At 60.3% G+C, this 54,886-nt stretch carries 55 protein-coding genes, 2 rRNA genes, 1 other RNA gene, 6 pseudogenes and 1 riboswitch (2 of these 65 running past the window's edge); of the genes and pseudogenes, 40 read left to right on the forward strand and 24 right to left on the reverse strand.

Going from position 1 to position 54,886, the window contains the following annotated elements; all coding sequences use genetic code 11:
• From ACF2JD_RS12735 to ACF2JD_RS12750, 4 genes are all read left to right on the forward strand, one after another.
• A 23S ribosomal RNA gene (locus ACF2JD_RS12735) occupies window positions 1–1,852 on the forward strand; it begins 1,038 nt to the left of the window's first position.
• 123 nt (window positions 1,853–1,975) lie between these two features.
• Window positions 1,976–2,090, forward strand: a 5S ribosomal RNA gene (gene rrf, locus ACF2JD_RS12740).
• Window positions 2,091–2,475: 385 nt separating this feature from the next.
• On the forward strand, window positions 2,476–2,793 hold the full coding sequence (gene tmaR, locus ACF2JD_RS12745; protein ID WP_025328544.1) for a PTS system regulator TmaR: 318 nt from the start codon (window positions 2,476–2,478) through the stop codon (window positions 2,791–2,793).
• Between the two features lie 214 nt (window positions 2,794–3,007).
• Window positions 3,008–6,091: a transglycosylase domain-containing protein gene (locus ACF2JD_RS12750; protein ID WP_440987556.1), complete on the forward strand. Its 3,084-nt coding sequence runs from the start codon at window positions 3,008–3,010 to the stop codon at window positions 6,089–6,091.
• Between the two features lie 79 nt (window positions 6,092–6,170).
• Here the strand turns inward: ACF2JD_RS12750 and yjgA are convergent, their stop codons facing one another.
• The gene (gene yjgA / locus ACF2JD_RS12755) at window positions 6,171–6,695 is read right to left on the reverse strand and encodes a ribosome biogenesis factor YjgA (RefSeq protein WP_106885621.1); all 525 of its coding nucleotides are present in this window, start codon (window positions 6,693–6,695) and stop codon (window positions 6,171–6,173) included.
• A gap of 111 nt (window positions 6,696–6,806) precedes the next feature.
• Here yjgA and pmbA point away from each other — a divergent pair, with 111 nt between their 5' ends.
• Window positions 6,807–8,150 carry a metalloprotease PmbA gene (gene pmbA, locus ACF2JD_RS12760; RefSeq protein ID WP_106885622.1) on the forward strand — a complete coding sequence of 448 codons (1,344 nt, stop codon included), beginning with the start codon at window positions 6,807–6,809 and terminating at the stop codon, window positions 8,148–8,150.
• An 80-nt stretch (window positions 8,151–8,230) separates the two neighbouring features.
• On the opposite strand, the gene murA is transcribed toward pmbA, so the two are convergent.
• From murA to mlaF, 7 genes and pseudogenes are all read right to left on the reverse strand, one after another.
• Window positions 8,231–9,487, reverse strand: coding sequence for a UDP-N-acetylglucosamine 1-carboxyvinyltransferase (murA, locus tag ACF2JD_RS12765; protein WP_106885623.1), 1,257 nt, complete (start codon window positions 9,485–9,487; stop codon window positions 8,231–8,233).
• A gap of 16 nt (window positions 9,488–9,503) precedes the next feature.
• A complete protein-coding gene (gene ibaG, locus ACF2JD_RS12770; RefSeq protein WP_033115468.1) occupies window positions 9,504–9,761 on the reverse strand; it encodes a BolA family iron metabolism protein IbaG in 258 nt (85 codons plus the stop codon).
• On the reverse strand, window positions 9,761–10,033 hold the full coding sequence (locus tag ACF2JD_RS12775) for an STAS domain-containing protein (protein WP_042649054.1): 273 nt from the start codon (window positions 10,031–10,033) through the stop codon (window positions 9,761–9,763). The genes ibaG and ACF2JD_RS12775 overlap by 1 nt, the downstream gene beginning before the upstream one ends.
• Window positions 10,030–10,665 carry a phospholipid-binding protein MlaC gene (gene mlaC / locus ACF2JD_RS12780; RefSeq protein ID WP_042649053.1) on the reverse strand — a complete coding sequence of 212 codons (636 nt, stop codon included), beginning with the start codon at window positions 10,663–10,665 and terminating at the stop codon, window positions 10,030–10,032. The genes ACF2JD_RS12775 and mlaC overlap by 4 nt, the downstream gene beginning before the upstream one ends.
• Before the next feature lie 34 nt (window positions 10,666–10,699).
• Window positions 10,700–11,167: pseudogene (gene mlaD, locus ACF2JD_RS12785) on the reverse strand (outer membrane lipid asymmetry maintenance protein MlaD); the annotation flags it as partial.
• Window positions 11,168–11,174: 7 nt separating this feature from the next.
• Window positions 11,175–11,954: a lipid asymmetry maintenance ABC transporter permease subunit MlaE gene (mlaE, locus tag ACF2JD_RS12790; RefSeq protein ID WP_440987557.1), complete on the reverse strand. Its 780-nt coding sequence runs from the start codon at window positions 11,952–11,954 to the stop codon at window positions 11,175–11,177.
• Window positions 11,954–12,754 (reverse strand): phospholipid ABC transporter ATP-binding protein MlaF, encoded by an 801-nt coding sequence (gene mlaF, locus ACF2JD_RS12795; protein WP_025328535.1) that lies wholly within the window; start codon window positions 12,752–12,754, stop codon window positions 11,954–11,956. Before mlaF ends, mlaE begins: the two co-directional genes overlap by 1 nt.
• A 205-nt stretch (window positions 12,755–12,959) precedes the next feature.
• Here mlaF and ACF2JD_RS12800 point away from each other — a divergent pair, with 205 nt between their 5' ends.
• The 10 genes from ACF2JD_RS12800 to npr all read left to right on the forward strand — a co-directional run bounded on the left by ACF2JD_RS12800 (window position 12,960) and on the right by npr (window position 19,771).
• The gene (locus ACF2JD_RS12800) at window positions 12,960–13,955 is read left to right on the forward strand and encodes a KpsF/GutQ family sugar-phosphate isomerase (RefSeq protein WP_025328534.1); all 996 of its coding nucleotides are present in this window, start codon (window positions 12,960–12,962) and stop codon (window positions 13,953–13,955) included.
• Window positions 13,955–14,509 carry a 3-deoxy-manno-octulosonate-8-phosphatase KdsC gene (gene kdsC / locus ACF2JD_RS12805; protein WP_168235948.1) on the forward strand — a complete coding sequence of 185 codons (555 nt, stop codon included), beginning with the start codon at window positions 13,955–13,957 and terminating at the stop codon, window positions 14,507–14,509. Before ACF2JD_RS12800 ends, kdsC begins: the two co-directional genes overlap by 1 nt.
• A complete protein-coding gene (gene lptC, locus ACF2JD_RS12810) occupies window positions 14,506–15,066 on the forward strand; it encodes an LPS export ABC transporter periplasmic protein LptC (protein WP_042649050.1) in 561 nt (186 codons plus the stop codon). Before kdsC ends, lptC begins: the two co-directional genes overlap by 4 nt.
• Window positions 15,053–15,571: a lipopolysaccharide transport periplasmic protein LptA gene (lptA, locus tag ACF2JD_RS12815; RefSeq protein WP_025328531.1), complete on the forward strand. Its 519-nt coding sequence runs from the start codon at window positions 15,053–15,055 to the stop codon at window positions 15,569–15,571. The genes lptC and lptA overlap by 14 nt, the downstream gene beginning before the upstream one ends.
• 12 nt (window positions 15,572–15,583) lie before the next feature.
• On the forward strand, window positions 15,584–16,309 hold the full coding sequence (lptB, locus tag ACF2JD_RS12820; protein ID WP_440987558.1) for an LPS export ABC transporter ATP-binding protein: 726 nt from the start codon (window positions 15,584–15,586) through the stop codon (window positions 16,307–16,309).
• Between the two features lie 65 nt (window positions 16,310–16,374).
• Complete coding sequence (locus ACF2JD_RS12825) at window positions 16,375–17,814, forward strand: RNA polymerase factor sigma-54 (RefSeq protein ID WP_163155580.1); 1,440 nt, start codon at window positions 16,375–16,377, stop codon at window positions 17,812–17,814.
• Window positions 17,815–17,834: 20 nt separating this feature from the next.
• Window positions 17,835–18,122 carry a ribosome hibernation promoting factor gene (hpf, locus tag ACF2JD_RS12830; protein WP_005305957.1) on the forward strand — a complete coding sequence of 96 codons (288 nt, stop codon included), beginning with the start codon at window positions 17,835–17,837 and terminating at the stop codon, window positions 18,120–18,122.
• Window positions 18,123–18,124: 2 nt separating this feature from the next.
• The gene (gene ptsN, locus ACF2JD_RS12835) at window positions 18,125–18,571 is read left to right on the forward strand and encodes a PTS IIA-like nitrogen regulatory protein PtsN (protein WP_010675870.1); all 447 of its coding nucleotides are present in this window, start codon (window positions 18,125–18,127) and stop codon (window positions 18,569–18,571) included.
• A gap of 40 nt (window positions 18,572–18,611) precedes the next feature.
• On the forward strand, window positions 18,612–19,478 hold the full coding sequence (rapZ, locus tag ACF2JD_RS12840; protein WP_182787433.1) for an RNase adapter RapZ: 867 nt from the start codon (window positions 18,612–18,614) through the stop codon (window positions 19,476–19,478).
• A 20-nt stretch (window positions 19,479–19,498) separates the two neighbouring features.
• Entirely contained in the window at window positions 19,499–19,771 is a 273-nt protein-coding gene (gene npr, locus ACF2JD_RS12845; protein ID WP_005331359.1) for a PTS phosphocarrier protein NPr, read from the forward strand.
• 18 nt (window positions 19,772–19,789) lie between these two features.
• On the opposite strand, the gene ACF2JD_RS12850 is transcribed toward npr, so the two are convergent.
• From ACF2JD_RS12850 to ACF2JD_RS12905, 12 genes are all read right to left on the reverse strand, one after another.
• Window positions 19,790–21,694, reverse strand: coding sequence for a PRD domain-containing protein (locus ACF2JD_RS12850; protein ID WP_440987559.1), 1,905 nt, complete (start codon window positions 21,692–21,694; stop codon window positions 19,790–19,792).
• 106 nt (window positions 21,695–21,800) lie between these two features.
• Window positions 21,801–22,541, reverse strand: coding sequence for a 2-dehydro-3-deoxy-phosphogluconate aldolase (gene dagF, locus ACF2JD_RS12855; RefSeq protein WP_411166613.1), 741 nt, complete (start codon window positions 22,539–22,541; stop codon window positions 21,801–21,803).
• Complete coding sequence (locus tag ACF2JD_RS12860; RefSeq protein WP_413834683.1) at window positions 22,541–23,656, reverse strand: DgaE family pyridoxal phosphate-dependent ammonia lyase; 1,116 nt, start codon at window positions 23,654–23,656, stop codon at window positions 22,541–22,543. The genes dagF and ACF2JD_RS12860 overlap by 1 nt, the downstream gene beginning before the upstream one ends.
• Window positions 23,640–24,779: an amidohydrolase/deacetylase family metallohydrolase gene (locus ACF2JD_RS12865; protein WP_440987560.1), complete on the reverse strand. Its 1,140-nt coding sequence runs from the start codon at window positions 24,777–24,779 to the stop codon at window positions 23,640–23,642. The genes ACF2JD_RS12860 and ACF2JD_RS12865 overlap by 17 nt, the downstream gene beginning before the upstream one ends.
• 42 nt (window positions 24,780–24,821) lie before the next feature.
• The gene (locus tag ACF2JD_RS12870; protein ID WP_025328524.1) at window positions 24,822–25,472 is read right to left on the reverse strand and encodes a DUF4310 family protein; all 651 of its coding nucleotides are present in this window, start codon (window positions 25,470–25,472) and stop codon (window positions 24,822–24,824) included.
• An 11-nt stretch (window positions 25,473–25,483) separates the two neighbouring features.
• A complete protein-coding gene (locus tag ACF2JD_RS12875) occupies window positions 25,484–26,260 on the reverse strand; it encodes a DUF4311 domain-containing protein (RefSeq protein WP_440987561.1) in 777 nt (258 codons plus the stop codon).
• Window positions 26,261–26,285: 25 nt separating this feature from the next.
• Entirely contained in the window at window positions 26,286–26,582 is a 297-nt protein-coding gene (locus ACF2JD_RS12880) for a DUF4312 family protein (protein ID WP_440987562.1), read from the reverse strand.
• Complete coding sequence (locus tag ACF2JD_RS12885) at window positions 26,582–26,947, reverse strand: SFCGS family glycine-rich protein (RefSeq protein ID WP_106885634.1); 366 nt, start codon at window positions 26,945–26,947, stop codon at window positions 26,582–26,584. Before ACF2JD_RS12885 ends, ACF2JD_RS12880 begins: the two co-directional genes overlap by 1 nt.
• Window positions 26,948–27,310, reverse strand: a complete 363-nt coding sequence (locus tag ACF2JD_RS12890) for a transcriptional regulator (RefSeq protein WP_440987563.1) — start codon at window positions 27,308–27,310, stop codon at window positions 26,948–26,950. It lies immediately after the preceding gene.
• 302 nt (window positions 27,311–27,612) lie between these two features.
• A complete protein-coding gene (gene degS / locus ACF2JD_RS12895) occupies window positions 27,613–28,734 on the reverse strand; it encodes an outer membrane-stress sensor serine endopeptidase DegS (protein ID WP_106885636.1) in 1,122 nt (373 codons plus the stop codon).
• Window positions 28,735–28,823: 89 nt separating this feature from the next.
• Window positions 28,824–30,182 (reverse strand): Do family serine endopeptidase, encoded by a 1,359-nt coding sequence (locus tag ACF2JD_RS12900; protein ID WP_106885637.1) that lies wholly within the window; start codon window positions 30,180–30,182, stop codon window positions 28,824–28,826.
• Between the two features lie 81 nt (window positions 30,183–30,263).
• Window positions 30,264–30,644 carry a YhcB family protein gene (locus ACF2JD_RS12905; protein ID WP_106885638.1) on the reverse strand — a complete coding sequence of 127 codons (381 nt, stop codon included), beginning with the start codon at window positions 30,642–30,644 and terminating at the stop codon, window positions 30,264–30,266.
• Between the two features lie 139 nt (window positions 30,645–30,783).
• Here ACF2JD_RS12905 and zapE point away from each other — a divergent pair, with 139 nt between their 5' ends.
• The 8 genes from zapE (at window position 30,784) to ACF2JD_RS12945 (ending at window position 36,964) form a co-directional block, all read left to right on the forward strand.
• On the forward strand, window positions 30,784–31,878 hold the full coding sequence (gene zapE / locus ACF2JD_RS12910; protein ID WP_392414822.1) for a cell division protein ZapE: 1,095 nt from the start codon (window positions 30,784–30,786) through the stop codon (window positions 31,876–31,878).
• 266 nt (window positions 31,879–32,144) lie between these two features.
• Window positions 32,145–32,573 (forward strand): 50S ribosomal protein L13, encoded by a 429-nt coding sequence (gene rplM, locus ACF2JD_RS12915; RefSeq protein WP_033132308.1) that lies wholly within the window; start codon window positions 32,145–32,147, stop codon window positions 32,571–32,573.
• Window positions 32,574–32,587: 14 nt separating this feature from the next.
• Complete coding sequence (gene rpsI, locus ACF2JD_RS12920; protein WP_005891084.1) at window positions 32,588–32,980, forward strand: 30S ribosomal protein S9; 393 nt, start codon at window positions 32,588–32,590, stop codon at window positions 32,978–32,980.
• Window positions 32,981–33,280: 300 nt separating this feature from the next.
• The gene (petA, locus tag ACF2JD_RS12925; RefSeq protein WP_025328515.1) at window positions 33,281–33,871 is read left to right on the forward strand and encodes a ubiquinol-cytochrome c reductase iron-sulfur subunit; all 591 of its coding nucleotides are present in this window, start codon (window positions 33,281–33,283) and stop codon (window positions 33,869–33,871) included.
• 2 nt (window positions 33,872–33,873) lie between these two features.
• Window positions 33,874–35,091, forward strand: a complete 1,218-nt coding sequence (locus ACF2JD_RS12930; protein ID WP_106885639.1) for a cytochrome b — start codon at window positions 33,874–33,876, stop codon at window positions 35,089–35,091.
• Entirely contained in the window at window positions 35,088–35,822 is a 735-nt protein-coding gene (locus tag ACF2JD_RS12935; RefSeq protein ID WP_025328514.1) for a cytochrome c1, read from the forward strand. The genes ACF2JD_RS12930 and ACF2JD_RS12935 overlap by 4 nt, the downstream gene beginning before the upstream one ends.
• Window positions 35,823–35,909: 87 nt before the next feature.
• Window positions 35,910–36,539 (forward strand): stringent starvation protein SspA, encoded by a 630-nt coding sequence (gene sspA / locus ACF2JD_RS12940; RefSeq protein WP_025328513.1) that lies wholly within the window; start codon window positions 35,910–35,912, stop codon window positions 36,537–36,539.
• 17 nt (window positions 36,540–36,556) lie between these two features.
• Window positions 36,557–36,964: a ClpXP protease specificity-enhancing factor gene (locus ACF2JD_RS12945; RefSeq protein ID WP_440987564.1), complete on the forward strand. Its 408-nt coding sequence runs from the start codon at window positions 36,557–36,559 to the stop codon at window positions 36,962–36,964.
• Between the two features lie 40 nt (window positions 36,965–37,004).
• Here the strand turns inward: ACF2JD_RS12945 and dolP are convergent, their stop codons facing one another.
• The 4 genes and pseudogenes from dolP to ACF2JD_RS12965 all read right to left on the reverse strand — a co-directional run bounded on the left by dolP (window position 37,005) and on the right by ACF2JD_RS12965 (window position 40,564).
• Window positions 37,005–37,583, reverse strand: coding sequence for a division/outer membrane stress-associated lipid-binding lipoprotein (gene dolP, locus ACF2JD_RS12950; RefSeq protein ID WP_440987565.1), 579 nt, complete (start codon window positions 37,581–37,583; stop codon window positions 37,005–37,007).
• A gap of 4 nt (window positions 37,584–37,587) precedes the next feature.
• On the reverse strand, window positions 37,588–38,178 hold the full coding sequence (locus ACF2JD_RS12955; protein ID WP_440987566.1) for an SIS domain-containing protein: 591 nt from the start codon (window positions 38,176–38,178) through the stop codon (window positions 37,588–37,590).
• Between the two features lie 9 nt (window positions 38,179–38,187).
• Window positions 38,188–38,580, reverse strand: coding sequence for a YraN family protein (locus ACF2JD_RS12960; protein ID WP_440987567.1), 393 nt, complete (start codon window positions 38,578–38,580; stop codon window positions 38,188–38,190).
• Window positions 38,501–40,564, reverse strand: a pseudogene (locus tag ACF2JD_RS12965) (penicillin-binding protein activator). The gene ACF2JD_RS12960 and the pseudogene ACF2JD_RS12965 overlap by 80 nt, the downstream one beginning before the upstream one ends.
• Between ACF2JD_RS12965 and rsmI the strand changes: the two are divergent.
• The 17 genes and pseudogenes from rsmI to lfiI all read left to right on the forward strand — a co-directional run.
• The gene (gene rsmI, locus ACF2JD_RS12970) at window positions 40,485–41,318 is read left to right on the forward strand and encodes a 16S rRNA (cytidine(1402)-2'-O)-methyltransferase (protein ID WP_440987568.1); all 834 of its coding nucleotides are present in this window, start codon (window positions 40,485–40,487) and stop codon (window positions 41,316–41,318) included. The pseudogene ACF2JD_RS12965 and the gene rsmI overlap by 80 nt on opposite strands.
• Window positions 41,319–41,510: 192 nt before the next feature.
• An RNA gene (gene rnpB, locus ACF2JD_RS12975) (RNase P RNA component class A) lies at window positions 41,511–41,897 on the forward strand.
• 246 nt (window positions 41,898–42,143) lie between these two features.
• The gene (gene lfiM / locus ACF2JD_RS12980) at window positions 42,144–43,001 is read left to right on the forward strand and encodes a lateral flagellar motor switch protein LfiM (protein ID WP_408837082.1); all 858 of its coding nucleotides are present in this window, start codon (window positions 42,144–42,146) and stop codon (window positions 42,999–43,001) included.
• A 7-nt stretch (window positions 43,002–43,008) separates the two neighbouring features.
• The gene (gene lfiN, locus ACF2JD_RS12985; protein WP_139745540.1) at window positions 43,009–43,386 is read left to right on the forward strand and encodes a lateral flagellar motor switch protein LfiN; all 378 of its coding nucleotides are present in this window, start codon (window positions 43,009–43,011) and stop codon (window positions 43,384–43,386) included.
• Entirely contained in the window at window positions 43,386–44,120 is a 735-nt protein-coding gene (fliP, locus tag ACF2JD_RS12990; protein ID WP_025328505.1) for a flagellar type III secretion system pore protein FliP, read from the forward strand. Before lfiN ends, fliP begins: the two co-directional genes overlap by 1 nt.
• 1 nt (window position 44,121) lies before the next feature.
• Window positions 44,122–44,391 carry a flagellar biosynthesis protein FliQ gene (gene fliQ, locus ACF2JD_RS12995; RefSeq protein WP_025328504.1) on the forward strand — a complete coding sequence of 90 codons (270 nt, stop codon included), beginning with the start codon at window positions 44,122–44,124 and terminating at the stop codon, window positions 44,389–44,391.
• Window positions 44,388–45,170 (forward strand): lateral flagellar biosynthetic protein LfiR, encoded by a 783-nt coding sequence (lfiR, locus tag ACF2JD_RS13000; protein WP_139438871.1) that lies wholly within the window; start codon window positions 44,388–44,390, stop codon window positions 45,168–45,170. Before fliQ ends, lfiR begins: the two co-directional genes overlap by 4 nt.
• Window positions 45,167–46,302 (forward strand): annotated as a pseudogene (gene flhB, locus ACF2JD_RS13005) (flagellar biosynthesis protein FlhB). Before lfiR ends, flhB begins: the two are co-directional and overlap by 4 nt.
• Window positions 46,303–46,305: 3 nt before the next feature.
• Entirely contained in the window at window positions 46,306–48,381 is a 2,076-nt protein-coding gene (lfhA, locus tag ACF2JD_RS13010; RefSeq protein ID WP_139745537.1) for a lateral flagellar biosynthesis protein LfhA, read from the forward strand.
• A gap of 195 nt (window positions 48,382–48,576) precedes the next feature.
• Window positions 48,577–48,664: riboswitch (cyclic di-GMP riboswitch) on the forward strand.
• A 252-nt stretch (window positions 48,665–48,916) separates the two neighbouring features.
• Window positions 48,917–50,179, forward strand: a complete 1,263-nt coding sequence (lafK, locus tag ACF2JD_RS13015) for a lateral flagellar response regulator transcription factor LafK (protein WP_440987569.1) — start codon at window positions 48,917–48,919, stop codon at window positions 50,177–50,179.
• A gap of 11 nt (window positions 50,180–50,190) precedes the next feature.
• Window positions 50,191–50,517, forward strand: a complete 327-nt coding sequence (gene lfiE / locus ACF2JD_RS13020) for a lateral flagellar hook-basal body complex protein LfiE (RefSeq protein ID WP_139745535.1) — start codon at window positions 50,191–50,193, stop codon at window positions 50,515–50,517.
• Between the two features lie 9 nt (window positions 50,518–50,526).
• On the forward strand, window positions 50,527–50,943 hold the full coding sequence (locus ACF2JD_RS13025; RefSeq protein WP_440987570.1) for a hypothetical protein: 417 nt from the start codon (window positions 50,527–50,529) through the stop codon (window positions 50,941–50,943).
• A 46-nt stretch (window positions 50,944–50,989) separates the two neighbouring features.
• The gene (locus ACF2JD_RS13030; protein ID WP_440987571.1) at window positions 50,990–51,118 is read left to right on the forward strand and encodes a hypothetical protein; all 129 of its coding nucleotides are present in this window, start codon (window positions 50,990–50,992) and stop codon (window positions 51,116–51,118) included.
• A gap of 157 nt (window positions 51,119–51,275) precedes the next feature.
• Window positions 51,276–52,424 (forward strand): flagellar M-ring protein FliF C-terminal domain-containing protein, encoded by a 1,149-nt coding sequence (locus tag ACF2JD_RS13035; protein ID WP_440987572.1) that lies wholly within the window; start codon window positions 51,276–51,278, stop codon window positions 52,422–52,424.
• Window positions 52,411–53,435, forward strand: a pseudogene (gene fliGL / locus ACF2JD_RS13040) (lateral flagellar motor switch protein FliGL). Before ACF2JD_RS13035 ends, fliGL begins: the two are co-directional and overlap by 14 nt.
• A 12-nt stretch (window positions 53,436–53,447) precedes the next feature.
• Window positions 53,448–54,137, forward strand: a pseudogene (gene lfiH / locus ACF2JD_RS13045) (lateral flagellar assembly protein FliH).
• A pseudogene (lfiI, locus tag ACF2JD_RS13050) lies at window positions 54,130–54,886 on the forward strand (lateral flagellar FliI-like assembly ATPase LfiI); it runs 580 nt beyond the window's last position. Before lfiH ends, lfiI begins: the two co-directional pseudogenes overlap by 8 nt.

Below are 54,886 nucleotides of genomic sequence, written 5' to 3' on the forward strand. Positions count from 1 at the left end.
GCTAGGATGTTGGCTTAGAAGCAGCCATCATTTAAAGAAAGCGTAATAGCTCACTAGTCGAGTCGGCCTGCGCGGAAGATGTAACGGGGCTCAAACCAGGCACCGAAGCCGCGGATTCACACGTATGTGTGAGTGGTAGGGGAGCGTTCTGTAAGTCTGCGAAGGTGTATCGAGAGGCATGCTGGAGATATCAGAAGTGCGAATGCTGACGTAAGTAACGATAAAGGGGGTGAAAAGCCTCCTCGCCGGAAGACCAAGGGTTCCTGTCCAACGTTAATCGGGGCAGGGTGAGTCGACCCCTAAGGTGAGGCCGAAAGGCGTAATCGATGGGAAGCAGGTTAATATTCCTGCACGACTTGTAATTGCGATGGGGGGACGGAGAAGGCTAGGTGGGCCAGGCGACGGTTGTCCTGGTGAAAGTGCGTAGGTGGTGTTTCTAGGCAAATCCGGAGACACAACACTGAGACACGAGACGAAGCCACTACGGTGGTGAAGCCATTGATGCCCTGCTTCCAGGAAAAGCCTCTAAGCTTCAGATTACAAGTCATCGTACCCCAAACCGACACAGGTGGTCGGGTAGAGAATACCAAGGCGCTTGAGAGAACTCGGGTGAAGGAACTAGGCAAAATAGAACCGTAACTTCGGGAGAAGGTTCGCTCTTGACAGTGAAGTCCCTTGCGGATGGAGCAGTTGGGAGTCGCAGTGACCAGATGGCTGGGACTGTTTATCAAAAACACAGCACTCTGCAAACACGAAAGTGGACGTATAGGGTGTGACACCTGCCCGGTGCCGGAAGGTTAATTGATGGGGTTAGCGCAAGCGAAGCTCTTGATCGAAGCCCCGGTAAACGGCGGCCGTAACTATAACGGTCCTAAGGTAGCGAAATTCCTTGTCGGGTAAGTTCCGACCTGCACGAATGGTGTAACCATGGCCATGCTGTCTCCACCCGAGACTCAGTGAAATCGAATTCGCCGTGAAGATGCGGTGTACCCGCGGCTAGACGGAAAGACCCCGTGAACCTTTACTACAGCTTGGCACTGAACATTGAACCTACATGTGTAGGATAGGTGGGAGGCTTTGAAGGCGTGACGCCAGTTGCGCTGGAGCCGTCCTTGAAATACCACCCTTGTATGTTTGATGTTCTAACGCAGGGCCCTGAATCGGGCTCGCGGACAGTGCCTGGTGGGTAGTTTGACTGGGGCGGTCTCCTCCCAAAGAGTAACGGAGGAGCACGAAGGTTGGCTAATCCTGGTCGGACATCAGGAGGTTAGTGCAATGGCATAAGCCAGCTTAACTGCGAGACGGACAGGTCGAGCAGGTACGAAAGTAGGTCATAGTGATCCGGTGGTTCTGAATGGAAGGGCCATCGCTCAACGGATAAAAGGTACTCCGGGGATAACAGGCTGATACCGCCCAAGAGTTCATATCGACGGCGGTGTTTGGCACCTCGATGTCGGCTCATCACATCCTGGGGCTGAAGTCGGTCCCAAGGGTATGGCTGTTCGCCATTTAAAGTGGTACGCGAGCTGGGTTCAGAACGTCGTGAGACAGTTCGGTCCCTATCTGCCGTGGGCGTTGGATGATTGAAGGGAGTTGCTCCTAGTACGAGAGGACCGGAGTGAACGAACCTCTGGTGTTCGGGTTGTCACGCCAGTGGCACTGCCCGGTAGCTAAGTTCGGAATCGATAACCGCTGAAAGCATCTAAGCGGGAAGCGAGCCCTGAGATGAGTCATCCCTGACCCCTTGAGGGTCCTAAAGGGCCGTTGGAGACCACAACGTTGATAGGTGGGGTGTGTAAGCGCGGCGACGTGTTGAGCTAACCCATACTAATTACCCGTGAGGCTTAACCATACAACACCCAAGAAGTGTTCTAAGGCTTGTAGCAAGTGCGAGACTACTTACAAATTCAGTGATAGCGACAAAGCCTACGGGCAACCTCGTTATTCACGTCAGCTTTCCGGATGAAGTTTTTTGCCTGGCGGCCATAGCGCCGTGGAACCACCTGATCCCATGCCGAACTCAGAAGTGAAACGCGGTAGCGCCGATGGTAGTGTGGCATTCGCCATGCGAGAGTAGGACACTGCCAGGCACCCAATACAAGAAACCCCGCTCATTGAGCGGGGTTTTTTTATTGCCTGATATTTCTCCAGAACCTGCCGCTGCCTGCCGAGATCTCGTCTGATTATTCCTTGAGTTCACCAGTATCATCACCAGTTGGTGCTCATGACCTCCGGCTTCCGAGGCTTCGTCTGCCGCCACGCCTGGTTCTGCACTCTCACCGGTTTTCCATTTGATTCCTCACGCGGCGCTATCCTGCTGAAAGCCGGCGTCGGGCCTGCAATTGGGGTTGTATCTGCATCATAACTCGGTAGAGTAAAGGGCATTCCGGGTTGGCCCATACCATGCCTTTGCGTCTCCATCTGGTATGAGAGCATCCCACCCGTTTTCATTCACCTTCAGTCAGTGGTACCGATATGGAACAAGTAAACAAGTCTACTTTCAGCGATGTGTTGGAATATGTGCGTATGTCCCGTCGTCAGAACAAGCTCAAGCGTGAAATCGCGGACAACGAGAAGAAGATCCGTGACAACCAGAAGCGGGTGCTGTTGCTCGACAACCTGAGCGACTATATCAAGCCCGGCATGAGCATCGATGAGGTGCAGGCCATCATCGCCAACATGCGCACCGATTACGAAGAGCGTGTTGATGATCACATCATCAAGAATGCCGAGCTTTCCAAGGAGCGCAAAGAGCTGAGCACCAAGCTCAAGGGCATGAGTACCAGCAAGTAAGCCCACATCGCCATTCTCGAACACCGGCTTCCAGCCGGTGTTTCATTTCCACTCCGCAGCTCGGATCTCTCGCCGTACTGCAACAATCGGCTCCCATTTTTACAATCGCCCTGTTAACATCGCTGCAAAGCGGTCAATAGTTTTCAAGCCCTTGACTTGAAACGACTAAGCTTGATTGAAAGACAATAAATTGCGCAACCATGGTGGGGCTGATATGGGCGCATCAAAACAGACGGATTCGAACAAAGTGGCATCTCAGGATTCATCCGTACCGCATGCGGACGGGCAATATCAGCGCAAGCGTCGCCCCTGGTGGCGCTGGTTGTTCTGTTTCATCTTTTTGCTTTGCCTGGCTGCCGTGATCGCCCTGGTCGGTTATGAAATGAAGACCTCCCGATTGCAGTCGCAGGAGATCTCCCGTTATGCCGCCAAGCTGACTTATGAGCTGGAACCCGGTCCCAGCAAGCAGATCACCTTCCCGGATGATGGCCCCTTCGACAAGCGACTCGGTTATGTGCTGATGCCCATGATCCAGGAGCGCCTCATCCAGCGTGGCTATCAGGTGAGCGAGCAGGTGCGTTTTTCCGATGCGCTCTACAACTACGCCAGCCATGGTTTCTTCGTCCCCTATACCGAGAAGGTGCAGGCGGGGCTGACTCTGCACGACTGCCGTGCCGAGCCTTTCTATCAATACAAGTACCCGACCCATTACTACCCTGATTTCAACTCCATACCTCCTCTGGTCATACAGTCGCTGCTGTTTATCGAGAACCGGGAGCTGCTGAGCAACGAGCAGCCGCTGGCCAACCCGGCTGTAGACTGGCCCCGTTTCGCCAAGGCTGCACTGTCCCAGGTGGGCAAGGCGCTGGACATGCAGGATCAATCCGCCGGCGGCAGTACGCTGGCGACCCAGGTGGAGAAGTATCGTCACTCCCCTGATGGTTTGACTCTGTCCCCCACCGAGAAGATCCGCCAGATGGCCTCAGCCAGCGTGCGGGCCTATCGATTGGGGCCAGAAACCCTGGAAGCACGCAAACTGGTGGCCTGGGCCTATCTCAACTCGGTACCGCTCTCCGCTGCCCCGGGCTATGGCGAGGTGCACGGCCTGGGGGATGGTCTCTGGGTCTGGTTTGGTGCCGATGTGGATGAGGTGAATCGCCTGCTGGATCCCGCTCGCAATCAGGATGCCACCCTGGCCGAGCAGGGGCTGGCGCTGCGCCAGGTCGTCTCCCTGATGATTGCCCACCGTCGCCCCTCCTACTATCTGGCCCAGGGACGGGAGGCGCTGTCGACCCTGACTGACAGCTACCTGCGTCTGTTCGTGCAGGAGGGCATGATCACGCCGCCCCTGATGGAGTCGGCACTCAAGGCCAAGCTTGCGTTCCGCGACTTCCTGCAGGCGCCGGCGATCACCCGGGTCAATAACAACAAGGGGTTGCAGGTCGCGCGCACCCGCCTCAGCCGCCAGCTCGGGGTTCAGCTCTATGATCTGGACCGCATGGATCTGACGGCGGATACGACCCTCAACATGCCGCTGCAAAATGACGTCTCTCGTTATCTGCAGCAGTTGGCGGATCCCACATTCGCCGCCCAGGTCGGGCTGTTTGGTGAGCGCCTGCTCTCGCCGGAGAAGACGGGGGACGTGAAATACAGCTTCACCCTGTTCGAGAAGACGCCGGAAGGGGTCAAGGTGCGGGTGCAGACCGACAACACGGATCAGCCGTTCGACATCAACGAGGGCAGCAAGCTGGAGCTGGGCTCTACCGCCAAGCTGCGGGTGCTGACCACCTATCTGGAGATAGTGACCGAGCTGCATGACAGCTACGGGAACATGCCGACCGAGAGCCTGCGCAAGATAGAGGTCTCCGATCAGGACAACATCAGCCGTTGGGCCATTGCCTACCTGATGAGTGCCAAGGACAAGAGCCTGCCCGTGATGCTGGAGGCGGCGCTGGATCGCAAATACTCCGCCAGCCCCTACGAGGGCTTCTTCACCGGCGGCGGCATGCATACCTTCAACAACTTCCGCAAGGAAGACAATGGCCGCATTCCGCCTATCCGCGACGCCTTGCGTGAATCCATCAACCTGCCCTTCGTGCGGCTGATGCGGGACATAGTGCGCTACAGCCTCTACAAGGAAGGCAACCGCGCCCAATTGCTCAAGGATGACAAGGATCCCCGTCGTACCGAGTATCTGGCCAAGTTTGCCGACAAGGAGGGCCAGACCTATCTGCTGCGCTTCTGGCGCAAATATCGCGGCAAGACCACGGATGAGCAGCTCGATACCTTCCTCGACGGCCTCAAGCCGAGCGCGGTGCGTCTCGCGGCCGTGCATCGCTACCTGATGCCGGAAGCGTCACAGGCCGACTTTGCAGCCTTCCTGGCGAAGCGCCTGCCGCGGGACAAGCTGAGCAACAAGCGAGTCGAGCAGCTCTATACCAGCTATGGTCCTGGTAAGTATTCACTGCCGGATCAAGGCTATATCGCCCGCGTCCACCCGCTGGAGCTGTGGCTGCTCTCCTATCTCAGGGAGTTTGACAAGGCTACCTTCGCCGACGCGGTTGCGGCCAGCCGGGATGAGCGTCAGGAGGTCTACAGCTGGCTGTTCAAGACCCGCCATCGCAGCGCCCGGGATAGCCGGATCCGCACCATGCTGGAAGTCGAGGCCTTCCTCGACATCCATCAGCGCTGGGCACGCCTGGGCTATCCGTTTGATCACCTGGTTCCCTCCCTGGCGACCGCCCTGGGCAGCTCGGGTGACAGACCCGCTGCCCTGGCGGAGTTGATGGGGATCATCCAGAACGGCGGCATGCGGGCACCGACCCTGCGGATCGAGCATCTCTCCTTTGCCAAGGACACGCCCTTCGCTACCGCGTTCGAACCGGCCAACACCCAGGGTGTGCGGGTGATGCCCGCCGAGGTGGCCACCGCCCTGCGCAATGCCCTGTCCAAGGTGGTGGAAGGCGGCACGGCACGGCGCATCGCCGGTGCCTTTGCCTTGCAGGATGGCACAGTGCTGTCGTTGGGGGGCAAGACGGGGACGGGCGACAACAGGATCGAGACTGTCGGTCGCTACGGCAATGTCACCAGCTCGCTGGCACGCAACCGGACCGCGACCTTTGTCTTCTACATAGGGGATGATCACTTCGGCACCCTGACGGCCTATGTGCCTGGCAGCCAGTCCGACAAGTTCCGCTTCACCTCGGCACTGCCGGTACAGGTCCTCAAGGGGATGGCGCCCTTGCTGGTGCCCTATCTGCAACCGGGCACTCACACCCAGTGTTTGCCGGGCAGCTGACGGCGCATAAAAAAACGGGGCCAACTTGGCCCCGTTTTTGTTTCTGTCGGCGACAGGTGTCCCGCGCCGGCATCATGACTTACAGCAGATGTTCTATCTCACCGCGCAGGTACTGGTACATCTCGCGATAGGCCACCGGCGGCTTGTTCAGCTCCCGCTCCTTGTTGGCGGTGCGGATCAGCTGACGCAGCTTCTGGCGATCCAGCTCGTGGAACTGGGACATCAGTTCGTTGAGGGCGCTGTCACCCTCGGTGATCAGGCGCTCACGCCACTGCTCCAGCCGGTGCAGGCGGGCATTCACGGTGGAGTGACGCATCTTGATGATGGAGAGGGCTTCCTCGATCTGCTCTATATCCCGGCTGCGCATCAGGCGGCCGATGAACTGCAGGTGGCGGCGGAAGGATTCGTCCTTCTTGGGTTTGAGCTTGCGGCCCAGCTCGACGGCTTCGGCTAACTCTTCATCCAGCGGGATCCGTTCCAGCTCGCTGTGGCTCAGGGAGACGATCTCGGCCCCCAGTTTCTGCAGTGCCTCGGCGTCGCGCTTGAGCTGGCTCTTGCTTGGACCCCAATCGTCCAATTCGTTGTCGTCTTGATACTGACTCATCGGTCTCTGATTCCTGTCATTCGCGTTGGGGGATATGTTACCAGCTTCTCCCGCTGGGCGCAGGGGTCTGATATGCTTAGCCCCTTTCCTTCCTTCATACAGATGTGAGTTATGGACCAGCAAGATCAAATCCGCCAGGATCAAGCCCATCTCGAGGCGGTGGTCGCCGAGGCCCTGGAGATAGCCAAGGGGCTGGGTGCCGGGCTTGCGGAAGTCTCCATCAGCAAGCAGACAGGGCTGTCGGTGAATACCCGGGGCTGTGAGCTGGAAAGCATCGAGTTCAACAAGGATGGAGCGCTCGGCATCGCCGTCTATCGCAATGGCTGCAAGGGATCTTCTTCGACCACGGATCTCGGCAAGCCTGCCATCCGCGCCGCCGTCGAAGCGGCCATGGAGATTGCCCGCCACACCTCCCCCGATGAATATGCCGGCCTGGCGGATGCCGAACTGCTGGCCTGGGATGCCCCGGATCTGCAACTCTGTCACTCCATCGAGCTGGATCCCCAGCGTGGCATCGAGCTGGCCATCGAGTGCGAGCGGCTGGCCCTGGGACGTGATGCCCGTATCAAGCACTCCGACGGAGCCAGCTTTTCAAGCCATCTGGGGGTCAAGGTCTATGGCAACAGCCATGGCTTCGTCAAAGGCTATGCGGCGTCGCGCAACTCCCTGAGCTGCGTGCTGATCGGCGAGCAGGATGGGGACATGCAGCGCGACTATGGCTACTCCTCCAGCCGCGCCCTCTCAGGCCTCTGGACCCCGCAGCGGATCGCCGACGAGGCGGTGGAGCGCACCGTCTCCCGTCTGGGGGCCCGCAAGATCAGCACCCGCCACGCCCCCGTGCTGTTTCATCCCGACACCGCCGCCGGCCTGTGGGGCCATCTGGTGATGGCCATCAGCGGCGGCAACCTCTATCGCAAGTCGAGCTTCCTGCTGGATAAACTGGGCAAGCAGATACTGCCCGAGTGGCTCAGCATTCAGGAGTTTCCACACCTGCTGGGGGGGCTTGCCAGTACCCCCTTCGACGGTGAAGGGGTACGCACCCGCGACATGGACATAGTCCGCAACGGCGAGCTGATGAGCTGGCTGCTCACCTCCTACTCGGCACGCAAGCTGGGGCTGACCACCACGGGTCACGCCGGTGGCATCCATAACTGGCAGGTTTCCAATACCGGCCAGGATTTCCAGGGCATGCTCAAAGAGATGGGTACCGGCCTGCTGGTGACCGAGCTGATGGGGCAGGGGGTCAACATCGTCAATGGTGACTACTCCCGCGGCGCCGCCGGTTTCTGGGTGGAAAATGGCGAGATCCTCTATCCGGTTGAGGAGATCACCATAGCCGGCAACCTGGCCGACATGTTCAGCACCCTGGTGGCGGTGGGGAACGACGAAGACGAGCGCTCCAGCCTCAAGACGGGCTCTGTGCTGGTCGAGCAGATGAAGCTGGCGGGGCACTAAGCCGCCAGACTCCGGAAATGAAAAAGGCCCCCTCGCCTGGCGAGGGGGCCTTTTTAGTGCTCATCGGCAAGGGGTGATGATCACTCCTTGATGCGCTCTATGCAGCCGCCCAGGCCTTGCAGCTTGTGCTCTATGTCTTCATAGCCACGGTCGATGTGATAGATGCGCTCGACCATGGTGGTGCCCTCGGCCACGAAGCCGGCGAGGACCAGGCTGGCGGAGGCGCGCAGATCGGTTGCCATCACCTGGGCACCCTTGAGTTGTTCGGTGTCGCGGCAGATTGCCACGTTACCCTGCAGTTCGATGTCAGCACCCATACGTACCAGCTCGGGCACGTGCATGAAGCGGTTCTCGAAGATGGTCTCGGTGACCATGCCGGTGCCCTTGGCCACGGCGTTCAGTACGGTGAACTGCGCCTGCATGTCGGTCGGGAAGGCCGGGTAGGGGGCCGTCTTGATGGTGACCGGCTTGAGGGTGCGACCCGTCATGTCGAGGGAGATCCAGTCTTCCCCCTTCTCGATGAGCGCACCGGCCTCTTCCAGCTTGACGAGGACGGCTTCCAGCAGGGAAGGGTCGGTCTTGCGGCAGGTGATCTTGCCCCCGGTGACGGCGGCACCCACCAGGAAGGTACCGGTTTCGATACGGTCTGGCTGCACGCTGTAGCTGCCGCCGTGCAGACGCTCGACCCCGTCTATGGTCAGGGTGTCGGTGCCCGCACCCTGGATCTTGGCGCCCAGGGCGTTGAGGAAGTTGGCGAGATCGACCACTTCCGGCTCACGAGCGGCGTTTTCGATCACGGTGCGACCGTCCGCCAGGGTGGCGGCCATCATCAGGTTCTCGGTGCCGGTGACGGAGATCATGTCCATCAGGATGTGGGCACCCTTGAGGCGACCGTCGACACGGGCCTTGATGTAGCCATCTTCGATGGCGATCTTGGCGCCCATCAGCTCGAGGCCGTGAACGTGCAGGTTGACCGGGCGGGCACCGATGGCGCAGCCACCGGGCAGGGAGACGTCAGCCGCGCCGAAACGAGCGGCCAGTGGGCCCAGCGCCAGTATGGAGGCGCGCATGGTCTTCACCAGCTCGTAGGGGGCGACGTGGTTGTTCACGGCGCCGGTCAGCACGGTCACGTTGCCGTTGACCTTGGTGCTGGCACCCAGCATCTCCAGCAGCTTGAGGGTAGTGCCTACGTCTTTGAGGCGCGGCACGTTCGAGAGCTGGATCTCCTCGTCGCACAGCAGGGTGGCGAACAGGATCGGCAGGGCGGCGTTTTTGGCGCCGGAGATGGTCACTTCACCGGAGAGGGTGCAGGGGCCGGTGATCTTGAATTTGTCCATTTACTTAGATACCAAATCAGGAGGGCATTAGGAATTTACGTTCGCGCTTCCATTCGGCATCGGTAAAGGCCTTGATGGAGAGGGCGTGGATGGCGTTGCTGGCGATCTTGTCCATCAGCGGGGCATAGATGGCCTGCTGCTTCTTGACCCGGCTCATGCCGTCAAACATGTCGCCGACCGCAATCACCTGATAGTGACTGCCGTCGCCTTTGACATGGACTTCGGACAATGGCAAGGCCTCAAGGAGTATCGCTTCAATTTCAGAGACTTGCATTATGCGTCCTCGGTGTTGGGCGGGGTGGGTTGAAACAGACTGGCCACACCGTACAGCTTGGCCAGGGTATAAAAATCAGTGGAGGCGCCAACCAGTTGCGGCGTGGCCCCCCGTGTCAGGGTGGCTTTGGCCCACTTGACCAGCAGGGCCAGGCCGGCGGAATCCAGGGTGGTGACCCCGCTCATATCGAGCGCATCATCTTGCCACCACTCGGATCGCCGTTGCCACAGGGCGTTGACCTGCGGTGCCTGCAGCTCCCCCTGGAGTGTCATGACTTGAGCACCAGTGGCTTGGCATTGTGCTCGCGCAACTGGGCTATCACCGCATCTATGCCGTTCTGGCGAATGAGGCCACCGAGCTCGCTCTGCTTGGCGGAGAGCAGGCTGATCCCTTCGGCAACCATGTCGAAGGCCTTCCATTCACCTGTCTTGTTGTTCTTGCGCAGCTTGAACTCGAGGAAGATGTCCGGTTTGCCGGCCTCTTTCACGCTGACGTTGACGGCGGTGATGTTGCTGTCACCGGGCGCCTTGCCCGGCTGGACCTTGACGGTCTGCTTGTCGAAATGGGCCAGGGCATCGGCGTAGGAGCTCACCATGTACTCGGTGAACACCTGGACGAAGGCATCGCGCTGGGCCGGGGTGGTTTCCTTGATCTGGTTGCCAAGCACCTTGTAGGCGGCGAAGCGGTTGTCCACATAGGGCAGCAGCTCTTCGCGGATGATCACCCGCAGGTGATCCGGGTTGCTCTTGACCTGGGACTTGTCCGCCTTCAGGCGGGCGAAGGTCTGCTGGGCTGCCTGATCCACCAGGGCATAGGGGTCGGCGGCATTGACTGCTGCCAGGGCGGAGACGGAAAACAGCATGCTGGTCATCAGACCCAGCAGCAGGGCGATCTTCTTGAACATGGTTACTCCTTGTTGCTGGCGTATCGGTGGCCGGGGAAGACTGGCTGTAGAGGAACTTGCCAATCAGGTCTTCCAGCACTATGGCAGACTTGGTGTCTTCGATCATGTCGCCATCCTTGAGCATGCTGGTGCCCATCTCTTCATCGGTGAAACCCGGTGCCAGGCCGACATACTGCTCGCCCAGCAGACCCGAGGTCAGGATGGAGAGGGTGCTGGTTTCTGAGAACTCGCCGGCACTCTTTTGCATCTGCAGGGAAACGATGGGCACCTGGCTCTTGGCATCCAGCGTGATGTCGCTGACTCGACCGACGACGACGCCGCCGACCTTGACCGGCGAGCGCACTTTCAGGCCGCCGATATTATCGAAATGGGCGCGCAGGGTATAGGTTTCTCCTTCCGGTTTGAAACTCAATCCCGCCACTTGCAGTGCCAACGCCAGAATGGCTGCGATGCCAGCCAGCATGAAGGCACCGACCAGGAATTCTACTTTGCTGAACTTCATCTTTCCCTTATCCAAACATGACTGCGGTGAGTATAAAATCCAGACCGAGCACGGCCAGGGATGAGTGGACCACGGTACGGGTCGTCGCCTGACTGATCCCGGCCGAGGTCGGCTTGGCATCATAGCCATTGAAGAGCGCGATCCAGGTCACCACCAGAGCGAAGATCACACTCTTGATGGCCCCTTGCATGATGTCGTCCTGCCAGTCGACGGAGGCTTGCATGGCAGACCAGAAACTGCCCTCATCCACCCCCAGCCAGTCGACCCCGACCAGTTTGCCGCCGAAGATGCCGATCAGGCTGAACATGAAGGCCAGCAGCGGCATGCTGATGACGCCAGCCCAGAAGCGAGGCGCCACTACCCGGCGCAGCGGGTCCACCGCCATCATCTCCAGGCTGGAGAGCTGCTCGGTGGCCTTCATCAGGCCGATCTCGGCGGTGAGGGCCGAACCCGCACGACCGGCAAACAGCAGGGCGGTGACCACAGGGCCCAGCTCCCGCAGCAGGGAGAGGGAGACCAGAGGCCCCAGACTCTGCTCGGCGCCGAAGTCCTTCAGTACGTTGTAACCCTGCAAGGAGAGCACCATGCCGATGAAGAGACCCGACACCAGTATGATGGCGACCGATTGTACCCCCACCACATAGAGCTGCTGTACCAGCAGGGGGAAGAGCTTGCGGGGCTCGGGTTTGCCCGCCAACGCGTGAAACAGCATGATGGTGGCGCGGCCGACGGCGCTGATGAAGCGCACCCCGCTCCGCCCCAGCTTGCTTATCTGACTTATGAACATCACAGATCCTGTAGCAGGTCGCCTGCCGGAAAATGAAACGGAACAGGACCATCGGGCAATCCCTTGAGGAACTGCTCGACCTCGGGATTGTGCTCCTCGCGAAGTTGCTCCGGCGTACCCTGTGCCACCACCCTGCGGTTGGCGATGATGTAGGCGTAGTCGGCGATGCTGAGCACCTCCTTCACATCGTGGGTGACGATGACGGAGGTGATGCCGAGGGCATCGTTGAGCTCCTTGATGAGCTTGACCAGCACCGCCATGGTGATGGGATCCTGGCCGACGAAGGGCTCGTCATACATGATGAGATCCGGATCCAGCGCTATGGATCTGGCCAGGGCTGCGCGACGGGCCATGCCGCCGGAGAGCTCGGAGGGCATCAGGCGGGCGGCACCACGCAGACCCACCGCCTGCAACTTCATCATGACGATGGTGTGGATCAGCTCTTCCGGCAGACCCGAGTGTTCCCGCAGCGGGAAGGCCACGTTGTCGAACACCGTCATGCCGGTGAACAGGGCGCCGCTCTGGAACAGCATGCTCATCCGCTTGCGCACTTCATACAGACGGCTGCGGGAGAGGGTGGGGATGTCTTCCCCGTCAAACAGAATATGACCGGACTCAGGCTTCAGCTGGCCACCGATCAGGCGCAGCAAGGTGGTCTTGCCGATGCCGCTGGGGCCCATGACGGCGGTGACCTTGCCACGGGGAATGGTCAGGTTGATCCTGTCGTACAGCAACCTATCTCCGTGACTGAAGGTCAGGTCGGAGATGGTGATCAGGTCATCGTTCAAACAATTGTCCATCCGGTATAAATGAAGAGCGAATTTTATGGGCTAGTCTAGGTCTAAGCAACAGCAAGGAACAACTATTGAGCGGCTTTGCCCCCAAATACGCGACAGTTTTATGTAACAACTTGCATCAGCGGCAGAGCGTCCCGCATCCGATTCGCTTATCTCGGCAGACTTTTTTATAATCCCGCAGCAAATTTCGGCCCGGAGCTGTGCCTTTATGTCTGTAAAGCCTGAAAAAGTGTCTGAATTGTTCGATTTTCGTCGCAGTGCCCGTGCGGTGCTGGACATAGAAAAACAAGCCATCGATGGGCTCTACCAGTACCTCGACGAGACCTTCGAGCGCGCCTGCGAGATGGTGCTGCGTTGCGCCGGCAAGATAGTGGTCACCGGCATGGGCAAGTCGGGTCATGTCGGCAACAAGATTGCCGCGACCCTGGCCAGCACAGGCACGCCAGCCTTCTTCCTCCACCCTGGCGAAGCCAGCCATGGGGATCTGGGGATGATCTCCGCCGGGGACCTCATCATCGCCATCTCCAACTCAGGCGAGAGTGACGAGATCCTCGCTCTGCTGCCGGTGCTCAAGCGTCGCGGCATTCCGCTCATCTGCATGACCGGCAACCCGGCCTCCACCATGGCCAAGGAGGCCAACGTGCACCTGTGCATCAAGGTGGAGAAAGAGGCCTGCCCGCTGGGTCTGGCCCCGACCTCCAGCACCACGGCGACCCTGGTAATGGGGGACGCCCTGGCCGTGGCCCTGCTGGAAGCGCGTGGCTTTACCGCCGATGACTTCGCGCTCTCCCACCCGGGCGGGTCACTGGGCAAGCGGCTGTTGCTGCGGGTCGGCGACCTGATGCACAGCGGCGAGCTGTTGCCCCGGGTGGGGATAGATGCCACCATCAGCCAGGCGCTGCTGGAAGTGAGCCGCAAGGGCCTCGGCATGACGGCTGTGGTGGATGAGCAGGGGCTGCTGGCCGGTCTGTTTACCGACGGTGACTTGCGCCGGATCCTGGATCTGCAGGTGGACATTCACCACACCCCGATCAGCCGCGTAATGACGGCCAACTGTGTTACCGTAGGGCCTGAGATGATGGCGGCCGAGGCCGTCAAACTGATGGAAACCAGAAAGATTAACGGATTGCTGGTGGTGGATGAAGAGCGGCGGCCACTTGGCGCCTTCAACATGCACGACCTGCTGAGAGCCGGGGTGATTTGATGCAAGACGTACCGACCCTCTATGGTCCGGTGACGCGCAGCCAGTACGAGAAGGCGGCGCAGATCCGCCTGCTGGTGTGCGATGTGGATGGGGTGCTCTCCAATGGCTTCATCTATATGGGCAATAACGGCGAAGAGCTGAAGACCTTCTGCACCCGTGACGGTGCTGGCATGCGTGCCCTGCTCAACGCCGGCATCGAGATTGCCATCATCACAGGGCGCAACTCCCGTATCGTCAGCGATCGGATGAGGGGCCTGGGGGTGCAGCACCTGGTGCAGGGGGCGGATCAGAAGCTGCCCCACTTCGAGGCGCTGCTGGCCAAGCTGGGCCTGACGCCGGAACAGGCCGCCTACATGGGGGACGACACCATAGATCTGCCGGTGATGCAGGCCTGCTGCCTCGGCATCGCAGTGGCAGATGCCCATCCGCTGGTGCTGGCTCGTGCCGATCTGGTGACCCGTCTGGGGGGCGGAGTGGGCGCGGTGCGCGAGGTGTGTGATCTCATCCTGCAGGCGCAGGGCTTGGGCGACTTCCAACCCGAGGCCTCGGTATGAACAAGCAGACGTTTCTGTTCGCCCTGCTGTTTCTGGCGGCGCTCGCCGCCTGGCAGCTTGGCGAGATCGAGCTGGCGCCCGAACCGGCTGCCAAGGTAGAGAACTATCAACCGGACTTCACCGCCAAGAATCTGGTCACGACCCGCTTCAACGAGCAGGGCAAACGGACCGAGCGGTTGGAGTCCGAATATGCGGAGTATTACCAGATCCTCGAGCAGGCCACCTTCGACAAGCCGGTGGTCTACATGTTCGATGAGCAGGGGGAGGCCGAATGGAAAGTCACGGCCGAAACTGGGGTGCTCAACACAGATGACAACGTGATACTGCGTGACAAGGTACATCTGGACGGCCTGCTGCCGGCGTCTTTCATCTCCACGCTGGATACCCCTTATCTGGAGCTGGATCTGGTGACTCAGGACGTGAGAAGCAACCAGCACATCAGCATAGTGGGTCAGGAATTCCAGACCGAGGGCGTTGGCCTGAAGGGCCATCTGGAACGTAAATATTTCGAATTACTGGATAAAGGCCATGCCACTTATTTCAATGAAAAACGTTAATCTGGCCCTCGCGGCCCTGCTTCTGTGCAGTACAGTGAGCGCCAAAGAGTCCGACTTTGCCGAGAAGGTCTATGTGGATGCGGTCAAGCAAGTGGCCGAGATGCAGGACAACCGCATCACCTTTAGCGAAGACGTGATCATCACCCAGGGCACCATCAAGATTAAGGCCGACAAGGTGGTGGTGATCCGCTCCGGCGACAAGGGCGCCGAGGTGATGACAGCCTATGGCAATCCCGCCACCTTCTTCCAGATCCTGGACAATGGCAAGCCGGTCAATGCCCACGGCAACAGCATTCGCTACGAGCTGAAGAACCGCCTGGTCACCATCACGGGCAACGGTCAGCTCAAGCAGGAAGACAGCCAGGTCACCGGCGACCTCATCCGCTACGACATCGTCAAACAGAAGATGATCGCCGAGAGCAAGGGACCCACCCAGCGGGTCAAGACGGTGTTCCTGCCGGATCAGGTAGAAAACTTCGACAAACCCGCCGATCAGAAGAAGTAGGAAACAGAAGCCATGGCAGTGTTAAAAGCAACGGGTTTGCAGAAGAGCTACAAGCGCCGCATGGTGGTCAGCGACGTGAGTCTGGAAGTGGGCACCGGCCAGATAGTGGGGCTGCTCGGCCCGAATGGTGCCGGCAAGACCACCTCCTTCTACATGATCGTGGGCCTGGTGCAGCGGGATGCGGGTCTCATCACTATCGACGAGCAGGACATCAGCCTGCAGCCCATGCATCTCCGTGCCCGCAATGGCATCGGTTATCTGCCCCAGGAGGCCTCCATCTTCCGGCGTCTGTCGGTGTTCGACAACCTGATGGGGGTCATGCAGACCCGCAAGGGGTTGAGCCGCGAAGAGCGTGAGGATAAGGTCGAACAGTTGCTGGAAGAGTTCAACATCACCCATATTCGCGACAGCCTGGGTCAGAGCCTGTCTGGCGGGGAGCGACGCCGGGTCGAGATTGCCCGGGCGCTGGCGGCAGAGCCGCGATTCATCCTGTTGGATGAACCCTTTGCAGGTGTTGATCCTATTTCGGTCATAGACATCAAGAAGATCATCCAGCATCTGAAGGAAAGAGGGCTGGGCGTGCTGATCACGGATCACAACGTCAGAGAGACGCTGGATGTGTGCGAGAAGGCCTACATCGTCAGCCATGGCAAGATGATTGCCGAGGGGGCACCGGCCGATATCCTCGCCGATGAGCAGGTCAAGCGCGTCTATTTGGGCGATCAATTCAGTCTATAGTAAGGGGGCACCCCTCATTTTTGTTAGGTGACTGCCTCGCTGAACATAAGGATATCCCGACGTAGATGAAGCCGACATTACAGTTGCGTCTCGGTCAGTCACTGACCATGACGCCACAATTACAACAAGCGATTCGTCTGCTCCAGCTCTCCACCCTGGAACTCCAGCAGGAAATTCAGCAAGCGCTCGATAATAACCCCTTGCTGGAGCAGGAGGAGAATGAGGCGCAGGAAACCAGCCCGATAGAGCCCCAGGACGCCAGTCAACTCGACTCCAGCGACGCCATGGCGCAGGACAATATGCCGGATGAACTGCCGGTGGACACCACCTGGGATGAGGTCTACTCCGCCGGTACGGCCCAGAGTGCCGGCCCCATCCATGACGGGGAAGACAGCGTCTATCAGGGGGAAACCACCGAGAACCTGCAGGACTATCTGCTGTGGCAGATGCGCCTGACGCCATTCAGCGATCTGGATGCCGCCATCGCCCTCGCCATCATCGATGCCATCGATGAGTCCGGTTACCTGACCGTCTCTCTCGAAGATATTCAGGCTGCAGTCAGCAGCGAAGAGGTAGAAGTCGAACTGGATGAAGTGGAAGCCGTGCTCAAGCGGGTGCAGCATTTCGATCCGGTTGGCATAGCCGCGCGCTCGGTGCAGGAGTGTCTGCTGATCCAGCTTGGCCAGTACTCGCCGGATCTGCCCTGGCTCAATGAGGCAAGGGAGGTGATCCGCGAGCACATGGATCTGCTCGGCAACCGCGACTACCGCACCCTGGCACGCAAGACCCGGCTCAAGGAGAGCGACCTCAAGGAGGTGCTGGATCTCATCCAGCAGCTGGAGCCCAGACCCGGCAATGGCATCATCCAGAGTGAATCGCAATACGTGATCCCGGACGTCTCCGTGGTCAAGAAGGGGACTAAGTGGGTGGTTGAGCTCAACCCGGATTCGGCGCCGCGCATCCGTGTCAACGAGGCCTATGCGGCCATGGCACGCAATGCCCGCAGCAGCACGGATACCCAGTTCATCCGCTCCCATCTGCAGGAAGCCAAATGGTTCATCAAGAGCCTGGAGAGTCGCAACGACACCCTGCTCAAGGTGGCCAGCTGCATAGTCGAGCAGCAGCAGGGCTTCTTCGAATACGGTGAAGAGGCCATGAAACCCATGGTACTCAACGACATCGCCGAGGCGGTGGAGATGCACGAGTCGACGATTTCACGGGTGACGACCCAGAAGTACATGCATACGCCCCGTGGCATCTTTGAACTGAAGTTTTTTTTCTCCAGTCATGTCAACACGGAGGGAGGAGGAGAGTGCTCATCGACCGCAATTCGCGCCCTGATCAAGAAGCTGGTGACGGCCGAAAACCCGGCCAAACCGCTTAGTGATAGCAAGATCGCGGATTTGCTGGCCGAACAGGGTATTATGGTGGCGAGACGCACGATCGCAAAGTACCGTGAATCCTTGTTGATCCCGCCATCCAATCAGCGCAAACGCCTGGTTTAGGCAAACAAAAGGAAGACGTTATGCAAATTAACCTGACCGGACACCATGTCGAGATTACCGAAGCTCTGCGTGATTATGTGAATAACAAATTTGCCAAACTCGAGCGTCACTTTGACCATATCAACAACGTACATGTGGTGTTGAGCGTCGAAAAACTGAACCAGATCGCCGAAGCCAAGCTGCATGTCAGCGGTGGTGAGGTGTTCGCCAATTCGCAGCATGCCGACATGTATGCGGCGATTGATACCCTGCTGGATAAACTGGATCGGCAGATCATCAAGCACAAAGATAAGTTAAATCAAAAATAACTATGCAACTTGAACACATACTGAGTCGGGACTGCACCAAGAGTGCGGTCCCTTGTACCAGCAAGAAACGCGCCCTCGAGATCATCAGTGAGCTGGCCGCAGAGCGCCTCGGCGCCTCCCGCCAGGTGCTGTTTGAAAGCCTGCTGGCGCGGGAAAAGATGGGCAGTACCGGGATCGGTGCCGGTATCGCCATTCCCCATGGCCGGATCGACGACGCCTTTGCGCCGACGGCCGTTCTGATGACCTTCTCCGAACCCATCCCTTTCGATTCTATCGACAATCAACCGGTTGACCTGCTCTTTGCATTGCTGGTGCCGGAAAGCGAGTGCAAGCAGCATCTCAAAACCCTTTCCCTGATGGCATCCAAGCTGGGTGACAAGGCCGTCTGCCGCCAGTTGCGCCAGGCGACCAGCGACGAAGAACTCTATCAGATCATGACCTCGGCCTGATGCCGGGTCTGACACCGCCACGTTGGCGTGAGGGGACAAGATGCAGTTAATAGTGGTAAGCGGTCGTTCGGGCTCCGGTAAGACGGTGGCCCTTAGGGTGCTGGAGGATCTGGGTTACTACTGCGTGGATAACCTGCCGGTCAACCTGCTGCCCCAGCTGATCGTCTCGGTGGAGAGTCAGTATGACAAGCTGGCGGTCAGCATAGACGTGCGCAATCTGCCGACCCAGCCAGACAAGCTGGACAATCTGCTGACTCAGGTGCGCAACGAAGGGCGGGTGGAGTTCTCCAGCTTCTTCTTCGATGCAGACAACGGGACCCTGCTCAAGCGCTATGGCGAGAGCCGCCGGCTGCACCCCCTGTCTCGCAAGCAGCTGTCGCTGGATGAGGCGATTCGGGAAGAGACCCACCTGCTGGCGCCCCTCTCCTCGACCGCCGATCTGCGCATCGATACCACCAACCTCAGCATTCACGACCTCAGCGAGCTCATCAAGACCCGGGTGCTCGGCAAGAAAGAGAACGAGTTGGTGCTGGTGTTCGAGTCGTTCGGCTTCAAATACGGCATCCCCAAGGATGCGGACTTCGTGTTCGATGCCCGTTTCCTGCCCAACCCCCACTGGATCCCGGAGCTCAAGCCGTTTACCGGTCAGGATGAGCCCGTGGCCAACTACCTCTCGGCCCAGGCGGACGTGATGCTGTTCATCCAGCAGATAGAGAACATGCTGGTGACCTGGCTGCCCCACCTGGAGCGCAACAATCGCAGCTATGTGACCGTCGGCATAGGTTGTACCGGCGGACAGCATCGTTCGGTATTCATCGCCGAGCGGCTGGCCAGCACCTTCCGACTGCTTGGCAAGAACGTGCAGATCCGTCACCGCACGCTGGACAAGCGCTCCCCCCAAGCCTGACAGACCCACAGGATGTTCAGATGACAGTTTCCGCCTCGGTAGAAGTCAAAAACAAGCTGGGAATCCATGCCAGACCGGCCATGATGCTGTTCGAGCTGGTGCAGGGGTTCGATGCCCATGTGCTGCTGCGCAACGAGGACGGCATCGAGGCCGATGCGGACAGCGTGATCGGCCTGCTGATGCTGGATTCTGCCCAGGGCAAGCAGGTGGAGGTGCAGGTCGAAGGCCCCGAAGAGGTAGAGGCCCTGGCCGCCGTGGTGGCGCTGTTCACCTCGGGCTTCAACGAGGAGTGAGCGGCGCCTCCCTTGCCGTCATGATCCGGCGCGCGCCAGCGCCTTGAAGTCGCAAAAATCCCGACAAGCCAGCAGAGCCCTGCTGGCTTTTTCGTTCATCAGCGCCAGAAACAGATCGTAGAGCCCCATGGCCTCCTCGTAGTCCGCCTTGCTGATGGCGAGCACGAAGACGAGGGTGGCGCTCTCGCCGTTGCCCCAGTCGATCCCCTGAGGGGCCAGCACTGTATAGACCAGGGTGCGGCGGGCCAGCAGGCCGAGGGAGTGGGGCAGGGCGATCCCTTCTCCCAGCAGGGTGGAGACGATGCGCTCCCGCTCCTGCAGTGAGGCTCTGAAGCCGCTTTCCACCAGTTCTTCCGCCTCAAGCTGGCTGCAGATACGATCAAACAGCGCCGCCTGGCTGAGGGGTTCATCAAGCACCATGAAGTGGTCGGCATCGAAATACTTGTCCAGCAGGTAGGGGCGGGTGCGATCGATCAGCACCAGCTTGCCGAGCTGCTCCAGCTGGTACTGGGTCGGGAAGGGGGCGACCTGTACCACGGGGGCGTTCTTCTCGCTCACCTTGAGGGTGCTGATGACAAAGTCCTGCTCGATCTGTGCCAGTCCCTCGTAATCCCGTACCGACTCCAGAGTGGTCAGCTGCAGCTGGGGGTACTCCCGCCGGATGCGCGCCTCCAGTACCCGAAAGGTGGCGTTGCCCGCATCGCACAGCAGCAGCGCCTGGGGGCGGCGGGTGTAACCGATGTCGTAGTGGCGCTCCAGGCCGACCCCGATATGGATCACCAGATAGCCGATCTCGTGATGGGTCAGCCGGTAGGGGGTCTGCCTTATCCACTCCGAGATGGCGGCCAGGGTGATGTCGTAGGCGAGGGGATAGTACTGCTTGATGTGGTCCGCCAGCGGGTTGTGGCTGCCTATCTGGTATTTGACCCGCAGCAGCATGGCACCTATGTGGGTCTGCAGGTCGGCCCGCAACTGCGGATCGGCGCGCAGATCATAGGGGTAGTGCTGGTGGATGTAGTCCAGCAGGTGCTCCACCAGTTGCTCGCTCTCGGTGGCCATGGCCGGGCTGAGCTGGGGGGTATCGGCAGTGAGCCGGGCCTGGATCTGGATGGCGAGGCAGGCGATCTCCTCCTCCCCCGGCGGGGTCAGGGTCGGCAGCTCGGCATAGATGTCGCGGGCCACCGCGGCCAGGGTCTGGGTGATGTCGTCGCTGGCAAACTGGCGCAGCTCGTGGCCTGCCGCCTGACGCAACAGGGCGACGGCGCAGTAGATGGCGAGCTGTTGCAGGCTCTCGTCGGCGAGGCGCAACTGATGGCGGCCGAGCTGATCGTGAATGTGGTTGCCCACGACCTCCAGGGTCTTGCTGGGGCAGAGGGTGGGCAGCAGGCTCTGCAACGGGTGGTTGTGCAGCAGCTCCTGGCAGAGCAGCTGGGTCAGGCAGGCGCGGATCGCCGTCTCGCTCCCCTGGATACGCATGCCCAGCCGTGGTTTGCTCTCTATGGTGAGCCCGAAGTGGGCGAGTCGCTCCCTCACCTGTGCCATGTCTCCCTGCAGGGCCGCCCGGCTCAGATACCAGGTATCCGCCAGCTCGTCGAGCTTGATCCCCTGCTCCGCCGTCAGCAGCAGGATCTGCAGATGCAGCACCCGCTCGCGACTGGTGCGCGGCAGGCTGCTCTCCTGCTCCTGTGCCGCCAGCAGCGCATCAAACAGCCCCTGATTGTAAATCTTGAGCTGATAGCCGGTGCCGCGCTGGTGGATCAGGTGGGCGCCCTGGGTGGCGATCAGCTCGTTGAGGGTCGCCACGTCGGTGCGCACCGTGCGGGTGGAGACATTGAGGCGACGGGCCAGCTCCTCCTGGGGCAGCGGCTCGGCATGGAGCTGGGTCAGCAGTTGATGGAGCCTGGGGTGGGGCAGCTTGATCATGGGGCGAGGCAAGACTCCTGTTGCGAAATAAAGGGTCGATGTTAACAAGGGGATCATCAACAAGCCAGACACCGGCCTGTGATCGGACCGGTGCCTGCGGGGGTCGTTATGCCAGCAGCGTCTTCACCGTGGCTAGCAGGGTGCGCACATCCTCGGGGCGGGTCTGGCCGCTCTCGCTGTCGATGATGGAGCTGTAGACGTGGGGGATCACCTTCTCGACCCCGGCCTCCAGCGCGATGCGCACTATCTCCTCGAAGTTGTCGAGATCGATGCCGCCGGTGGGTTCCAGCCAGAAGCCGTGACGGGCACAGGCCTCGGCCACCGCCTGATACTCGTCGCGGCAGGCCAGGCCTCCCATGGGGAAGAACTTGACCGAGCTGCCGCCCATGTCCTTGAGCAGGGCGATGGCGGTGTCGATGGGCACAATTCCGTCCGGCTGCTGGGCACTGAGGGGGCCGGTGGAGATCTTCACCATGCCGGGGGTGCCGGTGGGGGAGACAAGGCCGTTGACCAGGCTGTGAGGCTGACCCAGCAGCGCCCGGCTGGGGCCCACTCCGGTGAACACCTGGTTGACATGCTGGGGTTGTAGCTGGCGAGCCAGCTCGGCCACCATGGCGGACTGGCGGGGATCCCCCGCCCCCAGACCGATGGAGAGGGCGTTGTCGATAAGCCTGGCGTACTCCCCCATGTCGGCAACGGCGGAGGGCACATCCGGGTAGTTCTTGGAGAGCACGCCGACCAGTACATGGCCCTCGGCCGCCTCATAGATGTCGACGGCATTCTGTCTGGATCCTGCCAGCACGTTGAGACAGACACGATCACGGTAGTAGTTGGGAACAAGGGACATCAGCGGTTCTCCTGAACGAGGTTGGCAATGGCGGAATGGATCTGGTCTAGTTGGGCCGTGCTGACGCTGCGCACGTCGATCTCGATGTGCCCCTCGTTGGCCTTGTAGCCGCGGCAGTAGATGGCCGGATTGCCCTGCTGCAGGCGAGCCACCAGTTGCACCGTCGTCATGCCGATCTGAGCATGGTCGAAGGCGATGTCGGTGCGGGCTATGTCGCGCCCCGCACTATCCCACACCACCCGGGCGGTAACGCCGGGCAGCAGGTTCAGGCGCTCGATGAAGGATGCCATCTTGGCGGCCATGGCGGCGCCGCTCTCCTGCTCTTTCTCCAGGTAGCGCTCTATGGCGTGGGTCAGGCCGAGGATCCCCTCCTTGCCCACCTTCATGGCGCGCCCTATGCCGTTGGCCTGCTGCTTGACCCACTCCACATACTGACGCTTGCCGAGCACGAGGCCGCTGGTGGGCCCTTCGATGGCCTTGGCGCCGCTGTAGATGACGAGATCCGCCCCTTGCTGGTAATAGAGGCGCAGATCCTCTTCCGCCGCCGCATCGACGATGAGCGGCAGTCCGTGGGCCCTGGCCACCTCGGCTGCCTCAGAGACTGACAGAATGCTCTTCTGCACGCAGTGATGGGACTTGATGTAGAGAATGGCGGCGGTACCGGGGTTGATGGCGGCAGCCAGCTGGGCGGGGGAGCACTCGTTGGCATAGCCGGCTTCTACCACCTTGCCGCCCCCCAGGTTGACCATGGTGCCGACCGGCGCGCCGAAGTTCACGTTGTGACCCTTGGGCAGCACTATCTCGCTCGGCACCCCGTGGGCATGGGCATGCAACTGCTCCAGCCGGTAGGGATCGCCGCGCACTATGACGGCAGCCACCGACTGGGCTATGCCGGCACTGGCGCAGGAGACCACCACGGCGTCTTCCACGCCGAGCAGATTGGCCAGGTAGGCACCTGTCTTGTTGACCAGGTCTTTGACCTCGAAGTAGTGGCCCAGGCCGAAGTTGACCGCGTCGACTACCTCCTGCTCCGGGGTGGAGACGCCGAGGATGGTCATGCGCCCGGAGGCGTTGACCACGGGTTTGAGCTGATATTTCTCATACACGGAAGGCATGGTGGGATTGTCCATATTGAGTGAGAACCAGGTCACCGCCGACCAGGGCGGCGAGGGGGCGCAGTTGCCGGTCGCCGTGGCGGGACTCGGCTTCGGTATCGGTAAAGAGCGTCGGGCCGCTCATGACCTCGAACAGGGTCAGATCGGCATCGGCGCCCACCTCGAGTCGTCCCTTGCCGGGCAGACGCAGGGCATCGGCGGCATGGCTGGTGACGCAGGCGATCACCTGCTCCAGGGTCATGCCGATGGCGAGAAACTTCGACATCACGTGGGCCAGGCTGTAGACGGGGCCCTTGATGCGGTTCTTGCAGTAGATATCCGAGCTGATGGTGTGAGGCAGTATCCCTTGCCGGATGGCGGTCTCTGCCACCTCGAAGCTGAAGCTGGCGCCGCCGTGGCCGATGTCGAGGCGCAGACCCCGCTGCATCGCCTCGCGCACCGCGACCCGCAGCTCACCCGCCGGGGTCAGGATGCGGTTGGGCTTGCCGTTGAAGCAGTGGGTCAGCAGATCCCCGTCTCCCAGCAGGGCGACTATCTCGTCGAGATCCGGCGGCGTGTTGCCCACGTGCACCATGAGCGGCAGCTGGCCGTTGTCCCGCTGGATCTGCTTGGCCATGCGCAGGGGCTGCAGGCCGTTCTCGCCCACCACGCTGCCGCTCATCCGCGCCTTGATGCCGACGATGAAGAAGGGGTGACGCCGAATGGCCGCCTTGGCCAGCTCAGGGTCTATGTCGGCGGGGTCAGCCAGTTCGTTCTGGCGCAGCAGGCCGATGCGGGAGATGTTGAGCAGGGCATGGACCCGGGTCTTGCAACCAGCGGCGAGGCGCTGGAAGTCGTCCACGTCGTCTGCCCCGGTGCTGCCCGCGTCTATGACGGTGGTGACACCGGACTCGACGCCCACCTTGTCCGGCTCATCCTGATAGATGGGGGAGGCGGGGTAGCAGTGGGTGTGGCCGTCAATCCAGCCGGCGCTCACATGAACCTGTTCGGCTAGTGTGAGGGTTCGCTTCGCCTCGGCCGCCGCTGGCAGCTGGCCGAGGGCCGCAATCTTGCCGTCCTGGATGGCGATGTCGATGAGCTGGCCATTTCCCTGGCGTCCCGCTCTGATGATCATGTCATACATGGTGATGACCTCTGAAATGCCGCCCCGAAGGGCGGCGGGGGCTTAGGCCAGGGCAACCGGGAAGAAGGTACCGAGCAGCATGGCACCCAGGATGGCGCCGCCTGTGATGGGCTTCTCCCAGATGTAGAACAGCAGCGCTCCTGCCAGGGAACCCAGGCCTATGGGGATGGAGGCCCCCATGGCGGAGAGGATGATCAGGGGGCCGAGGAAGCGGCCCGAGCTGTTGCCAGCCCCCATCATCACGTCCGCCCCGTAGGTGGAGTTGCTCTGGTTGATGGTGAACTTGCGCGCCAGGATGATCACGTAGCCGATGGCCAGGCCTATGGCCATGCCGGTGACCAGGGAGGCGCCGAAGTTCTCCACCGGGTAGACGATGCCGGCACCCAGCAGCAGGGCGGGAACCCCCAGGCCGACGCCGGTCTGGATGGCGCCGCCGATGTCCAGGATCCCCACCAGGGAGCCCTCTATGATGCGGGCAAACAGGAAGCTGGCACCGAAGGCTGCGACCGCGCCGTAGGCTCCTGTGTCCATCCCGGCTTTCAGCATGGCGACGAAGGCCACCTCGTTGAAGGCGCCGACCCCGTACAGGTAGAACATGTGGGTCCCGGCAAAGACCCCGGCCGACAGCAGACCGACGAAGATGGGGAAGGACCAGTCGGCGTACCAGAAGTTGTTTCTCAGTTTCTCATCCATGTGGTGGTCCCTTATTTACTGCCAAGCAGGTGATGGACGTTTTCCAGCCACAGGGGAATGCCCAGGTGGAAGGACTCAATCAGTTTCATATCGAAGCCGCGGAAGAAGCCGCTCAGCACGAACAGCAGCACTATGGCGCTCATCATCACCTTGGTGACGTGGTTCCAGCCGCTCTCTTCGACCCCCTTGCCGATCAGGATGCCGAGCACCAGGCCCGGCACGGCGTTGCCCATGATGAGCTGCGCCAGACCGCCGAAGATGGTGGCCCAAAAGCCGGACTTCTTGCCCGCCTCTATGGCGGCCAGCCAGAAGATCACCGGCATGACGGTGTTGACCAGCAGGTTGGCGGCTGGCACCAGCACCTTGACGGCGGTGACCTGCAGGGCCTCGGGCACGGCCGCCGCCGTGCTGTTGAGGAAGGCGACGACGATGGCACCTATGATGCCGCCGGCGATGGCCATCTTCTTGGGGTCGTGCAGGGTAGTGGCGAGATTTCGGTTCTTGAACAGCAGCGCGGCCGTGGCCCAGTGCGGGATGATGCGGTGGTCCACGTCCTGGGTGAAGGCTCCTGCCGCGACCGTGGAGGCCCAGGCGTTGAAGAAGAAGCCAAGGCCGAACGAGAAGTGGGAGGCGGGATCCCCTTCGCAGGAGTTGAGTTCACCCAGGGTGCGGAAGGCACCCATGCCCTGTACTGTCGGGGCGTGGAACATCCGCGCCGCACCGGCTCCCACGCCGACGCCCACCAGGCCGCCGATGATGAGTGACTTCATCAAAATGATTAGAAACATCCAACATGTCCTTTTGGTTGTGGGGTTACGCCCTGGTGAAATCCACCTTGTCGACATCCAGGCTGCTGACCTTGACAGTGATCTCCAGCTGGACCCTGAACTCGCGGCGCTGGCGCGGCAGGAAGAAGAACAGGAACTTCTCCACCCGCACCGACTCTTCGGCCTTGAGCACCCGGACCTCGAGCGGCTCGATGCGCAGCATCACCCTGTGGTTGTCCTTGAGCAGGCTGGATTGCACCTGGCCGAGGGCGGCGGCAAACGCCTGCTGGCGGGTCGCCCCCTTGCCGTTGACCATGACCTGGGTGGTGAAGTCCTCTTTCATCAGGCGCGCCCGTGTTTCTTGGCGAAGGCTTCGACCAGCTTCTGACCCAGCTCTTCCTTGTCCATGAAGCCGAAGCCCAGCACCACGCAGCCTTCGTTGATGGCGGTCACACCCTCCTCGACGGAGCGCATGCCGTAGCGGCACTTGTAGCCGTACTTGGTCTGGGCCGTGATGGCGCCGGCGCCGCCGCTGCCGCAGAAGGAGATGCCGAGATCCGCCTGCTCCTTGTTCATCACATCACCGAGCTTCATGTCGGCGGCCATGCCGGGGATGACGGTCACTGTGGCGCCGGCGGCCTCTGCCCCTGCTCCTACCTTCTGGCCCTTGCCGAGACGATCTCCAATCACGAGTTTGATGGCTGACATTTAGATTTCTCCTTTGACTGAGCTGAGTTCATTTTCTTTGGCAACTTCGAAATGGACGGACAAGAGATGGGCCTCTTCATAGGCCAGCCTGTCCAGCCAGCCGACCACCTGTTCGGCGAGGCGTAGGGAGAGGGGGGAGATCTCCTCGAACAGGCTGAGGTCGACCTCGGGCAGGGCTTCACCGCTGTGGGAGCGCCACACCATGGCCTTGACGTGGGAGGCGAGCATCTGTTTCTGCACTTCATTGGGGATGATGCCCTGATCCGCCAGCAGGTTGTGGATGCGCGCCAGAGTGAGATCTGTCTTGCGCAGCAACGCCGGGCTGTTCGGGGTCAGGGCTGTGTCATGAGTGTCGGTAGTCAAGGTCTGCTCTCCAAGGCTGGCAGAAAGGATGGGATTACCTTAAGACGGGGAAGAGAGCAGGAGGAGGCACGGTTTTTCCGATTCGAAATGGAAATTCCGGGCAAAAAGCCCCGAAAGAGGCCGTATTTGTGGCGACAAGGGGGAAAGGGAGGGGATTGACCCCGGTGTCGTGTGAGCGGGACCACAGTTTCACCCCGCAGCCGCCCGGTCGTGCGCAGGTGGAAACTGTGAGTCATCTCACGCCACCTGAGAAGGAGGCACGAAAAAGGGGCCTTGATGGCCCCTCTGTTGGCTCCCTGCCGTCAGCTGGCGGGTGATGCGCTGCTGGTGGGCAGATTCTGGTAGCGCACGTCTTCCTCTATGATGACGTCGACGTCCAGAGGCTTGCCATTACGGATCACCGAGATGGTCAGCTTGGTGCCGGGGCGGCTCTCGACGATCTTGTCCATCACGGGGCGCACGCCGCTGATGGCCTCGCCGTTGATCTTGAGCAGCACATCCCCGCGCCTGAGGCCTGCCTTGGTGGCCGGGCCGTCGGGATCCAGACTCTCCACCACCAGACCCTGCAGATCCCCGAGATTCATCATGCGCGCGACTATGGGGTTGATCTCTACGCTGGAGATGCCGAGGTAGCCGCGAATGACACGGCCATTGGCGATCAGCTCGTCCATGATCCGCTTGGCCAGCTTGTAGGGGATGGCGAAGCTGATGCCGTAGCTCTCCTGATTGCCATTGAGGTGGTAGGCGGCGGTGTTGATGCCCACCAGGTCGCCACGGCCATTGACCAGGGCGCCACCCGAGTTGCCCTCGTTGATGGCTGCATCGGTCTGCAGCAGATCCTGCCGGCCGTTGCTGTCCGGTCCCATGCTGGAGAGACCTATGCGGCCGGTGGCACTGATGATGCCCTGGGTGATGGTCTGGCCGACGTTGTAGGGGTTGCCGATGGCGAGCACCACATCGCCCACGTCCGGCAGCCGCTCCGGATCCTGCGGTATCACCGGCAGGTTGTCCGACTCTATGTAGAGCACGGCGAGATCGGTCAGCTTGTCGGTGCCGACCAGCTCGGCGCTGAATACCCGGCCATCCTGCAGCGCGACTATGATCTGGTCCGCATCGGCGATGACGTGGTAGTTGGTCAGCACATGGCCGCGCTGGTTCATGATGACACCTGAGCCCAGCCCCTGTGGCCTCAGCTCTGCCTTCTCGCCGCGATTGCCGGCGAAACTGCGGGTGTAGATGTTGACGACGGCAGGGCCGGCGCGGTGGGCGGCATAGGAGAAACTCAGCTCGCGGGCATTGGTGATGAGACCCGGCAGGGGCGCGCCGCCCCGAAAACTGGGGAACAGCAGCAGCAGGAGCGCAGCCACGGTGAGGCCAAAGCCGACAGACTTGCCCAAGTAACTGATCAAAGGTGGGATTTTCATGTCATTCTCGTCCGTACATGCTGCGCGCAGAGAATAACATTATCGGTGGATAAAAATCACCCGCGGCGGTTGCCGCGGGTGTGAGGGACTTAACGGATCACCAAATAGAGCGAGGAGTCGCCGCGCTGTATGTTCAGCGCCAGGACTTCCGGCTTGTTCTTCAAGGCCTTGGTCAGCTCATCCATGGAGTTGATGCGCAGACGGTTGACCCCGATGATGATGTCGCCCTTCTGCAGGCCGGCGGCGGCGGCAGGGGAGCGCGGATCTATGTCGGCCACAGCTACGCCGGTCACCGGATCCGAGGTGGTGCTGAGCTTGGCCCCTTCCAGTGCCGGGTGCAGGGCGCTGGCGAGGATCTCGCTGTCATCTGCCTTCTTCAGGGTGACCTTGACGGTCTGCTCCTTGCCATCACGGATGAGGCCGAGTGCAACCTGCTTGTCGGCGCCCATGGTGGCGATCTTGGCCCGCAGTTCACCGAACGAGCGGATGGGCTTGCCATCTATGCTGATGATGATGTCGCCGGCCTTGATGCCCGCCTTGGCGGCGGCGGAGTCAGGCATGACCTGGTTGACGAAGGCACCATCCTTCTTGTTGTAGCCGAAGGACTTGGCGATATCCGTGGTCAGCTCTGTGCCAGTGATCCCCAACTGGCCACGGCGCACTTCACCGTATTTCACGATCTGCTCGGACAGGTCGCGCACCATGTTGGAGGGGATGGCGAAGCCGATACCTATGTTGCCGCCGTTCGGGCCCAGGATGGCGGTGTTGATGCCGATAAGCTCCCCACGCAGGTTGAGCAGGGCGCCACCCGAGTTGCCCGAGTTGATGGCCGCATCGGTCTGGATGAAGTTCTCCAGGTTCTCGATGTTGAGGCCGCTGCGACCCAGGGCGCTGACGATACCCGAGGTGACGGTCTGACCCAGGCCGAAGGGGTTGCCGATGGCTAGGGCATAGTCACCGACCCGCAGCTCGTCCGAGTCGGCGAACTTGATCTGCACCAGGTCCTCCGCCTTGATTTGCAGCAGGGCGATGTCGGACTGCTTGTCTTCACCTATCTTCTTGGCCGCGTATTCGCGACCGTCTTTCAGGTTGACCTTGATCTCGTCCGCTTCGTGGACCACGTGGGCGTTGGTGATCACGTAGCCCTTCTTGGCATCTATGATGACGCCGGAGCCAAGGGCCTGGAAGGGCTGCTCGCTCACCTGCTCATCGGGCATGTTGGGGCCGAAGAAGAAGCGGAATTGTTCCGGCAGGCGCTGGCGGGTGATCTTCTTGCCAGAGACGGAGATGTTGACCACGGCAGGGGTTACCTGCTCGAGGACGGGGGCCAGGCTCGGCATCTCCTGGCTGTTGCCCATCAGGGGCAGGGCGGCTTGTGCCGGCGCTGCGGACAGGGCGATACCGACACTGAGGGCTAACACACTGAATACAGAAAGAGATTTACGCATATGAGAAACAGCTCCCAGAAAAAGTTGCAATGCAATCGTCAAGGTCTGACCACGATAAGGCGTAATTAGTTCCACCAGAGGCTAACCGGGCTGCTTGAGCAGGCCGGAGGCTCCGGCGTAGTCACGGGGCGGCTGGCCCGGCTCCTCGTTGGCGGAGTCAGCGTTGCCTTCTTCCACCTGAGGTTCGCGGAACAAGGGCTCCTGCGCCTTGGCGAGGAACTTGCTCTGTTCGGCCATGTGGCGATAGAGGGTCTGGTATTGATCGGCCAACTGCTCCATCAGGGCGGCGCTGTCGGCGAAGTGGGTGGTGATCTGGCCCTGGTAGCTTTCCAGCTCCTTGTGAGCCTTTTTCAGCTCTTGTTCCAGGCGCCCGGCATCCCGGCTGCGGACAGTGAAACGGCCGATCAACACGCCGATGATCAGGGCGGCTACCGCCAGCAGGATCCCGTTTAACAGAGTCATAGAAGCTCCTTGTTACAGCTAAATCGATGAGTTTGAGGCGGCCGGATTGACCGCGATGCCTCGTTGGCACTATACCGTGCACCCCGAGAGCGTGATACCATTTTGTCCCTCATTCAGGGACTTGGAGGCGGTTTACAGGATGACCCCGCAGCAAAAATACCAGCAGGATTTGCAGCGTCCCGGCTTTTTGGCCGACCCGGCCCAGGCGATGGCAGTGACCCGCCTGGAGCGACTCTATCAGGATTTGTGCGCCAGCCCGACTCCGACCAGATCCCGTGGCCTGCTGGGCTGGCTGCAAAAGCCGAAAGCCCGCGAGCCCATCCTGGGTCTCTATATGTGGGGCGGAGTGGGCAGAGGCAAGACCTGGCTGATGGATACTTTTTTCGACAGCCTGCCGGGGGAGCGCAAATTGCGCGTCCACTTCCACCGTTTCATGCATCGGGTGCACGATGAACTCAAGGGGCTGACCGGTCAGGCCGATCCGCTCAAGCTCATCGCCAGCAAGCTGGCCGGCGAGACAGACATTATCTGCTTTGACGAGTTTTTCGTCTCCGACATCACGGATGCCATGCTGCTGGGCACCCTGTTCCAGGAACTGTTCGGTCATGGCGTTGTGCTGGTGGCCACCTCCAACATCCCGCCTCGGGACCTTTATCGCAATGGGCTGCAGCGGGCCCGCTTCCTGCCCGCCATCGCCCTCATAGAGCGCCACTGCGAGGTACTCAATGTGGATGGTGGCGTCGACTACCGGCTGCGCACCCTGGAGCAGGCGGAAATCTATCACTTCCCGCTGGATCAGCAGGCCAAATCCAACCTGGACCGCTATTTTGGGCAACTGACCGGGCTGGGGCAGATCACGGCCGCCACACTGGAGATCAACCATCGTCAGCTGAGCGCGCTGGGCGTGGGGGAAGGGGTGCTTTATATGGAGTTCGAGCAGCTCTGCTGCACCCCGCGATCCCAGGGGGACTACATAGAGCTGGCCCGGGAGTTTCACACCGTCCTGCTGGCCAACGTGCAGCCCATGGGCACAGGCACGGACGATGCGGCACGCCGTTTCATCGCCATGGTGGACGAGTTCTATGAGCGGCACGTCAAACTCATTCTGTCGGCGGCGGTGCCTATGGCCGCGCTCTACGGAGATGGCCTGCTGAATTTCGAATTCAAGCGCTGTCTTTCACGGCTCCAGGAAATGCAATCGCACGAATACCTTGCAAGAGTGCACCTTCCTTAGTCACAATACCGCGCCTGCCAGTCGGATGGGCATCTGCGGCAGGTAGGGCCGGGCGACATTTGCTAGCTTCATGGCAGTGAAATTAGCAGGTGATATTTAAGGCAACTTCACTTATAATCGCCCGGCCCACGTTACAGCTGTCGATAAGACAGCAACACTTTAAGCTTTACTTGTATTCGAAGGGGTACAGGTAGGCCATCGTTTGTTGTTTGTGGGAGAGCCCCCATAAGCAATTGGGTCTGTAACAGGTAATTGGGTTTAACTTAATGAAAACTTTCGTTGCCAAGCCAGAAACCGTAAAACGTGACTGGTACATTGTGGACGCAGAAGGTAAAACTCTGGGTCGTATCGCAACCGAGATCGCTGCTCGTCTGCGTGGTAAGCACAAAGCTGAATACACTCCGCACGTTGACACCGGTGATTACATCATCGTTGTAAACGCTGAGAAGGTACACGTAACCGGTAAGAAATTTACCGACAAAATGTACCACTCTCACTCCGGTTTCCCGGGTGGTATCAAGTCCATCAGCTTTGACAAGCTGATTCAGCGCAAGCCGGAAATGGTAATCGAAGCTGCCGTCAAGGGCATGCTGCCGAAGGGTCCGCTGGGCCGTGCCATGTTCCGTAAGCTGAAAGTTTACGCAGGCGCAGAGCACGCTCATGCTGCTCAGCAACCTCAAGTACTGGATATCTAACGGGAACTGGCAACATGGCAGAAAATCAATACTACGGTACCGGCCGTCGCAAAAGCTCCACTGCTCGCGTCTTTATCAAAGCGGGTAGCGGTAAAATCGTAATCAACCAGCGCTCCCTGGAGCAATACTTCGGCCGTCCGACTGCCCGCATGGTAGTTCGTCAGCCGCTGGAACTGGTTGAGATGACCGAGAAACTGGATCTGTACATCACCGTTAACGGTGGTGGCATCTCCGGTCAAGCTGGTGCGATCCGTCACGGTATCACTCGTGCTCTGATGCAGTACGACGAGACCCTGCGTGGCGAACTGCGTAAAGCTGGCTTTGTTACTCGCGATGCCCGTAAGGTTGAGCGTAAGAAAGTCGGTCTGCACAAAGCGCGTAAGCGTCCGCAGTACTCCAAGCGTTAATTCGCTTTTGGTACGCACTCTCACGAGTGTCAAAAAAGCCTGGCCATGTGCCAGGCTTTTTTTATTGGTAATATTACATACGCCAATGCTAACCATACGTCACAAAAGACAAAAATTTGTGTATTTATTGTTTTTGCCCATCGCTTCTCTTTCTTGTCAAATTGTTATCTTTTCTTTAAAATTTCCATGGTCTTTCTGTGTCAATTGCCACTCCGCTTCCGCCGCAGTTGTCAGAGGGAGAGGAGATAGGAAACGGGGACACTATAAGAATGAGCGGAGTCCACATGGGAGAGTTTTTGGATGAGCAATGCGCCAGTTGATACCGGTCGCCGCAGATTTCTTACCTGGTCAACGGTTGCCGTTGGCGGTGTAGGAGCTGCTTTTACCGCAGTGCCGTTTATAAAGTCATGGAATCCGAGTGCCAAAGCCAAAGCGGCCGGGGCACCGGTAGAGGTGGATATCAGCAAGTTGGAGCCGGGTCAGCTGATCCGCGTCGAGTGGCGCGGCAAGCCGGTCTGGGTGGTGAAGCGCACCAAGCAGACCCTGGATGCCCTGGCCACGCACGATGACAAACTGCGCGATCCCGCCTCCGATGAGCCACAGCAGCCGGACTATGCCCACAACGGCTACAGATCCATCAAGCCGGAGATCTTCGTGGCGGTCGGTATCTGTACCCATCTGGGTTGCTCCCCCTCCTACCTGCCGGACAGCTTCGGCGAGCAGGTGCAAGGGGTGACCTCCGGCTTCTTCTGCCCATGCCATGGTTCCAAGTTCGACATGGCCGGTCGAGTGTTCCAGGGCGTGCCCGCACCGCTGAACCTGGTCATTCCGCCATACCAATTTCTTAGCGACACCACCATTCTGGTCGGTGCCGATGGCAAGGAGGCCTGACCATGTTTGCCAAACTCATGGGCTGGATTGACGATCGTTTCCCGCTCACGGCCATGTACAACGACCACATGGCCAAGTATCCGGCTCCCAAGAACCTGAACTTCTGGTACTTCTTCGGTTCCCTTGCCATGTTGGTGCTGGTCAACCAGATCATCACCGGCATCTGGCTCACCATGAACTACAACCCGTCGGCGGAGGGGGCCTTTGCCTCCGTAGAATACATAATGCGGGATGTGGACTACGGCTGGCTGCTGCGTTACATGCACTCCACCGGCGCCTCCGCCTTCTTCGTTGTGGTCTATCTGCACATGTTTCGCGGCATGATCTACGGCTCCTATCAGAAGCCGCGCGAGCTGCTGTGGATCTTCGGCATGCTGATCTTCCTGGTGTTGATGGCCGAAGCCTTCATGGGTTACCTGCTGCCCTGGGGACAGATGTCGTTCTGGGGGGCCCAGGTCATCATCTCGCTGTTTGGCGCCATTCCGGTCATAGGTGACGATCTGACCCTGTGGATCCGGGGTGACTACGTCATCTCGGGGGCTACCCTGAACCGCTTCTTCGCGCTGCACGTGATCGCCCTGCCGCTGGTGCTGGTGATGCTGGTTGCCATGCACATCCTGGCGTTGCACGAAGTGGGCTCCAACAACCCGGACGGCATCGATATCAAGAAGCACAAGGATGAGAAAGGCTGGCCGCTGGATGCGGTGGCATTCCATCCCTACTTCACTGTGAAGGACATGATAGGGGTGGCGGGCTTCCTGTTCCTGTTCTGCGCCATCATCTTCTTCAAGCCGGATATGTGGGGCTACTTCCTCGAGAAACCGAACTTTGAAGTGGCGAACGGGCTGAAGACGCCGGCGCACATAGCCCCTGTCTGGTACTTCACCCCCTTCTACGCCATCTTGCGCGCAGTGCCGGACAAGCTGTTGGGGGTCATCATGATGGGGCTCTCCATCGTCGTGCTCTTCCTGCTGCCCTGGCTGGATCGCTGCAAGGTGCGTTCGGTGCGCTACCGCAGCACCCTGCACAAGCTGAACATCGCCCAGTTTGTGGTCTGCTTCGTCATCCTGGGTGTGCTGGGCGTTCTGCCATCGACGCCTATGCTGACGCTGATCGCGCAGCTCTGCACTCTGGGTTATTTCGGGTTCTTCATCCTGTTGTTCTTCTACAGCAAGAATGAGAACACCAAGCCGCTGCCGGAGAGGGTGACATTCAAATGAAAAGAATAATTTTTGCAGTGCTGGCCCTGCTGCCCGGTCTGGTATTGGCCGCTGGCGGTGGCTTCCCCCTCGACAAGGCAGAGTACGATCTGAGTGACAAGGCATCCCTGCAACGGGGGGCTGCAACCTTCATGAACTACTGTGCCGGTTGTCACTCCACCCAATATCAGCGTTATAACCGGGTGGCAGCGGACATCGGCATTCCGGAAGAGCTGATGAGGGAGAACCTGGTCTTCACCGGCGCCAAGATTGGCGATCTGATGAAGAGCGCCATGTCCGAGAAGGATGCGGCGCGCTGGTTCGGGGCGCCGCCACCGGATCTGACCCTGGTGGCCAGGGTGCGGGGCGCCGACTGGATTTACACCTATCTGCGTTCTTTCTATGTGGACGAAACCCGGCCGTTCGGTGTGAACAATGCGGTCTTCCCGTCCGTGGGCATGCCCCACGTATTGGAGCCGTTGCAGGGGACTCCCCGTGCCGAGTTCGAGACGCACACCCTGGATGGAGTGGAGATGCAGCAAGTCGTCAGCATCAAATCTGACGGCAATGGTGAAATGAACAACGAAGAATATGATCAGACGGTACTGGATCTGGTAAACTTCTTGGTCTACTCGGCTGAGCCGGTGCAGCAGGAGCGCGAACGCATGGGCTTCTGGGTGCTCGGTTTCATCGCAATCTTCTTCATCTTCACTGTGCTGTTGAAGAAGGAATTCTGGCGCGACGTTCACTAAGCGACCAGATCGGAGTAATATGACGCACGGCAATGGAGATCAAAATGCTTCATTGCCGTTTCTGCTTTTTAATGACGGGAGGGTTCAATGGCTGTAGCTGCCAATAAGCGTTCGGTAATGACGCTGTTTTCCGGTGCCAACGATATGTTCAGCCATCAGGTGCGTATTGTCCTGGCGGAGAAGGGTGTTAGCGTGGATATCTGCCAGGTTGACCCGAGCAACCTGCCGGATGAGCTGGCCGAGCTGAACCCGTACAACACTGTACCGACTCTGGTGGATCGCGAGCTGGCGTTGTACACCTCGCGCATCATCATGGAGTATCTGGACGAGCGCTTCCCGCACCCGCCCCTGATGCCTGTCTATCCAGTGGCTCGCGGCAACAGCCGTCTGATGATGCATCGCATCGAGCTGGACTGGTACTCGCTGGCCGACAAGATCATGGCGGGCACCGATACCGAAGCCGCCCGTGCCGAGCTGCGTGACAACCTGCTGGCCATAGCGCCGATCTTCGGTGAAATGCCCTACTTCATGAGCGAAGAGTTCGGTCTGGTTGACTGCTACATGGCTCCGCTGCTGTGGCGTCTGCCGAGCCTGGGCATCGACTTTACCGGCCGTGGTGCCAAAGAGCTGAAGGCTTACATGGTCCGTCTGTTCGAACGTGAATCCTTCCAGGCCTCCCTGACCGAGGCTGAACGCGAGATCCGTGCCAGCGTATGAGTAGTATGGAACCGACCATGACACCCAGTCGCCCCTATCTGTTGCGGGCGTTTTTTGACTGGTTGCTGGATAACGACCTGACACCCCACCTGGTGGTCAACGTCAACATTCCCCATGTGATGGTGCCGATGCAGTTTGCTCAGGACGGGCAGATCGTGCTGAACATCGCGCCCCGTGCCGTGATGCAATTTCACATGGATAACGAGGCAATCAGCTTCAGTGCCCGCTTTGGCGGGGTCTCCCAGCAGGTTTACATCCCGATGGCAGCCGTAGTGGCTATCCATGCCCGGGAGAACGGTGTGGGCACCATGTTCCCGCCGGAACCTGGCTATGACATCTGGCTGGAGCAGGCCGAAGCGCCGGTGGAGCCAGAGCCGGAACCGCCGCGTCCCAGCGGCCGTCCGACCCTGAAAGTGATCAAATAAAAAACGCAGCCGATTGGCTGCGTTTTTTTACCAGATAGCGTTAGTTCTGGGCGAACTCGAAGGCCTTGATCACGCGCTTCACGCCGCTGACATGGCGGGCGATGTTGACTGCCTGCTCTCCCTCCTGGCGAGTCACCAGACCAATCAGGAACACCTCGCTGTTTTCGGTGACTACCTTGACCTTGGTGCTGTCGAAGTTCTTGGTACCGAACATGTCGGCCTTCACCTTGGAGGTGATCCAGGAGTCGTTGCTGCGGGTGGTGAAGCTGGCGGGCTGGCCGAGGCGCAACTCGTTATAGACGTGGCGGACTCCTTCGATGCGGCCGACGATTTTGCCTGCCTCCAGTTTGTACACGTCAGAAGGTGTCTGGCCGACCAACAGCACGCGGCCATTGTTACTGTAAACGCTGATCTTGCTGGCTGCGCTGAGTGGTTTGTTGTCGGCCAGCAGATTGGCCGCTTTCAGCTCGATGCTTTGGTCATCCCACTGAGTACCGAACGTTCGGCGATCGCCAGTGGCCTTGGCCGTCCCTGCTGCGCCGCCAACGACCACGGCTGCACAGCCTTGCAGCAGCAGGGCGCCGGTCAGCAGGGCGAGTGCGAGAATAGGCTTCTTCATGGTTTCAATCTTCCTGTTGCGGGAAAAGTGTCTGGTCGATGAGATCACAGAGGCAGTGCAGGGTCAACAGATTCACTTCCAGAATGCGAGGACGGCGGGCGGATGGCACGCGGATCTCCACATCGTTCGGTCCCAGCAGACCTGCCATTTCACCGCCATCACCCCCGCTGAGCACTATGATGGTCATGTCGCGGGAGAGTGCCGCTTCAGCGGCCTTGATCAGGCTGCGGCTGTTGCCCGTGGTGGTGAGCACCACCAGGATGTCGCCGGGCTGACCCAAAGCCCTGATCTGCTTGGCATAGACCTCTTCGAAGCCGTGATCGGTGGCGATGGCGCTGATGGTGGCCATGTCGGGGGTCAGGGCCAGGCCGGGCAGGGAGGGGCGTGGCGTCTCGTAGCAGTTGACCAGCTCGGAGATGAACAGCTGTGCCAGGGCCGAGGAGGGGCCATTGCCGCATGCCATGACCTTGTGGCCATTGAGCAGGCAGATGGTCAGCATCTGGGCCGCGGTGTGGATGGCGTCCGGCAGCGCCTCGGCGGCGGCTATCTTGGTCTGGATGCTTTCGGTGTAATTCTCTTTGATGGGATCAGTCATGGGGTCCTCTTAAAAAGCGTTCTGGATCCAGTCTGGCTGGTCGCCCTCGAACGCGATCACATCGAATCGGCAGGCCTGGCTGGCCTCGTTGATGGCATGTTGCTTGAAATAGTGGCGCGCGGCCAGCACGATCTTGTGCTGCTTGCGCCGGGTGACCGAGCTGGCGGCTCCGCCATGGCTGGCCCGAGCGCGATATCTGACCTCGACAAACACCAGGGTCTGGCCCTGGTGCATGATGAGATCTATTTCACCGCCACGACAGCGGTAGTTGCGAGCTACCGGTTGCAGGCCCCGGGCCTGCAACCAGCGTTCAGCGACTTGTTCAAAGTGCTGTCCCTTGCTCATTGGTGAGGGGAACAGGCTCGGCAACTGCTGGCGTATCCGTTTCCACAGTTCCTTCATGGGAGGGTTCCTCCAGCTGCTGAACGGCGTTCTCGTCGACCAGTTTGCCGTTCTGGTAGGTACCCCAGCTCAGCATCCGCACGACATTGCCCTGGGCATCCACGCTTAGCTGACCGCTCATGCCGGCTTGCTGCATGCCACCCACCTTGCGCATCTGCTGCAGGTTTTCTGCCAGACTGACGGCATCATAGCCCATGGCAAACAGCCGCAGCAGGTCACCCTGGGTCTGCGGCCAGAGCAGAGCGATCTGCTCGCGCTGTTTCTCGTAGCCGCCAAGCAGCAGCGGCATATCGGCGATATGCATGCCGTTGAGCTCGGAGGCGACCTCGGTGGCGGCGCTGTCGTAGCCACGAGAGCTGGTGTAGATGGGCAGGCTGCCCATCGGATTGACCGAGACATCCACGTAGGGCTTGATCATCCGGGTTTCCAGACTGTTGGCCACTACATAAACGGCATCGATGCTGCGTGGTGCGGCATCAGAGAGTTGCACCACTTCACCAGCACGGGCGGTAGAGCGACCACTCAGGGCATTCTTGACCATCCCTTGTACTTCGTTGCGGGCACCGAAGGTGGCAACGACCGGCTTATCCTGGCTGAGAGTGGCCCAGCTCTGCTCGAACGCCTTGATACTGCTGTAACCGATCCGTCCCTGGGCGGCGATCAGCAGTGGCTTGCGGTAGCCCTGGGTGTAGAGGTACTGGGCTGCCTGCGCGGCATCTGCGGCGGCAGAGGGAGAAGTAGTAGGTGCTGTCGTTGACGACCGGCTTGTCCAGCTCGTTGAGTGCCAGTACCGGCACGGTCGGATTGGCCTTGAGCAACTCCTCGACCCGGTCTTTCAGCAGCGGGCCGATGATCATGTCCGCCCCTTCCTGAATCGCCTGCTTGTAAAGCTCGCTGGTCGACTTGCTCTGGGTGTCGTAGAAGTTCAGGGTGAATTGCCCCTGATTTTCCTTGTAAGACATCAGCATGCCGTTGCGGATGGCGGCGCCCTGAGGCTCCAGATTGCCGGAGAGGGGCAGCAGCACAGCGATCTGCTGCACCGAGGTGCTGGCAGTGGCCGCCAGATCGCCCAATCCTGCCGGCATATCTTTCTGGGCCGGATGGTTGGGGAAGTCGCGCTTCCAGCCTACCAGCTGGCGGGCCAGCAGGTTGGGCTGGGCACCGAATTCGTTGACCAGAGCCGCCAGTCGCAGCCAACCGGTGGTCACATCAGGAGCCTGTGCCTCTTCCAGTGCTTGCAGGGTGGAGGGGGTCATGCTTTTGAGCAGTGACCAGATCTGCTGATGGTTGGTCGCCTGCTCGCTCTGTTGAGGTAGGGCTCCAGTGCAATCAACGACTTGGCTGCGCCAAACTTGTTGTTGATGTCGAGCTGCAGCACCACGCGCTGGCGATACCAATCCTTCTGGGTATCGGCATCCAGCACACCTCGGGTTTGCCTTCCAGCAGGATCAGCGCCTGATTGGCGTGGCCCTGCGCCAGCAAGCAGGTGGGCTTGCAGCAGTTGCAGTTGTGCCTGCTGCACCGGGTTGCCGGCCTGCTTCTGCAACTGTTGATACAGGGCGGCGGCCGGTTTGGCCTGGCCGAGGGCCAGATAACTGCGCGCCGCCATCACCTGCCAGGTGAAGGCCTCGGCCGGTTTGGCGGGATCCACCTGCTCCAGATACCACTGGGCATTCTTGGTCAGATCCGAGAACGCCGACGGCATGCCGGGCTCCGCGGAAGATGGGTTGGGCTCCGACGCACAGGCGGCGAGCAGTACTGCCGCGAGTATGATGCCGAAGAGTCGTGATACACTTAGCTGCTTTGTAACCCGGTTCAAGTTCATTCCCCGACCAGTGTTGAAGTTCTCCATAGTGTAAACGGGCCAATATGGCGACACAATTGTCGGGACACTCGGAGATCCCATGAGTGACACCCCAACCCTGTATATAGTCCCCACTCCCATCGGTAATCTGGCGGATATCACCCAGCGTGCATTGGACATTTTACGCAGCGTCGATCTGGTGGCCGCCGAAGATACCCGGCATTCCGGCATCCTGCTCAGCCACTACCAGATCTCGGTGCCGACCTTCGCCCTGCACGATCACAACGAACAGCAGAAGGCAGATGTGCTGATCGGCCGGATCAAGGAGGGCAAGAGCGTCGCCCTGGTCTCGGATGCAGGGACGCCGCTCATCAGCGACCCCGGCTATCACCTGGTCACCCGCTGTCGCGAGGCCGGGGTCAAGGTGGTGCCGCTGCCGGGCCCTTGCGCCGCCATCACGGCACTCTCTGCCGCCGGTTTGCCCACAGATCGCTTCTCCTTCGAAGGGTTTCTGCCGGCAAAAGCCAAGGGACGTGACGACAGGCTTCAGGCCGTCATCGAAGACACCCGTTCCCTGGTGTTCTACGAGTCGCCGCGCCGGGTGCAGGATACGGTGGAGGCCATCGCTCGCATCCTAGGTGAACGCCAGGTGGTGGTGTGCCGCGAGCTGACCAAGACCTTCGAATCCATCCACGGTCTGCCTGCCTCCGAGATGCTGACCTGGCTTGGGGAAGACGATAATCGCTGCCGTGGCGAAATCGTGCTGGTGGTCGCCGGTGCCAGAAAGGTGGATGAAGAGCTGCCCGCCGAGGCGATCCGCACCCTGGGGCTGCTGGTGGCAGAGCTGCCGCTGAAAAAAGCGGCGGCCTTGACCGCCGAGATCCACGGCGTGAAGAAGAATGCCCTCTACAAATACGGTCTCGAGCACCATTGAGCCGTGCAAGCAGGTTCAATGAGCACCGCCAAGGCGTAAAAATAGGCAAAATGAGAGCGTTCTGACTGGTGCAAGCCAGGGGGCCCGCAAGAGTGGGCCCGGCCGGCCGGCAGGGGTTGGTGCACTATTAATTGCTGTAAACGGGAATTGCCGGTTTACCCCACTGTGTCACGAGGCTATAATCCGCGCCTCGGAGTCGGCTGGGCAATCGCTGCTTCGTCGTTGTGTCCCTCGGGACAGACGGGCGGAGGGGAGGAAAGTCCGGGCTTCATAGGGCAGGGTGCCAGGTAACGCCTGGGAGGCGCGAGCCTACGACCAGTGCAACAGAGAGCAAACCGCCGATGGCCCGCAAGGGATCAGGTAAGGGTGAAAGGGTGCGGTAAGAGCGCACCGCGCGACTGGCAACAGTTCGTGGCACGGTAAACTCCACCCGAAGCAAGACCAAATAGGCCCCTATTGGCGCGGCCCGCGTTGGGGGCGGGTAGGTTGCTTGAGCCAGTGAGCGATTGCTGGCCTAGAGGAATGATTGCTACCCGGGGCAACCCGGTACAGAACCCGGCTTACAGGCCGACTCCGACCTATTTCTGGTAAGTGATTACCTTAAAATCCCGGCACCTCTGGTGCCGGGATTTTTATTTTCGGCGGGCCATGCGGTCGCGTGGCGCCTTTTGGGGTTTTGTAATAAAGTTCTCGCCCGTTTCGGTCGCTCTATGTCGGCTGGACTATTTGTATCGATCACGCGGCTGGCCTGATGAGAGTCTCTATATGGCAGTAGGGCGAGATGAAAATGGCAAAGGGGGATTTGTAATGTCATCAAGCGGCGTAATGCTCACACCTTCCCGGTTGCTCTGTGCGCAGCGGGGCAAAACCCTTCCCCATTATGATCTGCTGGGGGTCGAGCGAGCCAATCAGGGGCGGCTCAAGCAGCTCAACGCCCAGTTAGGCTCTTTTTCGCAGCAGGCATCGGGCTGCATGGCCCAGCTGTTCAATGCGGCGGATTGCGAACTGGGCTATCAGGATTTCTCCTCCGCGCTGCCCCAGGATCGCGACGATACCCTGATCTGGGTCGAGGCGCGCACCCCGCTGGATGCCCAGCGTGTCGCCTATTTCTCCATCTCTCCCACCGTCATCTATCAACTTGCCGTGCTGTTCTTTGGTGGCTCCCTGCAACACAAGGGCGCCACGACCGCCCATGGCAGGGGATTGACCGATACCGAGCAGCGATTGCTGCTGCGGCTATGTCAGTACCAGATCGATATCTGGTCTGCCTGCCTCGGTCAGGGAGACCTCGCCTGGCAGCTGACCCTGATCACCCGGGATGCGGTATCGGCAACCCGGCTCTGGGTGACAGAGGCCAGCATGCTGGCCGGTGGCAGCACCCATGACTGGCAGTTCTGGCTGGCGCCTCCCGAGGAGACCCTCAGCATAGGAGCCGGTCATCCCGTACAGAAGGCGCAGCTTGAGCAGGCCCTGATCCAGGTGCCGGTGCAACTGCGGGTGGTCATGGGGCAGATGTCCATGACACTGGCGGATCTGGAATGCCTCAAGGTGGGGGATGTGCTCTCGCTGGATTTGCCCGAGGTGGTGCCGGCCCTGATCGGCAACCGCCCCTGTTTTAATGGACGCATTGCTGAACATAAAGGCAGCCTGGTGTATCAGGTTGCGACTGTGGTAGAGGAGTAGTCGAATCGTGAACGAGCACAACATGAATGACCCGCTGGATCTGGATGGCCTGGATCAGCTGTTTGGTGATGATATCAGCATGCCGAGTGCGGCCGACTACATGGCGCCCACCAGTAGCAGCAAGCAGCGGGATCTCTCCTTTTTCCATCAGATCCCGGTCAAGGTGACGCTGGAAGTGGCCAGCACCGAAGTCGCGCTGGGTGAACTGATGAAGGTGGAAGAGGGGGCCGTCATCGAGCTGGACAAGCTGGCGGGCGAACCGCTGGATGTGCGGGTCAACGGTCGCCTGCTGGCCAAGGGCGAGGTGGTTGTGGTGAATGGCAAGTACGGCCTGCGCCTGGTCGACGTGGTCGACACCAAGCTGCTGGGTGGCATGAACGACTGATGCGTTACCTGCCGGTTGCCCTGCTGCTGTTCGCGTTGCCGAGCTGGGGCGCGGACATGACGCTGTTCTCTGTCTCCCCCAGCGATACCGGGGGCGAGGATTACAGCATCAAGCTGCAGATCCTCTTCTTCATGACCCTGCTGGGTCTGTTGCCGACCCTGTTGCTGATGATGACCAGCTTCACCCGGATCATCATAGTGCTGGCCATCCTGCGTCAGGCCATGGGGTTGCAGCAGAGCCCCCCCAACCGGGTGCTGATCGGCATCAGCCTGATCCTGACCCTGGTGATCATGAGACCGGTCTGGACAGAGATGTATCAGCACGCCTTCGTGCCCTATGACCAGAACGAGATTACCCTGTCCGAGGGGCTGGCCCGGGCGGAGAAACCCCTGCGGCAATTCATGCTGGCCCAGACCCGGGAGCCGGATCTGGAGCAGATGTTGCGCATCTCCGGCGAGCCCACCACCCTCGCCAAGAGCGAGGTGCCCTTCGGCGTGCTGCTGCCCGCCTTCGTATTGAGCGAGCTGAACACCGCCTTCCAGATTGGCTTCATGCTGTTCATTCCCTTCCTGGTCATCGATCTGGTGGTCGCCAGCGTGCTGATGGCCATGGGGATGATGATGCTCTCGCCCCTCATCATCTCGCTGCCATTCAAGCTGATGGTCTTCGTGCTGGTGGATGGCTGGTCCATGACGGTCGGTACCCTGGCCGCCAGTTTCGGCGGCGGAGGCTGAGGTGACACCTGAACAGAGCGTGGCCCTGGTCGGGGGCGCCGTGAATCTGGTGGTCATCATGGTCTCGGTGCTGATCGTGCCCGGGCTCATCGTCGGTCTGGTGGTCAGCATCTTCCAGGCCGCGACCCAGATCCAGGAACAGACCCTCAGCTTCCTGCCCCGTTTCATCGTGACCCTGTTGACGCTGATCTTCACGGGGAACTGGCTGCTGTCGCAGATCACCACCCTGTTTTCCGACCTGTTTCAGAAGATCCCCGGGCTCATCGGATGAACTCCCTGCTGTCGCTCAGTGCGGCCGAGCTGACCGCCTGGCTGGGACAGTGGTGGTGGCCCTTCATTCGTATCGCGGCAGCCTTCTGGGTGATGCCGGTGTTTGGTGATGGCCGCATCCCGGCCCAGGTCCGCATCTTTCTGGCCTTCGTCATCAGCCTGCTGATCGCCCCCATGCTCAAAGGCATGCCGGCACTGGATCCCTTCAGCGTCGGCATGATGGTGCTGACCCTGGAGCAACTGCTGTTCGGCCTGCTGTTCGGGCTCTGCATCCAGATGCTGTTCATGGTGATGACCATGGCGGGTCAGATCCTCTCCATGCAGATGGGTCTGGCGATGGCGGTGATGAATGATCCGTCCAACGGGGACACGGCGCCCATCGTCAGCCAGATCATGCTGATCTTCTGCTCGCTGCTGTTCCTCGGCCTGAACGGTCATCTGGTGACCCTGGAGGTGCTGGTGCAGAGCCTGCGCAGCTGGCCACCGGGCGCCTCCCTCTACGCGCTGGACCTGAAGGGGGTCATCGGCCTGTTCGGCTGGAGCATAGGGGCGGCCCTGATCCTGACCCTGCCGGCCGTGGTGGCCATGCTGATGGTCAACCTCACCTTCGGGGTGCTTAACCGTACCGCCCCCTCGCTGAACATTTTCTCTCTGGGCTTCCCCATGACGCTGTTGCTGGGGCTGCTCACCATGGCCATCTCCATCAGCGGTGTACCGGCCCGGTATCTGGATCTGGTCGCCCATGTGCTGGCCCAGCTCAGGGCGTTGACCCCGACATGAGTCAGAGCAGCGCCCAGGACAAAACCGAAGAGGCCTCCACCCAGAAACGGCGCAAGGCGCGGGAAGAGGGGCAGATAGCGCGCTCCAAGGAGCTGAGCTCCGCCGGTCTGCTGCTGATAGGTGGGCTGGCCATGCAGTGGATGGTGCCGAGCTTCGGTCTTTTCTTTGCCGAGCTGATGAAGCAGCCCCAGCGCTTCAACTGGCAGGGGGCGCGGGATCCGCAGATGATGATCCACTGGACGGGGGAAGCGCTGCATAAACATGTTGTGGGTGCTGCTGCCGCTGTTTGCTTTTCTGGCTCTGATGCTGGTCCTGCTCAGCATCGTTGCCGGGGGCATGGCTGACCTGGAAGAAGCTCTTCCCCAGTGCCGAGAAGCTGAACCCACTCAAGGGCCTCAAGCGGATGTTCTCGACCCACAGCCTGATGGAACTGCTGAAATCCCTTCTCAAGGTGCTGCTGATCGGCGGCACCCTGGCCCTGATGCTCCAGCACCAGTGGCCCCTGCTGATGATGATGAACCGCATGCCGCCCCAGGCAGCGATGGAACAGGCGCTGCGCATCCTCTCTCAGGCATTTATCTTGCTAGGCAGTGTGCAGATGCTGATCGCCGTGCTGGATGTCCCCTATCAGCGCTGGTCTTTGAACAAGCAGTTGAAGATGACCAAGCAGGAGGTCAAGGACGAGCACAAGAACAGCGAGGGGCGCCCCGAGATCAAGGCCAGGATCCGCCAGGTGCAGGGCATGCTGGCGCGGGCGCGCATCGAACAGCGGGTGCCGCAGGCAGACGTCATCATAGTGAACCCGACCCATTACGCGGTCGCCATCAAGTATGATCCCGCGCGAGCCAACGCCCCCTATGTGATTGCCAAGGGCATAGACGGCATGGCGGAGCGGATCCGCGAGGTCGCCAGGCAACACGACAAGATGGTGATGAGCCTGCCGGATCTGACCCGGGCCATCTATTACTCCACCCGGGTGGATCAGGAAGTGCCGGCGGGCCTCTACACAGCGGTCGCCTATGTATTGAACCACGTATTGCAGTTACGGGCCTATGAGGCAGGCAAGGGCAGAAAACCCAATCCCCTTGCACCTCTGCATGTGCCGCCCGAGTTACGTCAACCTGAGAGGTAAGTTGTGAACTGGCGTGTATTGACCCAATCCTATACAGCTATCCCCATGATGCTGCTGGCCATCCTGGCGATGATGATACTGCCTCTGCCCGGTTGGCTGCTGGACGCCCTGTTCACCTTCAACATAGTGCTGGCGGTGCTGGTGCTGCTGGTCTCTGTCTCGGCTCGCCGCCCCCTCGATTTCTCCGTATTCCCGACCGTGCTGCTGGTGGCCACCCTGATGCGGTTGTCCCTCAACGTCGCCTCCACCCGGGTGGTGCTGCTCCATGGTCATGAGGGCAACGATGCCGCCGGCAAGGTCATCCAGGCCTTCGGGGAAGTGGTGATCGGCGGCAACTACGTGGTGGGTATGGTGGTGTTCGTGATCCTGATGATCATCAACTTCGTGGTGATCACCAAGGGGGGGGAGCGGATCTCCGAAGTCTCCGCCCGCTTCACCCTGGATGCCATGCCGGGCAAGCAGATGGCCATAGATGCCGATCTCAACGCCGGCACCCTGGATCAGCACCAGGCCCGCGCCAGGCGGGAAGAGATCGCCAGAGAAGCCGACTTCTACGGCGCCATGGACGGGGCCTCCAAGTTCGTCCGTGGCGATGCCATCGCCGGCCTGCTGGTGCTCATCATCAACCTGGTGGGTGGTCTCGCCATCGGTATCTTCCAGCACTCGCTGCCGGTTTCCGATGCCTTCCGCATCTATGCCTTGCTCACCATAGGTGATGGTCTGGTCGCCCAGATCCCCTCCCTGCTGATGTCCACTGCGGCAGCCATCATAGTCACTCGGGTGAGTGACGAGGGAGAGATGTCGGATCAGGTCGGCCAGCAGATCCTGGCCTCTCCCCGGGTCATCTATACGGCGGCGGCCATCATGCTGATCCTGGGCCTGGTGCCCGGCATGCCCATGCTGGCCTTCCTCAGCTTTGCCGCCGTGCTGGCCTGGACCGGCTGGAGCGTCAGTCAGCGCCGGGCAAAGGATCCGGCTCTGGATGCGGCAGAGGAGCTGACGAGGCAGATGGTTCAGCCGGAGCCGCAAGGGCTGGACTGGCAGGATCTGCCGCCGGTGGATGCGGTCGCCATCGAACTGGGTTATCGGCTGGTGCCGCTGGCCGAGGCGAACAAGGGGGCCGAGCTGCTCGCTCGGGTGCGCGGCATTCGCAAGACACTCTCGGAGCAGTATGGTTTCCTGCTGCCCGAGATCCGGGTGCGGGACAACCTGCAACTGCAACCGGAACAATATCGCATCAAGCTGTCTGGCATCGCCCTGGCCACGGGCAATGTGGATTGCCAGCGGCTGATGGCCATCAGCAGCGGCGAGACCTATGGCGCCCTGGACGGCGAGCTGACCCAAGATCCGGCCTATGGCATGAACGCGGTCTGGATCTCGCCGGACAACAAGGCCAAGGCGCTCAACCTGGGTTACTCCGTGGTCGACTCCGCCACCGTCATCGCCACCCATGCCAGCAAGCTGCTCAGGGAGCAGCTCGACGGGCTCTTCGGTCATGACGAGGTGGGCAAGCTGGGGCAGTATCTGGCCACCCAGTCCCCCCGCCTGGCGGAAGAGCTCAATCTGGCCCTGACCCAGATGCAGCAACTGCGAGTCTTCCGTCAATTGCTCAAGGAGCAGATCAGCCTCACCGACATCCGCACCATAGCCACCACCCTGCTGGATGCGAGCGAGCTGACCAAGGATCCTGTGCTGCTGGCCTCGGACGTGCGCTGCGCCCTCAAGCGCCAGATCGTCAGGCAGGCGATCGGATCCCGCGACATACTGGCGGCCTTCACCCTGGACGACCGGCTGGAGCAGACCCTGCTGACGGCCATGAACCAGTCCCAGCAGCAGGGAAAAATCCAGCTGGACAGCTTCCCGGTCGACCCGCAATTGCTGGCGCAGTTGCAGCAGAATATGCCGCTGGTGAAGGAGCAGTTGCAGCAGCAGGGGTATGCACCTGTGCTGGTGGTCATGCCCCAGCTCAGGCCCCTGATCGCCCGCTATGCCCGATCCTTCTCGAAAGGTCTCAAAGTGCTCTCTTATAACGAGATACCGGAAGATTTGCGGGTCGAGGTAATTGGCACCCTGGGCTGAAGTGGAATTGCCACGCCCATATGCCGGCAGGAAGAGACTATTCCGCACATCTGCTTGAATTGTCATATAAAGCCGTTATGATGTGACGGCTTTTGACGCGACATAGACTGACAGTGAAAAAATAAAATAGAAACAGTCAGATGTGTCACATGGCTTGAAGGACAACCAAGCCATGCCATCCTAATACGGGTCGTCGCATGATAAAGGCAAACTGAACTGAAAAGTCAGGACGCAAAGCCTCCGGTCTAACGGCATTGATGCTAATGATAGCGGGGTTACCAAGGTCATGATTCCAGCCTTGTTTTCATACCGATATAGGGTAAGTGCTCAATAAGAGGTGCTACCCCGTCCTGGTGCGTTTTTATTTTTTGAGCGTCAGTTCTGTTGATTGATTCATGTGCAATCACAGGTTCGGGTTAATATGTTTTCTGATTTATCTATCAAGGAAAATTCAATACCCGTCGGTATTGAATCTCATGCACATTTATTATTAGTTTCCTCTTCGTTATCAAATGGAGACGATATTGAGGGAATATTGTTGAATGCAGGCTATCGCGTTTCTTGCCTGAATTCTGTCCCGCTGGCCAAGCAATTTCTCTCCAACCATTCCGCGGAACTCGTGCTGCTCGACATGGCGGTCATGACAGAGGCCGGACCCTCAATGGTGCAGGAGCTGGCGGGTACCGATTGCGTCATCCTGGTCAATGAGCACCAGGCCTATCTGGCGGCGGAGGCCATGCGGGCCGGCGCCATCGATTACATCATCAAGCCTTTCAGTCAGCGCCAGATCCTCGATGTGGTGAGGGGAGCCCTGCGCCTGCGTCAGGCCATTCCCAACCTGATCGCCACCTCGCCCCTGAGCCTGCAGGTATTGCAGCTCGCCAGGCGGGCAGCCAAGACCTCGGCCACCATCCTCATCGGCGGCGAGTCGGGGACGGGCAAGGAGCGGCTGGCCCGCTACATCCACGAGATGTCCAGCCGGGCGAACAAGCCCTTCGTGGCCATCAACTGCGCAGCCATCCCCGAGTCCATGCTCGAATCCATCCTGTTTGGACACAGCAAGGGGGCCTTTACCGGCGCGACCGCCAGCCAGCAGGGCAAGTTCGAGCTGGCCCAGGGGGGCACCCTGCTACTCGACGAGATCTCCGAACTGCCGCTGGCATTGCAGGCCAAGTTGCTGCGGGTACTGCAGGAGAAAGAGGTCGAGCGGCTGGGTAGCCATCAGGTGATTGCGCTGGATGTGCGGATCATTGCCGCCAGCAACAGAGATCTGAGGGAGCTGGTGTTGCAGGGGGAGTTTCGCGAGGACCTTTTCTACCGGCTCGATGTGTTGCCCATGAGCTGGCCCGCCCTGCGGGAGCGGCCGGACGACATACTGCCGCTGGCGGAGTATTTCATCGAGCGCTACGCCGCCCAGCAGGGGTATCGCCTCAGCGAGAGCGCCTGCAAGCAGCTGCTCTCCTATGACTGGCCGGGCAATGTGCGCGAACTGGACAACGTGATCCAGCGGGCGCTAATTATGGCTCGCGGATTGCATATTCAGGCGGTCGATTTGATGCTGCCCCATTATGCCGTCGAAGCCGACAACTTGTTACCGCAGACGCTTGCGGCCCCGGAGGGGCTCAGCGAGACCAAACGGCATGCCGAATTTCAATTCGTCCTGGAGACGTTGCGCCGTTTTCGTGGTCACCGGACTCGTACGGCCGAAGCCCTTGGGATGACGACCCGGGCACTTAGATACAAGCTGGCTGCCATGCGCGAGCAGGGCATAGATGTCGAGCAGCAGATTCAAAACTAAGGGATAACCGAGTGAAGATTGAGATCATGTCATCACAGGTGACGCTACTGCAGCAGATGCAGGAAATGCAGCGCGTCGCCAGTCACACCCCTTCCATCGAGCCTAACGACGCCTCGGCTGTCTCGTTCAGCGACGCCATGCGTGACGTCGTCGGCCGGGTCAACGAACAGCAGAATGTCGCGTCCAGCTTGATGACCGCCGTCGACGCGGGTCAGAGCGACGATCTGGTGGGGGCCATGGTGGCCAGCCAGAAGGCAGGTCTCAGTTTTTCCGCCCTGATGCAGGTGCGCAACAAACTGATGACAGGCTTCGATGACATCATGCGCATGCCGCTCTGAGGGTAGGTCATGACTGAATTGGTATCATCCTCGCCGGGGGCGTCGGGCTCCCTGATCGCCCGGGTACAGGAAGGGATGCGCAACTGGCGCACCCTGTCCCGGGACAACAAATCCATCCTGACCATAGCGCTGCTTGCCGCCATAGTGGCGGGCACCATAGTGGTGATCCTCTGGACCTCCAGCAAGAACTATGTGCCCCTCTACGGCAAGCAGGAGCTCTACGACACCGCCAACATCATGGAGATGCTGGAGAAGGAGCAGGTGCCTTTCCGTCTGGAAAAGAGTACGGGTCAGGTCCTGCAGCTGCCAGGATGGCGCTTGCAAGAGCAGCTGGAAGGCCCACGTGCGCGAATTTATGGCGCTGGCGGCGCGAACCATCATAGCGGATGTGTAAACAGGGCGGCCATGCCGGCCGGTCTGGCATGAGGGGCTGGACCACGGTGCAACTGACGGTCTTGGCACCAGCGAGTTCATGGAAGGGGCGCGTTATCGCCATGCCCTGGAAGGGGAGCTGGCCAGAACCATCATCTCGCTGGATGCGGTGCGCAGTGCCCGCGTGCATCTGGCCGGGATCCCCAGATGCGCAAGTCGCCCCCTGTAGCGTTGTACTGGAACGTGGGGCCGTGACGAAGAGAAACCCAGCGCCTATCCGTGATGCTGGATGCTGCAACCTGGGCCAGTCCATGGAGCCGGGTCAGGTCGAGAGCCATAAGCGCCAACCCCGGCAGCTGGTGGCGGGCAAGGATAGTATCTCGGGCATGAAGCCCGGTGCCGTGACCATAGTGGATCAGGCGGGCCAGCTGCTCAGATATGCAACCGGGCCGAAGCGGGTCTTGGCGACAAGGCGGGGTTTGAAACCCAGCGGCAAGCAGAGCGCTCAGCAGATGGAGTATGTGGCAAGCAGAGCGCGCAAGCTGGAGCTGGAACAGTACATCCGCCAGCGTGCCAGCGACATGCTCTATCCCATGCTGGGCAGTACCAATTTCAAGGTGCAGATTGCGGCTGACGTCAACTTCAACGCGGTCGAAGAGACCCAGCAGCAGCTCGATCCGCAAGGTGTGGTGACCGCGAGTCCAATAAGTCAGACAAGACCATCGATGCGCTGGCGATGGGGATCCCGGGGGCGTTATCCAACCGTCCGCCTGAAACGGCAGCAAAAGATGAAAAGGCGGGTGCTGAGGGGAATGCGGCAATGCCAATACCGCTGCCAACAGAATGACACTCGCACCGAGCGTCAGGAGGTCAGCAAGCAGTACGAAAACAGTCGCACCATAGTGCACACCCGCTACCAGCAGGGACGTCTGGAGCGAATTAACGTCTCCATTCTGCTTAATCAGCAGATCGCGCCGAAAGGTGGCTGGAGTGCCGAGCAACTGGAACAGATCCGTCAGATGGTAGAGCGTGCAGTCGGTTTCGACGAGGCGCGTGGCGATCAGATCAGTCTGCAGGCCTTCGATTTCAATGGTGCGTACCCGTGGTACGCCCCGGAATCGAGCTGGTGGGAAACCCCCTACTGGCAAGACTCCTTGCGTTATCTGGTCGGTGGTTTGCTTGGCCTGACGCTGGTCTTCTTCGGCATTCGTCCGTTGGTGAAACATCTGGTTCGTACCCAGCAGCAGCCGGATATGGAAATGAGTGAGACTGAGGAAGGTCTGGAGCCCACCGTCGGATTGTCCATGCGCAGGGATGACGATGATCCCCAGCTGACTTCTGCACTTTCAAATAGTCTGATCCGTACTGACAACAAGATGGAGCCCCAATTCTCATCACTCGATATGGAGTCGTTGCCGGAACCTGGATCCGAGCTGGAGGTTCAGCTCAAGCATTTGCAGTTGCTGGTTGAAAAAGATACCGCCCGAGTGGCGGAGGTTGTCAGAGCATGGGTGAGTGGCAATGAACAGCGTTAACTTGAATCAGAGTGCCGTTGATATTGATATCGACAACCTTGAGAAGGCCGCCATCTTGTTGCTGAGCATGGGGACCGAGTCTGCTGCCAAGGTAATGCAAAAGCTCTCCCGTGACGAAGTGCAGCGTTTGATTTCCAAAATGGCCTCTCTGGCGTCAGCTCGATGGAGGCCAAGTGGACGTTGCAGCAGTTCTTCAACCACTACCGTGAGCAGAGCGGAATTGGCAGCGCTTCACGGGAGTATCTGGAACAGACGCTCGACCTTGCTCTGGGACAACGGCTCTCCCGCAGCCTGCTCGACAGCCTTTACGGTGATGTGATGAGTCAGGATATCCAGCGTCTGCAGTGGGTGCCTGCCGATGTACTGGCCCGTTTCTTCCGCAACGAACATCCCCAGATGCAGGCTGTGCTGCTGGCGTTCCTGCCGCCCCAGACCGCATCAGCCGTGCTCGATGCCCTGCCGGGGTCGCTCCACGACGATCTGCTGGTCCGGGTCGCCAGCCTCAGCTCGGTCAGCGAGCATGTGCTGGCCGAGTTGAGGCTGACCCTGGATCGCTGCCTCGCCTACGTGGCCGACCAGTCCGGCGCCAAGGTGAACGGGGTGCGCCAGGTGGCCGACATCCTCAACCGCTATCAGGGTGACAAGGAGCAGATGCTCTCCCTGCTGCGGGAACACGACGGCGACATGGCCCTCGAGATCGAGAAGAACATGTTCGACTTCATGGCCCTGCGTCGCCAGAGCGACGACACCCTGCAGCGTCTGGTGCAGGAGCTGCCGGCGGATCTGCTGGCGCTGGCCCTGAAGAATACCGACGCCGGTTTTCGCAAGGTGGTGTTGGGTGCCATGCCCAAGCGGATGGCGCAGGCACTGGAAGCCCAGATCCAGGATCAGGGCAGCGTCTCCCTGCGCAAGGTGGAGCAGGCCAGGGAAGAGGTGATGCAACTGGTGCGGGAACTGGTGGAGCAGGGCGAGATCGAGTTCCAGCTGTTCGAAGAAGCCACCGTCAGCTAACAGGAGACAGGCATGAGTCAGCATGTTCGCAAACTGGCGGCCGGTGCCACCCGTCTCTACCGTTTCCCGGCACTGGGACAGAGCGGGGAAGAGGCCAGAAGCCAGCAGGAAGAGTTCGAATACGGCTATCAGCAAGGGCTGGAGCAGGGACAGACAGAGGGGTATCAGGCCGGCTACCAGCAGGGGCTGACCAGCGGCCTGATTGAAGGGGAGGCCAAGGGTCTGCAACAGGGACAGGCGCGTGGCCTGGCCCAGGGGCTGGCCGAGGGCAGGGCCTCGTTCGATCAGGCCATGGTCCCCTTTGCCAAGCTGCAACAGCAGTGGGAGTCCCTGACCCGGGTAAAGATGCAGGAGCAGAAAGCGCTGATTGCCCAGCTGGTGGCCCAGGTGGCCAAGCGGGTATCCAGGCCGAGTTTACCCTCAATCCGCAGCAGGTACTCAATCAGGTCGAACAGGCCTGGCGACCCTGCCAGCTGCTTCGGAAGAGCTGGTGATCTATCTCAATGAGGGAGATCGACAGCGCCTGGCCGAGCAGGGGGTGACCCGCTGCGAAGGGTGGCCATTGCAAGTGGATGCAGCACTGGGGTAGGCGATGCACGTATCGAGACCCGTGCGGCCGTCGTTGAGGTGAGCACCAGCTCCCGCCTGGCAACTTGTATCGAACAGCTCAACAGCTCGCTGGACGTGCCGCAAGATGCATGAGGCCTTGCAGCAGGCACTGACCAGTGCGCTGGACAATTCTGGATGAGCTGCCCGGGCTTTCGTCGCTTTGGCCGGTTGGTGCGAGTGACCGGCCTGACTCTGGAAGTGGTCGGCTGCCAACTGGTGATGGGACAGCGTTGTCGTGTCAGCACGGCAAGTGGACGCCCCCTGTTGGCCGAGGTGGTCGGTTTTAACCGGGATATCTCTTACCTGATGCCGCTGCAGCCGATGAGTGGCCTCTTCGCGGGGGCTCAGGTCGAACCCATCGATGGAGAGGAAACTGTTCGGCTTGGCGAGTCATCTGCTAGGGCGGGTACTCGATGGCCTGCTGCAGCCCCTGGACGGGCAGCCGTTACCCGACGTTGGCGACAGTGTTCCCCTGTTTGCTCTTCCCCCCAATCCGCTATTGCGAACCCCGGTACGTGAACCGCTGGATGTCGGTATCCGCGCCATCAACGGCCTGCTGACTGTCGGCAAGGGCCAGCGTTTGGGGCTGTTTGCCGGCTCAGGGGTCGGCAAGAGTATGTTGCTCGGCATGATGACCCGTAATACCGCAGCCCAGATTGTGGTGGTGGGACTGATTGGTGAGCGGGGCCGTGAGGTGCGCGAATTCATCGAGCACAGTCTGGGGGTCCGAAGGTCTGGCTCGCGCCGTGGTCATTGCGGCGCCCGCGGATCAATCTCCCGCTGATGCGGCTGCGAGCGGCCCAGCTATGCCACCGGATTGCCGAGTATTTCCGTGAGCAGGG

Origin of the sequence: Aeromonas ichthyocola, assembly GCF_046087985.1 — a bacterium.
GTDB lineage: Bacteria > Pseudomonadota > Gammaproteobacteria > Enterobacterales > Aeromonadaceae > Aeromonas > Aeromonas rivipollensis.

What these genes read in the sequence shown, in the direction of transcription:
- tmaR (WP_025328544.1), top strand. Translation starts at nt 2,476, where the DNA reads ATGGAACAAGTAAACAAGTCTACTTTCAGCGATGTGTTGGAATATGTG.
- ACF2JD_RS12750 (WP_440987556.1), top strand. Translation starts at nt 3,008, where the DNA reads ATGGGCGCATCAAAACAGACGGATTCGAACAAAGTGGCATCTCAGGAT.
- yjgA (WP_106885621.1), bottom strand. Translation starts at nt 6,695, where the DNA reads ATGAGTCAGTATCAAGACGACAACGAATTGGACGATTGGGGTCCAAGC.
- pmbA (WP_106885622.1), top strand. Translation starts at nt 6,807, where the DNA reads ATGGACCAGCAAGATCAAATCCGCCAGGATCAAGCCCATCTCGAGGCG.
- murA (WP_106885623.1), bottom strand. Translation starts at nt 9,487, where the DNA reads ATGGACAAATTCAAGATCACCGGCCCCTGCACCCTCTCCGGTGAAGTG.
- ibaG (WP_033115468.1), bottom strand. Translation starts at nt 9,761, where the DNA reads ATGCAAGTCTCTGAAATTGAAGCGATACTCCTTGAGGCCTTGCCATTG.
- ACF2JD_RS12775 (WP_042649054.1), bottom strand. Translation starts at nt 10,033, where the DNA reads ATGACACTCCAGGGGGAGCTGCAGGCACCGCAGGTCAACGCCCTGTGG.
- mlaC (WP_042649053.1), bottom strand. Translation starts at nt 10,665, where the DNA reads ATGTTCAAGAAGATCGCCCTGCTGCTGGGTCTGATGACCAGCATGCTG.
- mlaE (WP_440987557.1), bottom strand. Translation starts at nt 11,954, where the DNA reads ATGTTCATAAGTCAGATAAGCAAGCTGGGGCGGAGCGGGGTGCGCTTC.
- mlaF (WP_025328535.1), bottom strand. Translation starts at nt 12,754, where the DNA reads ATGGACAATTGTTTGAACGATGACCTGATCACCATCTCCGACCTGACC.
- ACF2JD_RS12800 (WP_025328534.1), top strand. Translation starts at nt 12,960, where the DNA reads ATGTCTGTAAAGCCTGAAAAAGTGTCTGAATTGTTCGATTTTCGTCGC.
- kdsC (WP_168235948.1), top strand. Translation starts at nt 13,955, where the DNA reads ATGCAAGACGTACCGACCCTCTATGGTCCGGTGACGCGCAGCCAGTAC.
- lptC (WP_042649050.1), top strand. Translation starts at nt 14,506, where the DNA reads ATGAACAAGCAGACGTTTCTGTTCGCCCTGCTGTTTCTGGCGGCGCTC.
- lptA (WP_025328531.1), top strand. Translation starts at nt 15,053, where the DNA reads ATGAAAAACGTTAATCTGGCCCTCGCGGCCCTGCTTCTGTGCAGTACA.
- lptB (WP_440987558.1), top strand. Translation starts at nt 15,584, where the DNA reads ATGGCAGTGTTAAAAGCAACGGGTTTGCAGAAGAGCTACAAGCGCCGC.
- ACF2JD_RS12825 (WP_163155580.1), top strand. Translation starts at nt 16,375, where the DNA reads ATGAAGCCGACATTACAGTTGCGTCTCGGTCAGTCACTGACCATGACG.
- hpf (WP_005305957.1), top strand. Translation starts at nt 17,835, where the DNA reads ATGCAAATTAACCTGACCGGACACCATGTCGAGATTACCGAAGCTCTG.
- ptsN (WP_010675870.1), top strand. Translation starts at nt 18,125, where the DNA reads ATGCAACTTGAACACATACTGAGTCGGGACTGCACCAAGAGTGCGGTC.
- rapZ (WP_182787433.1), top strand. Translation starts at nt 18,612, where the DNA reads ATGCAGTTAATAGTGGTAAGCGGTCGTTCGGGCTCCGGTAAGACGGTG.
- npr (WP_005331359.1), top strand. Translation starts at nt 19,499, where the DNA reads ATGACAGTTTCCGCCTCGGTAGAAGTCAAAAACAAGCTGGGAATCCAT.
- ACF2JD_RS12850 (WP_440987559.1), bottom strand. Translation starts at nt 21,694, where the DNA reads ATGATCAAGCTGCCCCACCCCAGGCTCCATCAACTGCTGACCCAGCTC.
- dagF (WP_411166613.1), bottom strand. Translation starts at nt 22,541, where the DNA reads ATGTCCCTTGTTCCCAACTACTACCGTGATCGTGTCTGTCTCAACGTG.
- ACF2JD_RS12860 (WP_413834683.1), bottom strand. Translation starts at nt 23,656, where the DNA reads ATGCCTTCCGTGTATGAGAAATATCAGCTCAAACCCGTGGTCAACGCC.
- ACF2JD_RS12865 (WP_440987560.1), bottom strand. Translation starts at nt 24,779, where the DNA reads ATGTATGACATGATCATCAGAGCGGGACGCCAGGGAAATGGCCAGCTC.
- ACF2JD_RS12870 (WP_025328524.1), bottom strand. Translation starts at nt 25,472, where the DNA reads ATGGATGAGAAACTGAGAAACAACTTCTGGTACGCCGACTGGTCCTTC.
- ACF2JD_RS12875 (WP_440987561.1), bottom strand. Translation starts at nt 26,260, where the DNA reads ATGTTTCTAATCATTTTGATGAAGTCACTCATCATCGGCGGCCTGGTG.
- ACF2JD_RS12880 (WP_440987562.1), bottom strand. Translation starts at nt 26,582, where the DNA reads ATGAAAGAGGACTTCACCACCCAGGTCATGGTCAACGGCAAGGGGGCG.
- ACF2JD_RS12885 (WP_106885634.1), bottom strand. Translation starts at nt 26,947, where the DNA reads ATGTCAGCCATCAAACTCGTGATTGGAGATCGTCTCGGCAAGGGCCAG.
- degS (WP_106885636.1), bottom strand. Translation starts at nt 28,734, where the DNA reads ATGAAAATCCCACCTTTGATCAGTTACTTGGGCAAGTCTGTCGGCTTT.
- ACF2JD_RS12900 (WP_106885637.1), bottom strand. Translation starts at nt 30,182, where the DNA reads ATGCGTAAATCTCTTTCTGTATTCAGTGTGTTAGCCCTCAGTGTCGGT.
- ACF2JD_RS12905 (WP_106885638.1), bottom strand. Translation starts at nt 30,644, where the DNA reads ATGACTCTGTTAAACGGGATCCTGCTGGCGGTAGCCGCCCTGATCATC.
- zapE (WP_392414822.1), top strand. Translation starts at nt 30,784, where the DNA reads ATGACCCCGCAGCAAAAATACCAGCAGGATTTGCAGCGTCCCGGCTTT.
- rplM (WP_033132308.1), top strand. Translation starts at nt 32,145, where the DNA reads ATGAAAACTTTCGTTGCCAAGCCAGAAACCGTAAAACGTGACTGGTAC.
- rpsI (WP_005891084.1), top strand. Translation starts at nt 32,588, where the DNA reads ATGGCAGAAAATCAATACTACGGTACCGGCCGTCGCAAAAGCTCCACT.
- petA (WP_025328515.1), top strand. Translation starts at nt 33,281, where the DNA reads ATGAGCAATGCGCCAGTTGATACCGGTCGCCGCAGATTTCTTACCTGG.
- ACF2JD_RS12930 (WP_106885639.1), top strand. Translation starts at nt 33,874, where the DNA reads ATGTTTGCCAAACTCATGGGCTGGATTGACGATCGTTTCCCGCTCACG.
- ACF2JD_RS12935 (WP_025328514.1), top strand. Translation starts at nt 35,088, where the DNA reads ATGAAAAGAATAATTTTTGCAGTGCTGGCCCTGCTGCCCGGTCTGGTA.
- sspA (WP_025328513.1), top strand. Translation starts at nt 35,910, where the DNA reads ATGGCTGTAGCTGCCAATAAGCGTTCGGTAATGACGCTGTTTTCCGGT.
- ACF2JD_RS12945 (WP_440987564.1), top strand. Translation starts at nt 36,557, where the DNA reads ATGACACCCAGTCGCCCCTATCTGTTGCGGGCGTTTTTTGACTGGTTG.
- dolP (WP_440987565.1), bottom strand. Translation starts at nt 37,583, where the DNA reads ATGAAGAAGCCTATTCTCGCACTCGCCCTGCTGACCGGCGCCCTGCTG.
- ACF2JD_RS12955 (WP_440987566.1), bottom strand. Translation starts at nt 38,178, where the DNA reads ATGACTGATCCCATCAAAGAGAATTACACCGAAAGCATCCAGACCAAG.
- ACF2JD_RS12960 (WP_440987567.1), bottom strand. Translation starts at nt 38,580, where the DNA reads ATGAAGGAACTGTGGAAACGGATACGCCAGCAGTTGCCGAGCCTGTTC.
- rsmI (WP_440987568.1), top strand. Translation starts at nt 40,485, where the DNA reads ATGAGTGACACCCCAACCCTGTATATAGTCCCCACTCCCATCGGTAAT.
- lfiM (WP_408837082.1), top strand. Translation starts at nt 42,144, where the DNA reads ATGCTCACACCTTCCCGGTTGCTCTGTGCGCAGCGGGGCAAAACCCTT.
- fliP (WP_025328505.1), top strand. Translation starts at nt 43,386, where the DNA reads ATGCGTTACCTGCCGGTTGCCCTGCTGCTGTTCGCGTTGCCGAGCTGG.
- lfiR (WP_139438871.1), top strand. Translation starts at nt 44,388, where the DNA reads ATGAACTCCCTGCTGTCGCTCAGTGCGGCCGAGCTGACCGCCTGGCTG.
- ACF2JD_RS13025 (WP_440987570.1), top strand. Translation starts at nt 50,527, where the DNA reads ATGACTGAATTGGTATCATCCTCGCCGGGGGCGTCGGGCTCCCTGATC.
- ACF2JD_RS13030 (WP_440987571.1), top strand. Translation starts at nt 50,990, where the DNA reads ATGGAAGGGGCGCGTTATCGCCATGCCCTGGAAGGGGAGCTGGCCAGA.
- ACF2JD_RS13035 (WP_440987572.1), top strand. Translation starts at nt 51,276, where the DNA reads ATGAAGCCCGGTGCCGTGACCATAGTGGATCAGGCGGGCCAGCTGCTC.